The following is a 56217-nucleotide window of genomic DNA, read 5'->3' on the forward strand; positions in this document are numbered from 1 at the left end:
ACCTTCACCTTCAGGAATTTTTCCGAAGCCTTCGCCTTCATGACCCGTGTCGCCCTGGCGGCGGAGAAGATGGACCATCACCCTGACTGGTCGAATGTCTACAAGACCGTGAACGTGACGCTGAACACCCATGATGCCGGCGGCCTGACGGCGCTCGATTTCGAACTGGCCAAGAGGATGGACCGCTATTTCGGCGGTTGAACTCGCTGGTTTCCTTCGACGTTCGCTGCCGGTCCTTTCCAAGCTGTCAGAATCGCTGCGTCGAGACAGCGGCATCTTGTAGTGGGGCACTGCTTTCACCACATTTTCCGCTGGCAGGCGCGCGTGGAACGACATGCGTAGCCTCGTTAGGAGAGACTGATGGCGCAAAAATCAGGTTTTGATTTCTTCGGCTTGAGCGGCAAGCCGGGCGAGGAGAGCGAAGTGCGCGAGAAATTCTGGCGCACGGCCAAGAGGGCTGCCCGGCAGATCCCGTTCATGGAAGAGCTGGTCGCCGCCTACTACTGCGCCATGGACAAGAACACACCACTGCGCGCCAAGGGCATCCTGGTGGCGGCGCTCGGCTATTTCGTGCTGCCGACGGACGTCATCCCCGACTTCGTCTTCGGACTGGGCTTTACCGACGACATCGCGGTGCTGACCGCCGCGATCACCACCGTCAAAGCCCACATCACATCAGCGCATCGGCTCGCCGCCAAGCAGGCGATTGCCGACAACAGCTGAGCCGGCGATAAGGCAGAAAAGTCAAACTCTTGCCGCTTTCGTGGCCTCCAAGTCGCGAAAGGGACGTTGCAACTGCCGCTTTTAGAGCGACGGACGCAAGGATGGCGGCGGTTTCCTGGGGTGGATGTCCTTTTCCCAAGGGAAATTCACCGTTTGGTAACCCAGATTAAATCAAAATGAAGCGACGGGCAGGACGCCGAGCCGGCCTGCCTCCGCACCATATATGGGAAAAGCGATGCGCGGATTGATTGCTACAATTTCGAGCCTGGCACTGGTGGCCATGACAGCGCCGGCTCTGGCGCAGTCGGCGACCAAGATCGGCCAGCACAATGCCTGGGGCACCTACAGCTACCAGGCGTCGGGCGGCAAGGTTTGCTATGTGTTGACCGTGCCGACCGACAAGCAGCCGCCGACGCTTGACCATGGCGATATGTTCTTCTTCGTCAGCCAGCGGCCGGGACAGCAGGTCTCCTACGAGCCGCAATTCATCGCCGGCTACAATTTCCAGGAAAACTCCAAGGCCACCGTCACCATCGACGGCAAGAGCTTTTCGATGTTCACCCGCGGCAAGTCGGCCTGGGTCGAGAACGCCGCCGAGGAGCCGGTTCTGATCGCCGCGATGAAAACCGGCAGCGACATGAAGGTGCAGGCGAAGTCCGGCCGCGGCAACACCACCACCTATGTCTTTTCGCTGAAAGGCATTTCGGCGGCGCTGTCGTCCATCGCCAAGTGCAAATAGGCGAAGCGGAGTTTGAGTAAGGGCCGGGCCGTGCCTGGCGCGGCTCTCCCTTCTCCCCTTGTGGGAGAAGGTGGCCTCGCCCACGGGTCTTGCCTCCGGCAAGCCCGAGGACAGGCTCCGCGAGGCCAACGCCTCATTTCTTCCAACACCGCTCTTCCGTCTCGGCGCTGCGCGCCGATCCACCTTCTCCCACAAGGGGAGAAGGTAAAGATCGCCCCTGCATGACTCCGCCGTCAACCTGTGCTATGCGCCGCGCTTCATTTCCAGCACGATGCTGTAATCGGCCGCAAATCGCTTATATTGGCGCAACAATGACCCTTTCATTCGACCTCACCGCCGAAGGCGCCCGTGACGCGTTGCGCGCCCGCGCCACGCCGGCCGAAAAACCGTCGCTGATCGGCCTGACCCGGGCCGAGCTTGGCGCTGCCCTGGTTGCATCAGGCATCGTGCCGGAGCGCCAGGCCAAGATGCGCGCCCAGCAGCTCTGGCACTGGATGTATGTGCGCGGCGTCTCCGACTTTGCCGGCATGTTCAACATCTCCAAGGATCTGCGCGCCGAGCTCGACAAGCATTTCACCGTCGCCAGGCCCGAGATCGTCGAGGAGCAGATTTCCTCCGACGGCACGCGCAAATGGCTGTTTCGTTTTCCGCCGCGCGGCGCCGGCCGGCCGGTCGAGATCGAGACCGTCTACATTCCCGAAGAGGGCCGCGGCACGCTCTGCATCTCGTCGCAGGTCGGCTGCACGCTGACCTGCTCCTTCTGCCACACCGGCACGCAGAAGCTGGTGCGCAATCTCACCGCCGAGGAAATTCTCGCCCAGCTTTTGACCGCCCGCGACCGGCTCGGCGATTTCCCCGACCGCGACACACCCGATGGCGCCATCGTGCCGGCCGAGGGCCGGAAAGTGTCCAACGTCGTCATGATGGGCATGGGCGAACCGCTCTACAACTTCGAGGCGGTGAAGAAGGCGCTGCTGATCGCGTCGGACGGCGATGGACTTTCCCTGTCGAAAAGACGCATCACGCTGTCGACTTCCGGCGTCGTGCCGGAAATCTTCCGCACCGGCGAGGAGATCGGCGTCATGCTGGCTATCTCGCTGCACGCCACCAATGACGATTTGCGCGACCTTTTAGTGCCGATCAACAAGAAATATCCGTTGAAAGAGCTGATCGCCGCCTGCCGCGCCTATCCCGGCCTGTCGAATGCCCGGCGTATCACCTTCGAATATGTGATGCTGAAGGACGTCAACGATTCGATCGAGGACGCCAAGGGGCTTATCAAGCTGCTCAAGGGCATTCCAGCCAAGATCAATCTGATCCCGTTCAATCCGTGGCCGGGCACCAACTACCAGTGCTCGGACTGGGAGACGATCGAGAAATTCGCCGACTACATCAACAATGCCGGCTATGCCTCGCCGATCCGCACGCCGCGCGGCCGCGACATCCTCGCGGCCTGCGGCCAGCTCAAGTCGGACTCCGAGCGCATGCGCAAGGTCGACCGGCTGGCGCTGGAAGCAATGATGATCGCGGGGCACGGCGAGGCGTGACCCGCCTTGTCGCCTATCTCATTCGCTTCGCCGTCATCCTGATCGGCTATGGCATTGCCTCGCTGGCGGCCAGCGCCTTCCTCAATATCATGTTTCTGGCGTCGTTGGGCTACACGCCGGAGCACGCGCACCCTACGGCGACTGCTTCGCTGTATTTTTCTATCCCTTTCGTTGCGCTGTTCGTCGCCTATTTTGCCTTCATGCCGGCAGCCATCGCCATCCTCGTCTCGGAAATCCTCGGACGGCGCGACTGGCTGTTCTATGCGCTGGCGGGCGCTGTGGTCGCGGCGGTCTTCCTCGGCTTCGTCTACCAGACCGCCGATGCCAATTTCGAGATCACCGATCCGCGCGTCGTCGCTGCCGTGATCGGCTGCGGCATGGTCGGCGGCATTTTCTACTGGCTGGGCGCCGGGCGCTCGGCCGGAAGCTGGCGCCAAGCCGGAAGGTCCGCGCCTACTTCGCCTGGGCGGTCAGGATCTTGAGCGCGAAGGCCGAAAACACCCCGGCGAACAGATAGTCGACGACGCGCGTCACACGCGGGCTGGTCTTCATCGCCGCCGAGAATTTTTCTGCTGCAAAAACCATCGGCGCTGTTACCGGGATCGACAAAACGACGAACATCGCGCCGAGGAAGAACAGCTTTCCGGGCGCGTTCGGATCATGCGCGGAGACGAACTGCGGCAGGAAGGTCATGAAGAACAGGATGATCTTCGGGTTGAGCAGATTGACACCGAGCCCCGCCGCCCAGGCGCGGAACAGCGAAATCTCAGGCCCGGTCTTCTTCTCCGGTGAAAACGCCGACCCCCTGGTGATCGCCTGCCAGGCCAGGAAAACGAGATAGCCGGCGCCGAAAATCTTCAAGGCCAGGAAGGACATCGGCGAGGCGACGATCAGCGCCGAGATGCCGACCACGACCAGCGTGGTGTGGACCAGCGTGCCGCACAGTGCGCCCGCCATCGAGGCAAAGCCGGTGGCGCGGCCATGGCTCAGCGTGCGCGACACGAACAGCGTCATATCAGGCCCGGGTGTGATCGCCAGGATCACGGTGGCGATGGCGAACTGGATCAGCGTTGTGGTATCGGGAATGAAGGACATGGGCGGGCCCTGGATAAACAGGTGGAGCCTATAGCGCAGGCGCCAAGCCGGCGCCAGCTTCTCGCTAGCAAAGCGTCTGATCCAGCCGGGTCGAAAGTTCGATGTCGGCGCCGTTGGTAGTTGGCGAAGGCCGCAGCGACATCCGATCTCCCGCTTGCGGGGAGATCGGCAGCTTCACCGACGGCCTGAACTCCGTTCGCCTCTTGCGCAGCCCGGAAAGCCCGTGATACCTCGCCCGGCGAGAACCCTTGTCGCGGAACCGCCAATATGTCCCCCAGCATGTCAAAAGCAAAAGCCGTCAAGAAGGTCGTGCTCGCCTATTCCGGTGGCCTCGACACTTCCATCATCCTGAAATGGCTGCAGACCGAGCTTGGCGCCGAGGTGGTCACCTTCACCGCCGATCTCGGCCAGGGCGGCGAGCTGGAGCCGGCCCGGCGCAAGGCCGAGATGATGGGCATCAAGGACATCCGCATCATGGATGTGCGCGAGGAGTTCGTTTCCGACTTCGTCTTTCCGATGTTCCGCGCCAATGCCGTATATGAAGGCACCTATTTGCTCGGCACCTCGATCGCGCGACCGCTGATCTCCAAGCACCTGGTCGAGATCGCCAGGGAGACCGGCGCCGATGCGATTGCGCATGGTGCGACCGGCAAGGGCAACGACCAGGTCCGTTTCGAGCTCTCGGCCTATGCGCTCAACCCCGACATCAAGGTCATCGCGCCATGGCGCGACTGGTCGTTCAAGTCGCGCACCGACCTGATCAACTTCGCCGAGCAGCATCAGATTCCGGTGCCGAAGGACAAGAAGGGCGATGCGCCGTTTTCGGTCGACGCCAACCTGCTGCATTCGTCTTCCGAAGGCAAAGTGCTGGAAGACCCGTGGAGCGAGCCGCCGGAATTCGTCCACCAGCGCACCATCTCGCCGATGGACGCGCCGGACAAGGTCACCGAGATCGAGATCGAATTCCTGAAAGGCGATCCGATCGCTCTCGACGGCAAAAAACTGTCGCCGGCGACGATGCTGGCGGCGCTCAACGATCTCGGCCGCGACAACGGCATCGGCCGGCTCGACCTTGTCGAGAACCGTTTCGTCGGCATGAAATCGCGCGGCGTCTACGAGACCCCCGGCGGCACCATCCTGATATCCGCCCACCGGGCGATCGAATCGATCACGCTCGATCGTGGCGCCGCCCACCTCAAGGACGAGTTCATGCCGCGCTATGCCGAGCTGATCTACAACGGCTTCTGGTTCGCGCCCGAGCGCCTGATGCTGCAGGCGATGATCGACAAGAGCCAGGAAGATGTCGAAGGCACGGTGCGGCTGAAGCTCTACAAGGGCAACGTCATCGTCACCGGCCGCAAGTCGAAGAAGACGCTCTATTCCGACGCGCTGGTCACCTTTGAGGACGATCGTGGCGCCTACGATCAGAAAGACGCCGAAGGCTTCATCCGCCTCAACGCGCTAAGGTTGCGGACGCTGGCGGCGCGTAGTCGAAAAAGCTAGCCAGTTTCTCTGTACAGAGGGATTTGGCTCTTTGACTGAGTCAGAAAGGACTAAGGCGGTCGTTGGCGGCCGCCTACCCCCAGCCGCCAATCTCCAGCGTCTGCGATTAGCCACAGGCCACCACGCCTTCGTCATCCTAGGGCGGAGCGACGCGAAGCGGAGCGCAGACCCTGGGATCCATTCCGTGACATCAGCGAAGAATGCAGCGGCTCAGAACGGTGCCTGTATCCGCAACGGCGCCAATGGAACATCGAACTGATCGAGAAGACCAATCCAGAATGGGTCGAGCTTTTTTCGCGGAACGGGGTGGTAGCGTTCGGTCCGCAGGAGCACTGCCGCCAGGCAATCCCAGGGTCTGCGCCGCGTCGCTGCGCTCCTTGCTCCGCCCTGGGATGACGAAGGATGTTTCGGCCAATCTCGAAGGTCCTTGCGACCTGCCACTGAATTCGCCGCCGAAAACTATCGAGTTGGCTGCCGGTCGGCTTTCCGGGACGGAGACCACTGCGTTGGCCGATGCCTGTTCCGCTGGCCTTTCGGGTGGGCCTTGCGGAGGAGTTCGAGCCTCGCTCGACGTCGCTGCGCAGATCGAATGCAGGGCCGGCCTATAACGGTTTTGCACTGTCGATCCACCCCGCCTGGCCCATGGCGGGAAGGCACTTCTTCAGCTCAATATCGCCTTAGGAATATGCGAGGGAACCATGCGAAAACTGATCTCCACCGGCTCGCCCTTCGAGAAGACCGCCGGTTATTCGCGTGCCGTGGTACAGGGCGACTGGTGTTTCGTATCCGGAACGACCGGCTACGACTATGCGACCATGTCGATGCCGGAGACGGTCGAGGCGCAGGCGCGCAATTGCCTGGCGACGATCGCCAAGGCGCTGCAGGATGGCGGCTTTGAGATGGCCGATGTGGTGCGGGCGCATTACTACATCACCGACGCGGCTTTCGTCGACATCGTCTTTCCGATCCTCGGCGAGGCCTTTGGTGACATCAAGCCGGCGGCGACGATGATCGTCTGTCAGCTCAACAAGCCGGAAATGAAGATCGAGATCGAAGTGACGGCACTCAAGCGCACGTCCTGAGTTCGACGGCGGTGCAGAAGCTTGCGCGCCTTGTCGAGGCGCGAGGATCGACAAAGATGCTCTGAACCAAAAGCTTGCGCGTGAGCCACTTGGCGTTTAGCAAGGCCGCGGCTCTCGACAGCGCCGCGCGTCCTTTTGGACGCGCAAAGGACGCCGTCGAATTATAGTTCTGCGCATGATCCTTTCCGAAATCGATTCCGATTTCATGCGCCACAGTTTAGGACGGTTCCGGATGGCTTCGAAAAATCTTCTCCTGCTCGCCGGCGACGGCATCGGCCCCGAGGCGATGGCCGAGGTGAAGAAGCTGATCGCCGCCATGAACGTCAAGCTCGACAGCGGTTTTATCACCGATGAGGGGCTGGTCGGCGGCTGCGCCTATGACGCGCATGGCGCGGCGATTTCCGATGCCGACATGGCCAAGGCGATGGCCGCTGACGCGGTGCTGTTCGGCGCCGTCGGCGGGCCGAAATGGGATGCGGTGCCGTATGAGGTGCGCCCGGAGGCCGGACTGCTGCGGCTGCGCAAGGACATGGAGCTGTTCGCCAATCTCAGGCCCGCCATTTGCTATCCGGCGCTGGCGGCGTCGTCCTCGCTCAAGCAGGAGGTGGTCGAAGGGCTCGACATTCTGATCGTGCGCGAACTCACCGGCGGCGTTTATTTCGGCGAGCCCAAGCAGATCATCGATCTCGGCAATGGCCAGAAGCGCGGGATCGACACGCAGGTCTACGACACGTTCGAGATCGAGCGCATCTCGGGCGTCGCCTTCGAATTGGCGCGGACACGCAAGAACCACGTCACCTCGATGGAAAAACGCAATGTGATGAAGTCGGGCGTGCTGTGGAACGAAGTCGTCACGCAGACGCACAAAGCCAGATATGCCGACGTCAAGCTCGATCACATGCTGGCCGATGCCGGCGGCATGCAGCTGGTGCGCTGGCCGAAACAATTCGACGTCATCGTCACCGACAATCTGTTCGGCGACATGCTGTCCGACATCGCCGCCATGCTGACCGGCTCGATCGGCATGCTGCCGTCGGCGTCGCTCGGCGCGCCGGATGCCAGGACGAAAAAGCGCAAGGCGCTCTATGAGCCGGTGCACGGTTCGGCGCCGGATATCGCCGGCAAGGGCATCGCCAACCCGATCGCCATGATCGCCTCCTTCGCCATGTGCATGCGCTATTCCTTCGGCATGGTGGCCGAGGCCGACCGCCTGGAAAGCGCCATCGCCGCCGTGCTCGACCTGGGCTTGCGCACCAGGGATATTCTTTCCCCTGGGATGACCGAGGTCGGCACCGCTGAGATGGGCGACGCGATCATCGCCAGGTTCCTGGGCTGAGCCTGTGGCGGTCGACGTCCGCCCGCCTTCCAGCCCCACAAGATCACTGTGTCGAGCAGCTAGGCCCTGACGCCCGCCGGCACCGGACCCCACTGGTTTTCACGGGCCTGCGTTGGGATCAGCGCGAAGACCAGGATGATCAGCCAGCCGATGGTTGGGATGAGCACCGCCAGAAAAAGCCAGCCGGTCAGGCCGATGTCGTGCAAGCGACGCACGTTCAGTCCGATCCATGACGGGATCGTCGCCAGCACAAACGTACCGCAAAGACCGACCGTCACTGCCGGCAATTCGTCAATATTGCCCATGGCGTCGTCGATGAAGAGGCCAATGCCTAAGACCACAATCAGCGCGATCGTCCAGAACAGGCAAAAGCCCCAATATTCCTTGCGGCGGGCACGACCGGCGAAGTTGAAGTAATTTTCAGTCAGGCCCCGCCAGAAATAATCCCACAATCCGGTAGCCGCGGCGGGACGACTTTCAGCGGACCGGCCGAAATGTTGCGGCGCCCCGGGCGCATTGCCGGCCTGAGTCGGGGCGGCGGTTGCGGCAGGCGGACTGGCAGCCTGGGCACGGATCGAAAAAACGTCGCGTGCCCGTCCGCCGGCCGGCTGGAACTCGATAACCGTGCCCCTGGCCATCGACGCCTCTCGGCGCAGATCCTCGCGCGCGAACGTGTAGCGGTTGCCGTCGGCTCCGGTGATGAAACCGAAGCCGTGGTCCTCGTCATAGTGAAGCACTTCGCCGCGCATGTCCTGCCCCTCGCCCCGCTGGCCAGACTGTTCAAAGTTGCGGCAGACCGCAAGGGGTGCGTGCGCGGAAATGGGGGAGCATCGCTTCAGACAAAAGATAGCGCCCCACTCGTGTTGGAGACGACCAATCGTCGAAGTCTGCGCCACCCCTCATCGCCCTGCCGGGCACTTCTCCCCGTATAGTGACGGGGAGAAGTGCGCTGTCATCGCCGGTCTCGCCAATCGCGGGCGTCGCGGAAAGAACGCCGAGGCTGCGGCCAGCGGGCTTCTCCCCGTTTACGGGGAGAAGGTGCCGGCAGGCGGATGAGGGGCGGCGCAGACCTGAATCGATTGCCTTGCCGAAAGACAGCCCCTTGCAGACCATGACAAGCCAACGATGCCGGCAAATCGCTAAGCCGGCCGCTTCTTCGGCTTCTTGTTCTTGGCGGGGCCGGTCTTGTCGAATTTCGGCTTGCTTGCCTTCCCGGCCCAGGGCTTTGCCTCGAACGCGGCGGGGCGCTGATCGGCTGACGGTGCGCGCTTCTCGAATTTGGGCGCGTTCTGGTCGAACGTCCGCTTGCCACGGTGTGGCTTCTTGTCCGGCCGTGGCTCCTGATAGCCGGCCCGCGACAGGTCGGGCGTGCCGTCCAGCCGCTTCACCGCGATGTTGTTCTGCAGCTTGCGGTCGGGGCCGATCGCCTGGAGAAACCGGTCGGCCCAATCCGCCGCGATCTGCACGAAGGTTTCCTCCGGCTGCATCTTGATGGCGCCGATCTCGCGCTTGGAGATGCCGCCTGTCCGGCACAGCATCGGGATCAGCCAGCGCGGCTCGGCATTCTGCCGGCGCCCCACCGACAGCGAGAACCAGACGCTGTCGCCGAAATCGTCGCGGCGGCTTGGCGCCTCGTCGCGACGGGCGGATCGATCGCCAGAGGGCCTGTCGCCTGACGGCGTGAACGATGCGACGTCAAGGAGATCCTCGGGCGCCGAGCGGCTGGAGCGGCACATCCGCACAAAGGCGGCCGCCACCAGTTCGGCGCCACGCTGGTCGAGAAGCGCGTTGACGAAACCGCGCTCATCGTCCGTCACAGGTTCGGCGAAGGCCGGGTCAGCGAGGATGCGCTCGTCGTCGCGGCGCAGAACGTCGTCGGCCGAAGGCGGGCTTGCCCATGTCGCCGCAAGGCCGGCACTTTGCAGCAGCCGTTCGGTGCGCCTGCGAGCATTGTTGGGCACGATCAGCGCGCTGACGCCTTTGCGTCCCGCCCGTCCGGTCCGCCCGCTACGGTGCAGAAGCGTCTCCGGATTGGTCGGCAGGTCGGCGTGGATCACCAGTTCAAGATTGGGCAGGTCGATGCCGCGCGCCGCCACGTCGGTGGCGATGCAGACTTTTGCGCGGCCGTCGCGCATCGCCTGCAGCGCGTGGCTGCGCTCGTTCTGGCTCAGCTCGCCCGAAAGCGCGACGACGGAAAAGTTGCGGTTGTTGAAGCGCGCGGTCAGGTGATTGACGGCAGCGCGGGTGTTGCAGAACACCAGTGCGTTCTTCGCCTCGTAGTAGCGCAGCACGTTGATGATGGCGTTCTCCCGGTCGGCTTGGGCCACGCTCAGCGCCCGGTATTCGATGTCGAGGTGCTGCTTTTCCTCGCCGGAGGCCGAGATGCGTACCGCATCGCGCTGGTAGCCCTTGGCCAGCGTGGCGATGGAGCGCGGCACGGTGGCCGAAAACATCAGCGTGCGGCGCTCGGCGGGCGCGGCGTCGAGGATGAATTCCAGATCCTCGCGAAAGCCGAGATCGAGCATCTCGTCGGCCTCGTCGAGCACGACGGCCTTGAGCGCCGACATGTCGAGCGAGTTGCGGGTGATGTGGTCGCGCAGCCGGCCGGGCGTGCCGACGACGATATGGGCGCCGCGTTCCAGCGCGCGCCGCTCGGTGCGCATGTCCATGCCGCCGACGCAGGACGCTATCGCTGCGCCGGTCAGTTCGTAGAGCCATTCGAGCTCGCGCGTCACCTGCAGGGCCAATTCCCGCGTCGGCGCCACGGCCAGCGCCAGCGGTGCTGCGGCGTGGGAAAAGCGCTCGGCGCCATCGAGAAGGGTCGGCGCCAGGGCGAGCCCGAAGGCGACGGTCTTGCCGGAGCCGGTCTGCGCCGAAACCAGCGCATCGGCCTGCCCGAGCTCGAGAACCGCCTTCTGTACCGGTGTCAGCTCGACATAGCCGCGTTTTTCCAGCGCCTTTGCCAGCGCGGGGACAAGTGCTTCGAAGTTGGACATATGCTTCTTTCGGAATTCGGATTCTTTTTTGCCCGGCAATGGGTCATCCGTCGGCGAGCGCCAGGAGCGCCACGAGCCTAACGATCCAATTGTTCGTACTTCGCGCCGCCGCCATTGTACAGGGCAAGCCGCCTCGCCTCGTCGCGATTGACTCTTTACGCAAACCGCGTAAAAGCCGGCACCGAACGGGATAGTTTCGATGCGCGGCCTTTTGATGGCGCTTCTTGCATTCGACTTTCCCGGCCGCAATGCGAACCATTGGGCCGGGCGTGTCGGCGCGTCTCCTCGTTCCAGCAAAACTACGGCTAAAACGACCACTAAAACGGTCTGATTCCCTTGGCCTAACCACCCTCTCCCGGGTCCGGCCCGGGGGTTGAAACCCGCATCGGCCGGCGGGTTTTCTCCAAAACCGAGCGGAGAGGACAGGAGATTTCGATGAGTTTCAAGGTTGCAATCGTCGGCGCCACGGGCAATGTGGGCCGGGAAATGCTCAACATACTGGAAGAGCGCGGCTTTCCGGTGAGCGAAGTGGTGGCGCTGGCCTCGCGGCGCAGCCAAGGCACGGAAGTGTCGTTCGGCGACCGCACGCTGAAGGTCAGAGCGCTCGACCAATATGATTTTTCCGACACCGACATCTGCATCATGTCGGCCGGCGGCAACGTCTCGAAAGAATGGTCGCCGAAGATCGGCAAGCAGGGCTGCGTCGTCATCGATAACTCGTCGGCCTTCCGCTACGATCAGGACGTGCCGCTGATCGTGCCGGAAGTGAACCCGGACGCGATTTCGCTGTTCACGCGCAAGAACATCATCGCCAACCCGAACTGCTCGACGGCGCAGCTGGTCGTGGCGCTGAAGCCGCTGCATGACTTCGCCACCATCAAGCGCGTCGTCGTCGCCACGTATCAATCGGTCTCCGGCGCCGGCAAGGAAGGCATGGACGAGTTGTTCACGCAGACCCGCGCCGTATTCGTCGCCGACCAGGTCGACGTCAAGAAGTTCACCAAGCGCATCGCCTTCAACGTCATCCCGCATATCGACGTCTTCCTCGACGACGGCTTCACCAAGGAAGAGTGGAAGATGGTCGCCGAGACCAAGAAGATGCTCGACCCCAAGATCAAGCTGACGGCGACCTGCGTGCGCGTGCCGGTGTTCATCGGCCATTCGGAAGCGGTCAACATAGAGTTCGAAAAGCCGATCACCGCCGAGGAAGCACGTGAGATCCTGCGCGAAGCGCCGGGCTGCCAGGTTCTCGACAAGCGCGAGGACGGCGGCTACATCACGCCGCTGGACTCGGCAGGCGAGGACGCCACCTTCATCTCTCGCATCCGCGAGGATTCGACCATCGACAACGGCCTGTCGATGTGGATCGTCTCCGACAATCTGCGCAAAGGCGCGGCACTCAACGCCGTGCAGATCGCCGAATTGCTGATCGAGCGCGGGCTGATCCAGCCGAAGAAGAAGGCGGCTTGATTCTCGCTCACGGCTCGGCCTTCGGCCGATTTAAATTCTCGCTCACGGGCCGCATCGCCGCTGCCGCGGCAGGCCCTCCGCGGGGCGCCGGTCAACCGGCGGCCCGCAGTCGCGGGCTCGGCCTTCGGCCGGTTAGCCCCTTCTCCCCGTTTTACGGGGAGAAGGTCCCCGCAGGGGGATGAGGGCAGCGCCCACATTTCCAGACACAAGGCGCCCGCCTCACCCACGATTCTCTTCCGCCAGCTTCGTCAATATCGCGACCGCCTCCTCCGCCCGGTCGGCCGGGACGAACAGATGGTCGTGGTAGAAGGCCGAGACCGGATTGACGCCCATGCCGGCGGCGGCAAGACGCGTGGTGATGGCGGCGAGGAAGCCTACCGCCTCCAGCGACGAATGGATGTTCAGCGTCACCATGCGGCAGCGAAACACGATCTCCAGGTCAGCGGCCTCGGCTTCCTCCTCTAGCGCGATCACCGTCGTCCCCTCGCGCTCGCGAAACAGCATCACCGGCTCGAGGCTGACCGATACGGGCGCATCGCGCGGCAGTGTGGCGAAGACGTGGATGCCGGGACGCAATTCCGGCGTCATCGTTGCCAGCAGTTTCTTCAGATCGGTCTCGCCGGCCATCGATTGCTCCCGAATGTCTTGCGGACTTTCGATAACGTGCTCGGCCCCAGGCCGGCAAGACGACATCGCCATGTCGCTGGCGGTTGGGCTTGTGCGTGTATTGCGTCGCACAATGGAACCGATCAGGATCATTGCCGGTCCGTGAAAGGGGTTTCGATGATCGTTCGCCCGCGCCCGGGATTCTTGCATCTGTTCTTCATCATGCGCGGCTCGGTGGTGCCGCGCATCCTGCCGCAGATCTTCGGCTTCGGCGTCTATGGCGCGCTGGTGGTGCTGGCGGTCAGGGCACTGAAGCTCGACTTCGGCAATGCCGGCCCCGCGCCGTTCGCCTTGCTCGGTGTGGCGCTGTCGATCTATCTCGGCTTCCGCAACAATGCCGCCTATGACCGCTGGTGGGAGGCGCGCAAGCTGTGGGGCCAGCTTGTCTTCGACATTCGCAATCTGGCGCGCGCCAGCACCGGGCTGATCGAAAACCGGGCGGAACTGCGCGGCCTGCTGATGGAGGCGATCGCCTTCTGCCACTTTTTGCGCGGCCTGCTTCGGCGGGTCGACGCCACCACCGAGGCACGCGCGTTCATCGGCGAAGAGGCCGAAAGTGCCGCCAAGGCGGCCAACGCGCCCGATGCCATGGTGCGGCGGATGGGCGAGCGAGCCGGCGCGCTGTACAGGGCCGGCGCGATCGATGTTATGGGCTACCGCATCCTCGACGAGCGCCTGTCGCAAATCGCGGCAGCGCAGGCCGGCTGCGAGCGCATCATGGGAACACCGCTTCCGTTTGCCTATACGCTGCTCCTGCAGCGCACCGCCTATATCTTCTGCCTGCTGCTGCCGTTTGGGCTCGCATCGACTGCCGGCTGGGCGACGCCGCTGTTCACGGCGCTGATCGCCTACACCTTCTTCGGCCTCGACGCGCTTTCGGAGGAACTCGAGGACCCATTCGGCACCGAGGCCAACGATCTCGCCCTCGACGGCCTGTGCCGCGTCTGTGAAATCTCGGTGTTCGAGGCGCTCGACGAGTCGCCGCCGAAAATGATCCCTGCCGAAAAATATTATTTTTCCTAGGGTTTGTTCCCGCGTTCATCGCAGCACCGTGCGCTCAAAAGATCGTAGGCGTGTCGGATCGCCGCCTCACGCCGCGTCCTTGGTTCGACCCTGGCGAAGAGGGCTCGAAACAACCGGAGGACCAATGACCATGTCTCAAACTGCATCCGTCACGCCGGGCGCGCTGTGGACCGGCCGAGGGCTCAGCGCCCTCATCGTGCTGTTCATGATCTTCGACGGCGTCATCAAGCTGCCGCCGCTCGATGTCGTCACCCAGACTATGGTGCAACTCGGCTGGCCGGCCGATCCCAATGTCTCGCGCATGCTCGGCATCATCGGACTGGTCTCGACCGCGCTCTATGCGGTGCCGCGCACCTCGGTGCTTGGCGCCATCCTGCTCACCGCCTACCTCGGTGGCGCCATCGCGACGCATTTACGTATCGGCAGCCCGCTGTTTTCGCACACACTGTTCGGCGTCTATCTCGGCTTCATCTTGTGGGGCGGCCTTTTCCTGCGCAACCCCAGGATGCGAGCGCTGATCCAGTTCAACCGATAGCGGCGACTTCAAAAGCCGTTCGATGGCGGTCACGCCGCCAGAGAAGGCGCCGTCTGCCGCCGCCCTTCTTCTTTGTCTTTGGATCAAATCGCCCGGTTGCGAGTTAGAAGATGTGGCGGCGAGGACGGAAAACCCCGGTTGAGAGGAACGACGATGAAGAAACTGGTAGTCCTGATGGTACTGGCAACCTCGCTCGCAGCCTGTTCCCGGACAGAACAGGGCGCTGCGGTCGGTGGCCTGGGCGGCGCGGCGGTCGGTGCTGCAGTGGCCGATGACGCAGTTGAAGGTGCGGTGGTCGGTGGTGCTGTCGGCGCCCTCGCCGGCGCACTGATCGGTCGTGCTACCGAACCCGGCCGGTGCCGCTATCGCGGTCGCGATGGGCGTGTCTACATCGCCCGCTGCCCTGAAGGCTATTGATCGGGCCGCGTCATAAGTCGGACGAAACAGCAAAACGGCGGACAAAGGCGCCCGCCGTTTCGTAGGGGATAAAAAGCAGATTATTCGGCGGTCGCGGCTTCCGCCTCGGCCGGCGCGGCTGCCGCGGCGGCAACAGCGGCGGCTGCATCGTCCTGCGCCTTCTTCAGAAGTGCGGCGCGTTCCTGCGCCTTCTTGCCGGGCTCGGCCTTCTTCGGGTTGGAGCGGGCCTCACGCTTGGCAATGCCGGCCTCGTCGAGGAAGCGCAGCACGCGGTCGGTCGGCTGGGCGCCGTGCGAGAGCCAATGCTTGACGCGGTCGGCGTCGACCTTGACCCGCTCGCCGTCCTTGGGCAGCAGCGGGTTCCACGAGCCGAGCGACTCGATGAAACGGCCGTCGCGCGGCGAACGGGCGTCGGCGACGACGACGTGGTAATAGGGACGCTTCTTCGAGCCCGCACGGGCCAGTCGGATTTTCAGTGGCATTTTCTTTCTCCTAAAATTCTGATTTTCGTTGATCGGGGTTATGACTGTTGTCTTTATGCATGTCGTTGTCCCAAAACCGCTGCGCACTTTTGGGCGACACGCACTGGTCCTCAGCCGGTTTTCGTTACGCCGTTGGATGCGGCGATATGCTCGTGATGCCGGATCACTTCACGGACGACGAAGTTCAGAAATTTCTCCGCGAAATCCGGGTCGAGATGGGCGTCCTTCGCCAGTTGGCGAAGGCGGGCGATCTGCTGCTGCTCGCGTGCCGGATCGGCCGGCGGCAGGCCATGCGATGCCTTCAGCTCGCCGACCGCCTTGGTGCAGCGGAAGCGCTCGGCCAGCATGTGGATGAGCGCTGCATCGATGTTGTCGATCGAGGCGCGGTAGTCGACCAGCGCCGCACGAGCGTCGGCCATGTCCTTCTCTTCGTTCATGGCGCCCTCACTTCTTCTTGCCGGGGCCGTTCTTGCCGAGCATTGGCAGGCCGCCGCCAGGTCCCGGCAGACCAGGAAGCTTCATGCCGCCGGGCAGCCCAGGCAGGCCGCCACCCCCAGGAAGACTACCGGGCAGGCCCTTCATGCCGCCGAGACCGGCTGCCTGCGCCTGCTTCTGCAAGGCTTCGAGCTGTTTGGGGTCCATCTTGGACAGGTCCGGCATGCCGCCGCCCATCATGCCGCCCGGGCCACCCATGCCTCCCATACCCCCAGGCATCATGCCGCCGAGGCCCATCTTCTGGGCCAGGCCGCCCATCATGCCGCGCATCAGGCCACCGCCTTTGCCCTTGCCGCCCATCGCCTTCATCATGTCGGCCATGCCGCGATGCATCTTCAGGAGCTTGTTGATCTCGGCCGCATCGGTGCCGGAGCCGGCGGCGATGCGCTTCTTGCGCGAGTGCTTCAGAATATCGGGGTTGGCGCGCTCGGCCTTGGTCATTGACGAGATGATGGCGAGCTGGCGGCCGAACATCTTGTCGTCGAGACCGGCGGCAGCCATCTGGTCCTTCATCTTGCCCATGCCCGGCATCATGCCCATGATGCCGCCCATACCGCCCATCTTCGACATCTGCTGAAGCTGGCCGGCAAGGTCGTTCAGGTCGAACTTGCCCGACTGCATCTTCTTGGCCATCGCCGCCGCCTGCTCGGCGTCGATGTTTTCGGCAGCCTTTTCGACCAGGCTGATGATGTCGCCCATGCCGAGGATGCGGTCGGCGATGCGCTTGGGATGGAATTCCTCCAGCCCGTCCATTTTCTCGCCGGTGCCGATCAGCTTGATCGGCTTGCCGGTGACGGCGCGCATGGAAAGTGCGGCACCACCACGCCCATCACCATCCATGCGGGTCAGCACCAGCCCGGTGATGCCGACGCGCTCATCGAAGCTTTTCGCCAGATTGACGGCGTCCTGGCCGGTCAGCGAATCGGCGACCAAAAGGATTTCGTGCGGCGACGACACCTTCTTGATGTCGGCCATCTCGACCATCAGCGGCTCGTCGATATGGGTGCGGCCGGCGGTGTCGAGGATGACGACGTCATGGCCGCCGAGCTTTGCCGCCTGCACGGCGCGGCGGGCAATGTCGACCGGCGTCTGGCCCTCGACGATCGGCAGCGTGGCGACCTTGACCTGCTCGCCGAGCTGACGGAGCTGCTCCTGCGCGGCGGGACGCCGCGTGTCGAGCGAGGCCATCAGGATCTTCTTGTTCTGACGCTCGGTGAGGCGCTTGGCGATCTTGGCCGATGTCGTGGTCTTGCCGGAACCTTGCAGGCCGACCATCATGATGACGACCGGAGCCGGTGCATTGAGGTCGATGGCGACGCCCTCGGCGCCCAGCATCTCGACTAGCTCGTCATGGACGATCTTGACGACCATCTGGCCGGGCTTGATCGACTTCAGCACGGCGGCGCCGACGGCTTTCTCGCGCACCTTGTCGGTGAAGGAACGCACCACTTCCAGCGCCACGTCGGCCTCGAGCAGCGCACGGCGCACCTCGCGCAGCGCCGCCGAGACATCGGCTTCGGACAGGGCACCGCGGCCGGTAAGGCCGTTCAGGATGGAGCCAAGGCGCTCCTGAAGGGATTCAAACATCCGTCTTCCTTCAATCTCGGTTCGGGTTCGATCCGAGAGGTAATGCGTTCGCGCCCAGTATCCAACTCAAAGCCAGCCCAAACAAAGCCAGCCCGGGCAAAAGCCCAAAGCCAAAAAGCACCCGGGGGCGCACAGCGCTGCCGGATGTTGGCCTCCAGGATCGATTTACAGCACGTCACCTCAAACAGGCTTCGGCGTCCCGGTCGGCTTGCTCGGAGGGATACTCGTCGCGGAATTCGCGGCGTGTAGACAGGAAATCGGCCGCGGAGTCAAGGTGCGGACAAAAAGCGATGGCCAATCGCTTCAGGTTTGCGCTGCCCCTCATCGCCCTGCCGGGCACATCTCCCCGTATAGTGACATCAGGCGTTTTCTTCCGACTCCGCCTTATCCGGCCCGACCTTCAGCGGCGAGCGCGGATGCAGCAGCAGCAGAACAGTCAACAGGCTGCAGACGATGCCGATCGCCGCGATGAGGACGGCATCAAGCGTCGTCCAGCCGGGGCCTTCGAGCGGCTTGGCGTTGAACAGGGCGAAGGAATTGTAGCTTTGCTGGTGCGAAATCAGCAGGAAACCAGTCAGATTGTTGCCGAGATGGGCGCCGAAGGCCGCGCCGAGATTGCCCGTGGCATAGACTACAAGCGTCAGGAGCAGCGCAAAAGCGGCGATCGAGGCCAGCACGCAAGCGTTGATGGCGGCCGTCGAGCTTGGGCTCCAATGCATCGAAGTGAACAGAAGCGCTGGCAGCAATGCCCAGATGAAGGGATTTTGAAACCGGTTGGCCAGGCCCCTGAGGAGATAGCCGCGAAACAGCACCTCTTCGGACGAGGTCTGCAGCAGGGCCAGCGCAGCGATCGGGATCAGGAACAGCAGCCAGGACGACAGGCCGATCGCACCGCGTGCAATGTCGGGCTGCAAGAGATAGAGCAGGATTTCGGAGAGCAGCGATGTGATCAGCACCGCGGCCAATCCCCTAAGAAATCCCGAGCGCGAAACGCGGCGGCTGGTACCGATCAGCGCCATCAGCGGCTCGCGATGGACCCAGCGCATGGCAGCCCACAGGCCGAGCCAGATTCCGGCAAAGGAGGCGAGCGCGGCGAGGATTCCGGCGGGCGAGGCCATGAAATTCTGTACCGCCCCTCCTTCTATCGGGGTGCCAGACGATGCCTGCCAGATAACAAATAGATAGGCGCCGCCGAACAGCACGGCCATGGTTGTCGCGACCCAGAACAGGACGACGATCGCCGTTCCGAGCAGGAGCCGCGGCAGGGTCGTCTTGGCGTTGGGAGAGCGCCGATAATGCTCGAAGGCGGCAGGATCGATCGTCACGCGGGTTCCTTGCCTGATGCATCGGGTCGCATGATCTAGAGCATCGGACCCAAAAGTGGAACCGGTTTTGGGAAAATCAGATGCTCGAACAAAAGGCTGGAGCGGCGGGCACGCCGCTCCAGCACGAAGCTCAGGTTAACGATATCGGACAGAGGCGGCCGCCGTTGGCTCTTGCCGGGCGGCCACCTGATTGCTTGCTGATGTCAGCGCTCGACGTACATGATGCGTCGGGTGCCGGGATCGACCAGTGCCGGCTGACCGTTCACATAGACATAGCGGTAGTCATAGTCCGGAATCTCGCGCAACTCGACGGTGTCGGGTAAGGTCGCGCCGGTAACCACCTCGCCCTCGAGATAGACCGGGTCGACCCGGTTGGTCTCGATATAGGTGCGGACTTCGGCCGGCGGCCGCCTGATCGGCTCGATCGGCTCGCCAGCGACGATCGCTCCGGTATAGATGTCGGGATCGTCGACGTCGGCGGGCGCTTCGACGATGGTAATGTCTGCGTCGGCCGGGCGCCGGGTCAGGACGACCTCGTTGCCGCCAAAATCGGCCGTCACATAGTCGGAATAGATCCAGCCCTGGCCATTGGCCTCGGCTATGGTGCACCATTTGCTGTTTTGGATGCAGCCATCAAGCGTTGCCGACTGGCCGGCGGCGAGCACGCCAATGACCGGATATTGCGGGCCGGGGCCGGCGCGAATGTTGAGATCGGCGACAGCCGAGACGGCGGTATCGGCCAAGGCTGTGCCGGATATCGCGACAAGCGCTCCGGCGACAGCAGGAAACAGTATGCGCTTCATGGTTTCGCTCCGTTTTGATGGTCCCTCGCGAACGAAAACGAAACAACGCCTCATGCGTTCCGGCTAAAACGCCTCGGCCGGCTCACGTTTTGTTCCGGTTTCTTTCACGACACCGGTCAGGAGGTCGTGGACGAAGGCCAGCTTCTGGGCCGTCACCTCCGAGATGACGAAGGGATAGAGGTCCGGCAGGCCCATGCAGCGGTTGATCGAGTTCGACGCTTCCGACAGCACCAGCCAGCGGGCCAGGATCTTTTCGAACGGTTCGGGAACGGCGGCAGGTTCCGACGGCGCCGGTTGCAGCTCGCCGCCAGTGTCGCCCCGCGACAGGTCGTTGGCCTCCACGGTTTCCAGCCGGCCGAGCGGGAAATTCAGCGCATGCACCATCTCCAGCGTATCGGTGATGTGCAGATGGTGTGCCCATGTCTCGGCCCAGTCCTCCCAGGGATGGGACGTGGCATAGGCGGAAATGTGGTCCTGCTGCCAGTCGGGCGGCGCGCCATTGGCATGGTAGGCCTTCAGCGCGTGCTCGTAATCGGTGCGCTCGTCGCCGAACAATGCACGGAAGGCGGCAAGCCGTTGCGGGTCGTCGCGGATCAGGCGGTCCCAGTAATAGTGGCCGAGTTCGTGGCGGAAATGGCCGAGCAAAGTGCGGTAGTTCTCGCCCATCTCGACGCGCCGTCTTTCGCGCTCGGCGGAGTCCGCCTCGGCGACATTGAGTGTGATCAGGCCGTTGTCATGGCCGGTCAGGATACGCTCGCCACCCGGACCGCCTATCGGATCGGCGAGGAAGTCGAAGGCGAGGCCGGCCTCGTCGCCGGCGTTCTGCTTGGGCGCGACCGGCAGTCCGGCGGCGAGCAGCGAATAGATTGCCCGCTTCTTTGCCGCTTCGACGCGAATCCAGCGACGGCGGTTGCCCTCGACTGAAAGGTCCGGGATCAACTGGTTCAGCACGCAGGCGCGGCAGAAGGCACGGCCAGGTTCAGCCATCCAGTTGCAGGCGCACTCGTCGGCATTGGTGCACTGGAAAACGCCGCCGGCGCCGGACAGCACGAAGCGCGCATGCCCGGGATCGTAGAGCACGGAGCTGGCGCAGTTCAGGCACTGGGCGTTCTCGAAATAGAGGCGGTGGCCGCAATGCGGGCAATCGAAGAGCTTCATACCAATCTCAAATCACCAGGTCTCAAATCATCAGCCCGGATATAGTGCGGAGCGGCATATCGCCCAAACGCCTGTCGGCGGCTGGCGTTCCTGCCGTTGCTATTTTTCCGCAAGCTGGGCGGCGACCGTTCTCGCCACCGCCTCGCCCGATAGCCTGGCGCCGCCGCAGGTTTGCATCAGCGGACCGGCCAGATGCTCGCCGGCGAAGAAGATTTTTTCCGCCACCGGTTGCATCAGCGTGGCGCGCGCCTGCGAACGGCCGGGTCGGGCCGCCGCATAGGCGCCGCGCACGAACCGCTCGCCGCCCCAATTGGTCATCATGGCGCGCCCGATATGTTTTCGCACATCGCCGCCGAAGATGGCGCACAGCCGGTCGACGACGAAGTCGACGCCTGCCGCCTCGCCCGCCGCCGACATCTCCCAGGCAAAATCACCGCCGACGAAGCCGACCATCAGGTCGAGGTCGAAGGGAAAGCAGAGGAAGTAGATGTCGTGCCTGGCCAGCCGCTCGATCAGCAGGTCGTCGAAGGGCGCCAGCCCGAGCCTTGTGCCCCTGATCTCAACCGGCAGCTTGGTCAGCATGCCCATCGGCAGGTCGAAGAAGGCAGCGAAATGCGTGTCGGGCAGCGCCGGCGCGAATTCGATCTCCTCGAAGGCGAGCACCGCCGGCGAGGCGGTGACGATGGCCGCCTTGGCGCGGATGGTGCCGCGATCGGTGACGCAGGCGACGCCGGGCACGTCCCAGACGATTTTCCGCACCGGCGTCGACAGCTCGACCGGCACGTCGGCGCCGAAACGGGCGACCAGCGCGCCGAACCCCTCCTTGGTGAAGTAGTTCGGATCGAGATCGGCGGCGGCCTGAAAGTCGCGGATCGATATCTCGTCCTCGTCGGCGCCAAAGTCCATCGGCCCGGCAAAGGTGGCGGCGGCGCGCGGCGCATGGCCCTTGGCGAGCAACGCCGAAAGACGGTCGTCGTCACCAACCTTGACCTCATGCGCCGCCAGCAGCTCGAACAGCCTGATATCGGCCGCCTTCACTGCGGCCTCTTCGTCCTCGCTCGCCTTTCGGTTGCGATAATAGAGGTGGTCGATATTCATGTCGTGATGATGAAGCGTCCAGCGGGCAGCTTGCGCCTCGGGGAAGTAGGGATTTCGGTCGGCCGCGTGCAGCCAGGCGCAGCCGATGTCGAAAGGAACGCCGAAATGCTGATCGCTGGTCCAGGCGCGGCCGCCGATACGGTTCATCGCTTCGAACAGCTTGAAGGAAAGGCCGGCCGCACGCAGGGTCTTGGCGGCGGAAAGTCCCGCCGAGCCGGCGCCGATGATCACGACGTCAACGTCTTCCATGAATATTCTAGCCCCCCGCCACAATAATTACTTGATCGTAAGCAAGTTGTCCGGCATTCGCCAGCGCTGCGGCGGCGATGCGTAAACGAGTTCTTAGCGCATCGGCTCGAAAATCGGTGCCGATTTTCGGAAGCACGATGCGCAGATTGTAAAGTGTTGGAACGTACTGCGTCCAAGTGGGCGCACGTCGCTCCAACGGTGACAAGCGGGCGTTTCGCTGGCAAATTCATATTTGGGACAAGATCCAGGCAACCAGGAGAAAAACATGGCATTTTTTGCCAAGGGGAAGATTTTCGCGGCGGCAGCATTGATGATGCTTGCGGCGGCAACAGCGGCACAGGCCGCCCAGTGCGGCAATAATGGCGCGGGCTTCGAAGCGTGGAAGGCTGAGTTCGCCGCGGAGGCCAAGGCCAACGGTGTAGGCTCGAAGGGTCTGGCCGCTCTGGCTAACGCGACCTACGCAAAAAGGACGATCGCCGCCGACCGCGCTATCCACAAGGCTTTCGGTGGCTCGGTGGAAGCTTTCATGAAGCGCCGTGGCGCGTCCACGATCATTTCCAAGGGCCGTTCGCTGAAGAAGTCGAACGCGGCGCTGTTCGACAAGATCGAACGGACCTACGGCGTGACGCCGGGTGTGTTGCTCGCCATCTGGGGTATGGAGACTGGCTTCGGTTCCTTCTTGGGCAAGCAGAATACGGTCTCTGCCATTGTAACGCTTGCCTATGATTGCCGCCGCCCGGAGTTCTTTTACCCGCATGCTGTTGCAGCCCTGAAGCTGGTTGATCGCGGAGCGTTGAGCGCCTCGTCGGTCGGCGCTATGCATGGCGAGATTGGCCATACGCAGTTCCTGCCCGGAAATGTTTTGAAATACGGGGTCGGCAGCGGAAATCTGCGCGACAAGGCCACTGCGTTGGCTTCCACCGCCAACTTCCTCAAGGCTCATGGTTGGCAGGCGGGTGCCAGCGCGCAGGCGAATCTCGGTGCAATTGCCGGCTGGAATGACGCGAGCAACTATCAACAGGCCATCGCCCGCATCGCCACGGCGATCGATGGCGATTGATAGAAATTCCTAGTCGACGGAAAGCCTGGCCATGCGCCGGGTTTTTTGTCGATGCTCTAAGATCACGACTGCCCCGCTCGGCCCCGCCTCGGGAACGAAGGCGCGAAGCAGAGAAGCTAATTCGGCGAGCCGAGCGCCTTGTCCATCGCTTCCCTGACCTCGGCGGGCCACGTGTTCACAGCTGGCCACACGTCCGGCTCGGGCTTGTCGCCCCGGCGGGCGAAATAGAAGCTTGTGGTTGGCCGGATCGACCGCCATGAAGCCGTCATTGCCGCCGCAATCGTGCGGCACGCAGCCGCTGGCATAAAAGGCGCCCGAGGCGGTTTTCTCGGTGCCGCCGCCGACCAGCAGGCTGGTCGCCATCTCGGGCATCTCCTTGCCGAGCAGCGTCTCGGCCAGCCTGTAGACGGCCTCGTTGTGGAAGGCGTCGACGATGTTATCGTATTTCGACGGATCGACGTCTTTCCAGTCAGTGCCGGGCTCCGGCATATAGGTGAGATTGCCGGAAGTCGTCAGCCCGTCCGTCGGCGACCATTGCAGCGCCGGCTTGGAAACGCCCGGCAGCAGATAGGGCACGAAATAGATGGCGCTGTCGGAGATCGCAGCCGGCGGTGCGCCGCATTCATCCTGCTCGACCGTGGTGCTCTGGATGGTGCCGCCTTCTGGCTTCCAGACGATCACCGTGGCCGGGCCGCACTGGTTGCCGCCATCGCCGACATCGACCAGCGCGACGTTGACCCCGCCGACCTTGACGATCCTGTCGAAGGACACCTCGTAATTGCTGGCCAGCTGCTTGCCGTCATAGGCCAGCACCTTCTCGCCATACTCTTCCTGCTGGGTGATGGTCAGCTGCCCACTCTCGAACGGGACCGGTGCTTGGCTGTCATCGTCGGCTAGGGCCGCATTGCTCGACGCGCCCAGGTCGGCGGCCCCGCCGGAGGCATCGTCAGCCGGCACGAGCACCATGTCGGTCTGTGCATGCGCGCCAGCCACCGGCATCAGAATCGACGCCAGCGCGCAGGCGCCGGCAAGAAGCGAACGTGTCATGACTGTCCCTCCGTTCAGCCGCCACGAACCCGGCCTGTCGCGGCCGGGATCATCGTACCGTTCAGGCCCAGGGACGCAGCTGGGCGTTCCGCTCCTCGAACGAGGCGATGGCGCCGGCCTTCTCCATGGTCAGGCCGATGTCGTCGAGCCCGTTGAGCAGGCAGTGCCGCTTGAAATCGTCGAGGTCGAACTTGACCATCCCGCCGTCCGGTCCGCGGATTTCCTTGGCTTCGAGGTCGACCGACACCGTTGCGTTGGAGCCGCGCGAGGCGTCGTCCATCAGCTTCTCCAGATCCTCGGGGCTGACGGTGATCGGCAGGATGCCGTTCTTGAAGCAGTTGTTGTAGAAAATGTCGGCGAACGAGGTCGAGATGACGCAGCGGATGCCGAAATCGAGCAGCGCCCACGGCGCGTGCTCCCGGCTCGAACCGCAGCCGAAATTGTCGCCGGCGACCAGAATCTGCGCCTTGCGATAGGCGGGCTTGTTGAGCACGAAATCCGGATTTTCCGAACCGTCGTCCTTGTAGCGCATTTCGGCGAACAGCCCGCTGCCGAGCCCAGTGCGCTTGATCGTCTTGAGATAATCCTTGGGGATGATCATGTCGGTATCGACATTGACGATCGGCATCGGCGCGGCAACGCCGGTGAGCTTGGTGAATTTTTCCATGGTCTTTGCCCGTCTTCTTTCGCTGCGGGGATGTGTTGGCGCCCGGTTTACACAAAGCTGCGGGCAAATAAAAGGCGGCTGTTTTCGGCTGGCCCTGGTCCTGGAGCACAGACCGCTTCAAAGTTGCCGCCCTATGGTGCACCTTGGCCGGCATGACAACACGTCCCAAAGTCCTCTACGCCAGCGAACCGGCCCTCGACGCAGCCGAGTTCCGCCGCGTGCTGGTGGAATCCGGCCTCGGCGTCACTCGACCCATCGATGACGGCGTCCGTCTGAAGGCGATGCTTGCCAATGCAGATCTGGTGTTGACGGCGCGCCTCGATGCGCCTGGCAAGCCGCTGATTGGCCTCGCCCGAGGCATCACCGACTTCTCATGGGTGTGCTATATTTCCGAGCTCGCCGTTTGCAAATCGGCGCAAGGGCTCGGCATCGGCAAGGGTCTGCTCGACGAAGCGCGGCGGCAGCTCGGACCATCCGTCGCCATCTCACTGATTTCCGTGCCCGATGCCGTCGGCTTCTACGAGCGGATCGGCATGGCGCGCATGCCCGACGCGTTCTGGTTCGGCCGCGAGCGCTGACGGTCGCCTGTCGCGATCCTTCGCGCACCCCTCTGTCCTGGCGGACATCTCCCCCACACGGGGGGAGATTAGCAGTTTCAGCGCCCCGCTCCCCCCTGCGACGAAGGAGGTTGGCGAAAGCGGTGGTGACAGCCAATCTCCCCACTCGTGGGGGAGATGTCCGGCAGGACAGAGGGGGGCGCTGTCCCTCCAGCATCAAAAATCGCGGAGCGATCGCCGCCTTTCCCTCAGATCACATTCAATTCCCTGAAAGCCCGTCCCTCGGCGACGCGCTCATACCCAAACGCCGAGCAGTCCACCGTGCGGTAGCCGCCATGCACGATCAGCTCGGCCAGCGCCTTGCCGACGGCCGGCGCCTGCTGCAGGCCGTGTCCGGAAAAACCATTGGCGAAGAGAAAATTCTGCACCTGCGGATGCGGGCCGATCACCGCGTTCTGGTCGAGCGTGTTGTAGTCGTAATGGCCGGCCCAGGCGCGCGTCGGCTTGATCGCTTCGAAGGCGGGAATGCGGGTCGCCAGCACCGGCCAGATCACCTCTTCGAACAGCGGCCAGTCGGGCTCGAAATCGTCGGGATCGGCAGGGCCGTCGCCCTCTTCCGGTTCGGCCCCGCCGGTGATGTAGACCGAGCCCTCCGGTCTGACATAGATGCCGGTCGGATCGACCAGCAGCGGCATGTCGTCATATTTCTCGCGCGCCTCGAAGATGAAGACGTTGCGCTTGCGCGGTTCCACCGGCAGCGCCGGTCCGGCCATCGCAGAAACCTTGCCGGCATTCGGCCCGGCGGCGTTTACGACGATGCCGGCCTCAAGCCGCTCGCCATTGTCGAGGCTGACGCTGGTGACGCGGTCGCCCTGCCGCTCGATGCCGGTCACATCAGCGGTGACGAAATCGATCTTTTTCTCGCGCAGCGCCTTGCGGAACAGCATCAGCATCGCATGCGCGTCGAACCAGCCCTCGCCCGTGCGGCCATAGGCGCCGGCGGTGATGCCCTCCGCCGACAGCCATGGAAACCGGCGGACGAGCGCCTCCGCATCCTCAAGCACGATGTCGGCGCCCTCGGCCAACTGCGTCTCGTGGTTGGCCTTAAGGATCGGCAATCCGTTCTCGCCGGCAAGGATGAGATAGCCGCCCTCGCGAAAGCCGATATCGGCGTCGGCCCCGAATTCTTCCGTCAGCCGCCGGAACAGTTTCAGCGTGAACTGCGACAGGCGGATGTTCTCGGGAATCGAAAACTGCTGGCGGATCGAAGCGCAGGACAGCGTCGTTGCCGAATGGGTGAATTGCGGGTCGCGCTCGACCAGCGCGATCGAGCCCGAAAAGCCTTCTTCGCGCAGATAATAGGCGATCGAGGAGCCGACGATGGCTCCACCGATGATGACGACGTCGTAGCGCACTTTTTCGATTCTCCAGTTCCAGAGTATGATTCCGAAAAGCGGGTACCGGTTTTCGGAAAAGATCACGCTCCAATTCATACAGCCGGCAGGATGATCTCGAAGCGCGTGCCGCGCTCGGAGTCAACCAGCCGGATCGTGCCATCATGCGCTTTCAGGAGGGCCAGTACGATGCCGAGGCCCATGCCGGTGCCGCCTGAATCGCGGCGCGTGGTGAAGAATGGCTCAAAGATGCGCGCCCGGTTGCTGGGCGAAATGCCGGCGCCGTCGTCGCTCAGTTGGACAATCGCCTTGCCGTCCGTACTCGCCGCCGTAATGGAAACGAGCGTCGCGCCATGCCGCGCCGAATTGTCGATGAGATTGGCAAGCACGATCGCCGCGTTCTCGGCCGAGATGCGCAGCCCGATCTCGCCGCCGGCCTCGACACGAATTGCCAGCCTGTCCTCGGCCGGCAGCAGCGCCAGCGCGGCGCCAATCGATATGCTTTCGCCGCCGGGCGCGAGATTCTCGGCGCGCGCCAGGTCGAGCAGACGGCGCACCAGAAGGTTGAGCCGTTCGGCATCGGTGACGATATTGTCCGAAAAGCGCCGCCGCTCGGCCTCGTCCATTGCGCTACCGGAATCGCGCAGCAGTTCGGCCGCACCCTGGATCGCCGTCAGCGGCGATTTAAGCTCGTGCGAGACATGGGTGGCGAAGGTCTGGATGCTGTCCGACCGCGCATGCAGCTTTTCGGCCATGTCGAGGAAGGCATCGGAAAGTGCTGCCATCTCGCGCGTGCCGTGATGGTCGAGCGGCCTGATGGCTTCGCGGTCGCCAGCGGCGATGCGCCTTGTCCGTTCCATCAGCGCGTAGATCGGCCGGCTGACGGCGCGCAGGAAGACCAGGGCGATGAGCAGCGTGCCGCCGAGGATGGCGATCGCCGCCAGCACCACCTTGCCGCGCTCGCCATAGAGATGCTTGACGATGTTGTTCGGCGTTCGCGACAGATAGACCACGCCGGCGACCTTGCCGCCGACCGCGACCGGCAGGGCGACGAAGACGCGGACTCTTGTGCCGCGGCTGACCGAATAGAGCGATGGTGGCGGCTCGTCTGAGATCCTCTGCCGGAGCGCGCTGGCATAGCGGCCGGCCAGCGCCTGGCGAACCTCCTCGACAGCGCCGAGCGACAGGCCGACCTCTTCGCGCCCGGCGATGACGACGCCTTTCGCGTCGAGCAGCCGAAAGCCGGCAAGCGTGGTTTTCTGCGTCTCGGCAAGAATGCCCGACAGCCGCGCCCCGATCGCCGCGAAGGCGGGATCGACGATGGCGGCCGTCGCCGCGGGCCGGGTCGCCAGAACCCTGTCGGAGGCGAGATCGAGGCGCGGCTCGATCGGCCGGTAGGGAGAGTTCGGATCGCTGGCACTGTCGGCAGGCACGACCGCGCCGAGCCTCTCGGCCGGGATGCCGGCGGCGCGGACCTCTTGCGCATAGATGGCGGCAAGGGCGGCACCTTGCGCGATCAGCTCGGCCTCGGTCTGGCGGATCAGCTGGTTGTCGTAGAGCCGGAAGAAGAACAGGCCGACCAGCGGCAGCGCCATCACCATGATCAGGATGGCAACAACGACCGTGGCGAGGCGCGGCCGCCATTTCTGGGCCGTCACGCGCCGCACCTGCCCAGCCGGAAGCCGACGCCATGCACGGTCTCGATCGCATCCGTGCAGCCGGCCGCCGCCAGCTTGGCGCGGATGTTGCGGATATGGCTGTCGACGGTGCGGTCGGCGACATGGATGTTGCCGGCATAGGCATTGGCCATCACCATGTCGCGCCCAAGCACATGCGCCGGGCGTGCCAGAAACCCTTTCAGAATGGCGAATTCGATCGAGGTCAGCACCAGCGGCCTGCCGTCGAAGCTGGCGGCGTGGCTGGCCGGCAGCAAAGCCAGCCTGCCATGCGAGAATTGCCTGTCGTCGGCCTGTTCGGCCTTTGTCGGGCGAGCGCGCCGCAGGATGACGTTGACGCGGGCGACCAGCTCGCGCGGGCTGAACGGCTTGGTGACATAGTCGTCGCCACCCATTTCGAGCCCGAGGATGCGGTCGATCTCTTCATCGCGCGCGGACAGGAACAGCACCGGCACATCGGATAGATGCCGCAGCCGCCGGCAGACCTCCAGCCCGTCCATCTCCGGCATGCCGATATCGAGCACGACAAGATCGGGCGCGCGGCGCTCGATCGCCTGCAACGCGGCGGCGCCGTCGGCTACTGCAACCGTTTTCATGCCGGCCTTTTCGAGTGCGAAGCAGATGATTTCGCGGATGTGCGGATCGTCTTCGGCGACTAGGATGTTATGCGGCATCAGTCAGCGGCCCGGCACGAAGGGTTCGGAGCCCTGAGGAACCACGAACGGGACACGTGTGTCGAGAGTGCGGCTGAGCCGCCAGTCGCGAAAGCTCCAGGCGCGCCAGTTTTCTTGGCCGGCGCGGTAGCGGGCCTCGTCCTGCCCAAGCAAACGGGCGAGTTCGCGGTAGGAGGGAACGCTGGCCGCATTCGTGTTGCCCTGATGCTCGAGGAAGCGATCGAGCGCCGGCCAGGCGCTGGGACCGAGCGAACGCAGATACCAGAAATCGAGCTCGGTGCCCTGGCCGGTCATTTCGAATGAGTGCTCGACATTGTAATTGGCGATCAGTGCGGCAAAGTTGATGAACGAGCAGGCATAAAGCGTCGCCGATAGCGTCAGAAGATTGGCGGAAAGCAGCCATTCATTGGATTTTTCGAGCGCAATGCGGGCGATGATCAGGGCGAGACCCGCCGCCACCAATCCCATCCAAACGAACGCGGCGACGCGCCAGTAGGTCAGCGCATAGATACCGATATAGAGGTCGAGGCGCAGGATCGAGGAGATGACCAGAACAATGTTCTGCGCCACCCAGACATAGACCAGCCGGCGGATGAACGGATCGCCGGAGGTCGTGCTGCCCGGCCGCAACGCCGCCAGGACGAAACCTGCGGCCAGCAGCGCGGTGACGATCAAGGGATAGGCGCCGCGATGCGCATAGGCGGCATAGGTCAGCCCGTCGGGAAGCGCGACGCCGCCCCACAGATAGGTGGCGTCGAGTGCGGTCTGCACCACGAACAGGATGTTGAAGACGACCAGCGCGCGAAGAATGGCGGCCTTGCCGAAGACGATGTCCTCGATAGCCTTGGCGGGTTTTGTCGTCGTCACCCCGAGGGGGATAGGCAACGTAAGATGCGCAATGCGGCGCAAAAAGCGCGGCAGGCGCGGGCGCAGAAAGACCCAGACGCCGGCAAGCATGAACAGCCAGAAGGCCAGCCGCGGCAGCTGGATGAGGTCGAGCAGTGCGAGGAGATCGATCAGCGACAGCCAGTATTCGATTACCGGATTGGCGGCGCCGAACAGCGCCAGAAACACTGCGCCCAGGGTCAGCGGCATGATCCAGACCGCGATCGCCGCAACATGGACGCGCCGCCGGCCCAACCGCCGTGCCGCCTTGCGCCAGCGGAAGAAATCGTGGACGAACCGGAAGGGTGCTGCGAGCAGGAAGAGCGCGACCTGGCCGGCAATGCGGGCAGCGCCGCGCCGCAGCCGCCCGACCAGCGAAAGCGCAAAGACGGCCATCGCCACCAGCCCGATCGCGACGGACAGCGCACTGACATTTTCGATAAGCGGCAGCAGCCCGACAAGCAAGGCAGCGGACCCGAGGCCGCGGGCGCTGAGCGCCGACGGCTGGATCGCCGCGGCTGCGGCCGCAAGCGTGATGCCGAACAGGAAAAACGTGATGCCGACGGGCTGCCCATAGAAGAAGAAATCCGCCAGCGCGGCAAGCAGAACGGCAACGCCGAATCGCGCGCAATAGCTCGGCGCGGCCGTAAGGAACGATGTCATGATCGGATTTTCTCGGCGGCTTTGATCCGGCTGGCATACCGGGCCGGAGATTTGCGGATGAAGGGGAAGAGGGTCGCCGAACCATGCGGCCGGGGTGGATCGACGAGCCACCAACCGTCATTGCGGAGCCGATAAGGCAGGAACCAACGGGGCTTTTCTCGCTCTTGCATACCGCCTGTATCGCCGGCCGAAATGAGGGCAGCGGGGCGCGTCGGAGGAGATTTTCGGGAGTTTTATGCAGTTTTCGTGCAGGTCAGGCAATCACTTCAGGTTTGAATCCGCCCCGTCACCCTTTCCGGGCGCTTGCGCTGCCCCTCACCTGCCTGCCGGCATCCTCTCCCCGTGTAGTGACGGGGAGAGGGGTGCTCTCATCGCCGGTTTCGCCAATCACCAGCGTTGCAAGAATGGCGCCGAGGCTGCGCCAGCCACTTCTCCCCGTCACTATACGGGGAGAAGTGGCCGGCAGGGCGATGAGGGGCGGCGCCAACTTCGACGATTGGCTCATATCCAATACAAGCTATGACTGTCCGAAGCGATTGCCCTGCGTGCTTGCCTCGACCGGCCGCAGGCGGCATAGATCTGAGATGACTGAAACCTACCGCCCGCGCCGCTCGGTGCTTTACGTCCCGGCCTCGAACGACAAGGCGCTGGCCAAGATCTCGTCGCTGGCCTGCGATGCCGTCATCATCGATCTCGAAGATGCCGTCGCCCCGGCCGAGAAGGTTTCCGCGCGGGAAAAACTGGCCGGCATCTTCGCCAATCGCCCCGGCCGGCGCTGCGAGATGGCCGTTCGCATCAACCCGCTCTCCAGCGAATGGGGCGCCGACGATTTGCTGGCTGCGGCACGCTGCGTGCCCGACGCCATCCTGCTGCCCAAGGTCGACACGCCGCGCGATGTTTTGGAATCCGGCGACGTCCTCGACGACAATTTTTCACCCGACGAGGTGAAACTATGGGCGATGATCGAAACGCCCAAGGCTCTGCTCAACATCGGACCGATTGCCGAGCTTGGCCGCGATCCGGCCTCGCGGCTGGTCTGTTTCGTTGCCGGAACGAACGATCTGGTCAAGGAGACCGGCATTCTCGACCGGCGCTATCTCACACCGTGGCTGATGCAGATGGTGCTCGCCGCGCGCGCCGGCGGCCTCGACCTGCTCGATGGTGTCTTCAACGATTTTCGCGATCTGGACGCTTTTGCGCGCGAATGCGGGGAAGCGGCCGCCATGGGGTTCGACGGCAAGTCGCTGATCCACCCGGCTCAAATCGATGCCGCGAACCGGGCCTTCGCGCCATCTGCCGGAGCAGTGGCCGAGGCGCGCTCGGTGAAGGAGGCCTTCGCGCTTGCCGAAAATGCCGGCAGGCAAGTGATTGCGCTGAATGGAAAAATGGTCGAGCGGCTGCATCTGGCGCAGGCCGAAAAACTGCTGGCGAAGGCGGCCGCCATCGGGGCATGATTGGCAACTCACGACAGGAATGAAAAATGAAACTCTACCGCTTTCTGTCCGGTCCGGACGATTCCAGCTTCTGCCACAAGGTGACGGCAGCGCTGAACAAGGGCTGGCACCTGTTCGGCTCGCCGACCTATTCCTACGACATGGAGGCCAAGGCCATGCGCTGCGGCCAGGCCGTGGTGAAGGATATCGAGGGTCAGGAATACGGGCCCAACACCAAGCTCAGCGATTGGTAGATTTTGCAAAGCTCCGACGCAGGGGTGTGTTGAGATTCAGGTCAGGCCGCGCCGGAGTCGAAGACGGGCGCGAAGCGACCAGACTGGGTGGTTTCCCGAGAACCGGAGCGGAGCGTACTTTGGGTACGTGAGCACCGGAAGCGCAGGGAACTGCCGTTCGCAGGCCGGCATCACCTGAATATCAACACAGCCTACTCCGCCGCCTCTTCGATCCGCTCCATATCATCGTCCGACAGGCCGAAATGATGGCCGATCTCGTGGATCAGCACATGGGTGACGATGTCGCCCAGCGTCTCCTCGTTTTCGGCCCAGTAGTCGAGAATGGCGCGGCGGTAGAGCGTGACGCGGTTCGGCCCCTCGCCGGTCTGCGGATTCCAGCGCTCGGCGATGCCGCGCCCCTCGAACAGGCCGAGCAGATCGAAGGGCGTTTCCAGCGACAGATCGTCCATGATCTCGTCGGTCGGGAATTCGGCGATCTGGATGACGATCTCGCCGGTCAGCTTGCGAAACTCCTCCGGCAGATGGGCGTAAGCTTCCAGCGCCAGGAACTCCATTTCCTCCATCGACGGCGAAAGCTGGTCGTGCCAGGTGCGGGTCTTGTAGATGCGGGCCATGCTTTGTCCTTCTGATCCCGGCATATAGGCTTTCGAGCCGGGCTCGGCAAATGGGCGGGTTGCCGCCTACGCGAGGGCAGGAATAAATTCCCCATGACTCCGCTTGACTCTTCGGCCGCCCTCTGGAATCCTAGAGAACATAACAGGAACAATTGTGAGTGGAAGCTGACCGTCATGGCGACAAGCGCCGTGGCGCGGGAGACTGTTTTTGCCCTGCGCCGCCAGATCGCGAAGATCGAGGGAACGCTGCCCGAGCGCCTGGAGGCGCCGGCCGGCGCAGCCCCCGTTGATGCGGATGTCACCCCCCAGAATCCAACAGCGGACATCCCGCCTCAGGATCTAACAATCGTCCGCCGCGGCCTCGCCGTGGCGCCGCCCGATGCGTTTCTGCGCACCGGCGCCGAAGGTCTCGATACTGCGCTCAGCGGCGGCCTGCCGAAGGCGGCGCTGAGCGAGATCCATGGCGCCGCGACCCGCGATGCCGGGGCCGTCGCCGGCTTCGCCCTGTCGCTCGTCAGCCTGATCCTCAAACAGGGGCCGCGACTGCCGGTCCTGTGGATCGGCACCGCGGAAATCTTCCGGGAGGCCGGCTTTCCCTATGCCAGGGGGCTTCACGCCCTTTTCGGCATCGAGCCGGAGCAATTGCTGTTTTCCGAGGCGCCAAGGCTCCTCGATGCGCTGTGGACCGCCGAGGAGGCCGCCCGGATGACGGCACTCGCCGCTGTCATCCTCGAAATCCGCGGCAGTCCGCAGCGGCTGGACCTCACCGCGACGCGGCGGCTGCACGCCCGGGCACAGAATGCCGGCCGGCCGGTGTTCCTGCTGCGCCAGGCCGGCGAACCCGAGCCGACGGCGGCACCCGTCCGCCTCGTCCTGTCGGCGGCGCCGTCGGCACCACGCGAGACGATCGCCGGGCCGCTCGCCGGCTCTATCGGCCGCCCCGCCTTCACCGTCAGCATCGGCAAGAGCCGCACGGCCTTGCCAGGACAATTCACACTGGAGTGGAACCCCGATGAACGCAGTTTCGAGGAAAGAAGAACCGGGGAAGAACGGGCAGCGAATCCTGTCCCTGTGGTTTCCGCATCTCGCCGCGGAAAGGATCCTGCGGCAGCGTCTGGGGCGGTCCTGGCGTTCCCGGCCGTCGGATCACCTGCCCCTGGTGATCAGCCATCGCCAGGGGAACGCGCAGCGCATCGCCGCCCTCGACGAACGGGCTGAGGCGCTTCACCTGAAGCGCGGCATGGGCATAGCCGACGCGCGCGCCATGCATCCCTCGGTCGACGTGGTGGAAGCCGATCTCGAGGCCGACCGCCGCCTGCTCGAAAGCCTTGCCGACTGGTGCGACCGCTACACCCCGCTGGTGGCGCTCGACGCAGCCGATGGCCTGTTCCTCGACGTCACCGGCTGTACCCATCTTTTCGGCGGCGAACGGTCGATGCTGGACGACATCCTGTCGCGCTTTTTCCATCAGGGCTTCGATGTCCGCGCCGGCCTTGCCGCCACACCTGGTGCTGCCTGGGCGGCGGCGCGGTTTGCCAGTGACCGCATCGTCCCCGGTGGCGAGGAGGAAGCGCTTCTCGCACCCTTGCCGCTGGCGGCGCTGCGCATCGAGCCTGATATCCGCGCCAGCCTGGAAAGCGTCGGCCTGCGCACGGCGGGCGCCGTCATGGCAGCACCGCGCGCGCCGCTCGCCCGCCGCTTCGGTGTCTCCCTGCTTTTGCGCCTCGACCAGGCGCTCGGCCGCCTCGACGAGGCGGTGTCGCCGCGCCTGCCGGTGGCGCCGCTTTCGGTCGAACGCCATCTCGCAGAACCCATCATGCTGACCGACGAAATAGAGCGGCTGGTGAAAATGCTGGCGACGACTTTGAAGGCGGACCTCGAGCGCCGCGGCGAGGGCGCAAGAAGGCTGGCGCTGCTGCTTTTCCGCGTCGACGGCGCCGTCAACCGCATCGCCGTCGGCACCTCGCGGCCGTTGCGCGAGCCGTTGCTGATCCAGAAATTGTTTCACGAAAGGCTTGCTGCGCTCGAACAGGACATCGATGCCGGCTATGGCTTCGATCTCGTGCGCCTCTCGGTCCTGTCGGCTGCGGCCTTCGACATGCAGCAGGCGGATCTCGCCGGCGAGACACGCGACGACGGCGCCGACATCGCCCTTTTCGCCGACCGCATCCGCGCCCGGCTCGGCGAAAGCGCGGTTTTGAAACCGGTCGCCGTCGAGAGTCATCTGCCGGAGCGCGCCGTCGCCATGCTTCCCTTCACAGAGGCGCCGCAAAGGGTCTCTCCGCCGAAGAAGCCGGGCAAGATACAAGACACTTCCTCCAAGCCTGTCTTTCGGCCGGAACGGCCGATCCGGCTGTTCCGTTCGCCCGAACCGATCGAGGTGCCGGCCACCGAAATGCCTGAGGGACCGCCGATGAATTTCCGTTGGCGGCGGGCTCTCTACCGGGTCGCGCGGGCCGAAGGGCCCGAACGCATCGCCCCGGAATGGTGGCGGGAGGCGGCGGGGCAGGAGGACGCGCCGACCCGGGATTATTTCCGCATCGAGGATAGCGACGGCCGCCGTTACTGGCTCTACCGCCAGGGTCTCTACGGCGCCTCGCACGCCGCGCCGCGCTGGTTCATGCATGGGGTCTTCGCATGAACGCGCTGACGGCCGTTCCCTATGCCGAATTCGGCATCCAGTCGAATTTCTCGTTCCTGCGCGGCGCCTCGAAACCGGAGGAACTGGTGGTCGCGGCAAAGTTTCTGGGATTTTTGTCGATCGGGCTTGCCGACCGCAACACGGTGGCCGGCGTCGTGCGCGCCTGGCAGCAGGCCAAGGTGGAAGGTCTTCCCTATCATCCCGGCTGCCGCCTGGTTTTTTGCGACGGCACGCCCGACGTTCTCGCCTATCCGCAGGACCGCAAGGGCTGGGGACATCTGTGCCGCATGCTGACGCAAGCCAATATGCGCGACGAAAGCGAAAAGGGCGCACCGCTTCTCTATCGCGACGACCTTTTCGAATGGGGCGATCTCATGTCGCTGGCAGTCCTGCCGGATCTGTCGGCGGGCGCCAATGATGATCTCACTGTTCTTAGCCGGCTCAAAGATCGCTTCGGCAAGGCTTTGCGGCTTGCCGTTTCGCCAGATTATCACGGCAACGACCGCTTCCGTATCGAGCAGGCAGCTGCCATGGCTGAGGTATCATGCATTCCGCTGATGGCGACCAACGACGTTCTTTACCATACGTCCGAACGGCGCCGGTTGCAGGACGTGCTGACGGCGATCCGCCTCAACGTACCTGTTGCCGACGCGGGGCTGGAACTGGCGGCCAATGCCGAGCGCCATTTGAAGCCGCCAATGGAGATGGCGCGGCTTTTCCGCAGGCATCCGCAAGCACTGGCGGAAACGCTGCGCTTTGCCGGCGAATTGAGCTTCTCTCTCAGTGACCTCCAATACAATTATCCCGACGAACCGACGGAATCGGGCCTCGGGCCACAGGCCGAACTGGAACGGCTGGCTCGAGAGGGAGCCGCGATACGATATCCCTCAGGCGTTCCCGCCGATGTGACGAAGCGCATCCGGGAAGAGCTCGCTTTGATCGAGCGCCTGAATTACGCGCGCTATTTCCTGACTGTCTACGACATCGTCAAATTCGCCCGCAGCCAAGGCATACTCTGCCAGGGACGCGGCTCCGCGGCCAACTCAGTGGTCTGCTATTGCATCGGCATCACCGAAGTGGGGCCTGAGAGGATCGACTCGCTTTTCGAGCGCTTCATTTCCGAGGAAAGAAACGAGCCGCCCGATATCGATGTCGATTTCGAACATGAAAAGCGCGAAGAGGTCATCCAGTATATCTATTCCAAATACAGCGCCAAGCGTACCGCGCTTGCCGCGGCCGTCGTCAGCTACCGGGGCCGGTCGGCGACGCGCGAAGTGGCCAAGGCGATGGGCCTGTCGGACGATGTCAGGAGCGCGCTGTCCAACTCGATCTGGGGCTGGTCGACCTCGGAGCTCGGCGAAAAGGAGACCAGGGCCGGGGGCCTCGATCAGACCGATCCATCGACAAGGCAGGTGATCGAATGTGCCAACGAGATCATGGGCTTTCCCCGTCATCTGTCGCAGCATGTCGGCGGCTTCGTCATCACCAGGGACCGGCTCGACGAGATCGTGCCCATCATCAAGACGGCGATGGACGAACGCAAGATGGTCGAGTGGGACAAGGACGATCTCGACGCGGTGAAAATCCTCAAAGTCGACGTGTTGGCGCTCGGCATGCTGACCTGCCTGCAGCGCGCCTTCACCCTGCTCCAGGATCATTATCCCGATGCGCGGGATGACTATGGCCAACCCTATGTGCTGGCCACCCTCCCTGCCGAGGACAAACATGTCTACGAGATGATCTGCCGCGCCGACACGATCGGCGTCTTCCAGATCGAATCCCGCGCCCAGATGTCGATGCTGCCGCGCCTCAGGCCGAAAACATTCTACGACCTCGTCATCGAAGTGGCGATCGTGCGGCCGGGCCCGATCCAGGGCGACATGGTCCACCCCTATCTGCGCCGCCGGCAAGGCAAGGAAAAACCCGAATACCCCAAGCCGGAGCTGGAAGAGATACTCGGCAGGACGCTGGGCGTGCCGCTGTTCCAGGAACAGGCGATGAAGATCGCCATCGTCGCCGGCGGCTTCAGGCCGGGCGAGGCCGATGAACTGCGCCGTGCCATGGCCACCTTCAAGCGCACCGGCACGATCGGCAATTATCGCAAGCGGATGGTCGACGGCATGGTTTTGCGGGGTTACGAAAAGGACTTCGCCGAGCGCTGCTTCAAGCAGATCGAGGGTTTTGGTGAATACGGCTTTCCCGAAAGCCATGCCGCCTCCTTCGCCCTGCTAGTCTATGCCTCCTGCTGGTTCAAGACCTTCTATCCCGACGTGTTCTGCGCCGCGATCCTGAATTCCCAGCCGATGGGATTCTATCAGCCGGCTCAGCTTGTCCGCGACGCAAGCGACCATGGCGTCGAAATCCGCGAGGTCGACGTCAATTTTTCCGGTTGGGATTGCGCATTGGAGGAAGCGCCCTTTGACCCGGCCCGCGTCCTCGACCGCCATGCCGAAATGCGCGGTGTCATCCGGACCAATCATGCCGTCCGGCTGGGCTTTCGCCAGGTCAAGGGCCTGTCGAAGGAGCGCATGGAGGTGTTTGTCGCCAGACGCGGCGACGGCTACGCAACCGTTCGCGATGTCTGGCTTCGCTCAGGCCTCTATGTCGACGAGATCGAGAAGCTGGCGCAAGCCGACGCTTTCCGTTCGCTCGGCCTCGACCGCCGCGACGCCCTGTGGGCGGTCCGCGCGCTCGACGGCAGGAGTGCCGCCGAGACCCTGCCGCTGTTCGACCAGCCGGGGATCCGCTTGCGCGATCTCGAGCCCGAGACCAGGCTGCCGACAATGCCGCTCGGCGAGCACGTCGTCCACGACTACCGTTCGCTCGGCCTGTCGCTGAAGGCGCATCCGTTGGCCTTTCTGCGCCAGCGGCTGGACCGTTCCGGCGTCACGCCCAATGCGCGCCTCGGCCAAGTTCGGAACGGCAAGCGCGTTTCGGTCGCCGGCCTTGTTTTGGTGCGGCAGCGACCGGGTAACGCCAAAGCGATTTTCCTGACGCTGGAAGACGAGCAGGCGGTCGCCAACGTCATTTTCTGGGAAAGAACCTTCAACCGCTACCGGCCCATTGTCATTGGCGCGCGGCTGGTCCGTGTCACCGGCAAATTGCAGTCGGAATCGGACGTCATCCATATCGTTGCCGAGAAGGTCGAGGATCTGACGCCCTGGCTGTCCGTGCTTTTGGAGGAGGCCGGTTCCGGCCAGCCTGTCAATGAGCGTTCAGCCAGTGGGCGCATGGAGAATGGCAACCGTAAAAAGGGCGCTGCAGATGCGAATGCCCCACAAGCCGCGCCGGTCCAGCGGGATCTCGCGGCGCTGTCGGGAAAGGCGGAGAAGGTGCTGCCCAAGGGGCGCAATTTTCAATAGGCCTTACACCCGTTCAGGACGGTCCGCCCAGGCGCGGCGGCAATCCGTCCTCGAAGGGGAGCGAGCGCGCCTCCGAAGGCAGCATGATCGGGATGCCGTCACGCACCGGATAGGCAAGCCGTGCGACCCTCGAGATGAGCTCATTGCGCTCCGGATCCCAGGTAAGCGGGCCCTTGGTCAGCGGGCAGGCCAGCAATTCCAGCAGTTTCGGGTCGACATTGGCCTTCTTTCCATCACGCCCATCCACCATTCGGTCTGTCCATCTCTCGGGGCAATCACTTCAAGTTCGCCTCGCCTTCTCCCCTTGTGGGAGAAGGTGGCCGAGCCCACGGGTCTTGCCTCCGGCAAGCCCGATGACAGGCTCCGCTCGGTCGGATGAGGGGTGTTCCAGCTTGGCACCGACGGCGCTCCGTCCAGCACCCCTCAACCGTCTTGGCGCTGCGCGCCAATCCACCCTCTCCCACAGGGGGAGAAGGAAGAGCCACCTATTGCAGACTCGACCCAAAATCCTCGTTTTCGCGTGCCAGTGCCATTTCGGTGATGGCGATCAGCGTTTCGGCGCGTGTCTTCAAATCCGCCGCTTCGAGCAGCGCCTGTTTCTCGGCCGGCCCGTAGGGAGCCATCATCGACAGCGCATTGACCAGCATGGCATTTTCGGCGCGGCTGACGCTTTCCCAGTCGGCTTCAAGATCGTTGGCCTGCAAATAGGCGCGAAACGCCTTGAGCAGTGCCGGCCGGTCGATCCCGGCCTCTGCCTGATCTTCGTCGAGATCGGTGAGAAAGGGCGCAAACCGGCACTGGCGGAAGGGCGTCTTGACCGCGAGTTCCTGCACGATGCGGAACCGGCACACACCTTGCAGCGAAATCAGGTAACGGCCGTCGCCGCTCTCGGAAAGCGCGATGATGCGTCCGGCGCAGCCGACATTGCAAAGCTCCGGCTCGCCGTCGGCACGCCGCGCGCCGTCAAGGCTGGGCTGGATGACGCCGATCAGCCGCGATCCGGCGATCGCCTCATCCACCATCTCAAGATAGCGCGGCTCAAAAATGTTGAGCGGCATGCGGCCACCCGGCAGCAGCAATGCGCCTTCAAGCGGGAAGATCGGCACCGTCGACGGCAAATCCGTATCGAGCCGGTAATGCGCGTTTCCCGCCTGCACTTCGAACCTCCGCTCGCTTCCTCAAGAAGCGCATCAAATCCCGATCCTCCCCGATCGGCACAAGCGAGAGAACCGACGGCCTGATCTCTCGCCCTAATCTGGCGCAGCCGCCGCCGACCGCAAGGCCATCAGGCAAAAACAGCTTGATGCCGTGCTCAGGAAAACAGCAGCGACGACAATTTGCGCCGCGCCGCCAGCGTTGCCTCGTCGGTCATTCCCCATGCCTCGAAGAACTGCAGCAATTGCGTCTTGGCGCCGTCATCGTTCCACGAGCGATCGGCTTTGACGATCGCCAGCAAATTGTCGGCCGCGGCCATGCGCTCGCCGTTGGCGTTCTGGATCATGGCAAGATCGAACCGTGCCTGGTGGTCCCCGGGGTTCTCAGCCAGGCGCCGCTCGAGCTCGGCCGGATTGCCAAGTGCTTGTGCCTGCGCGGCAAGCGCCATCTTGGCGCGCAGCGCGGCGAGCGGCGGCGCATCCTTTTTTGCTTCCGGCGCCCGCGCCAGCACGGCTTCGGCGCCGTCGGCATCGCCGGCCTCGAACAGCAGATCGCCCAGCCCGGCAATCGCCTCGATCGTCTCCGGCGCCTGTTCCAGGATCGCATCGTAGATATCCGCCGCGGTCTGCACATCGCCGGCGTCGCGCGCCTCCGCGGCCGCGGCTAGCGCCTCGGCCACCTGCGGCGCACCATTATTCTTGCCGCCGACCTTCTGGATGAACGCGGCTATCTGGCTCTCGGGAATGGCGCCCATGAAGCCGTCGACCGGCTGGCCGTCCCTGAAGGCGATGACTGCCGGTATCGACTGGATACCGAGCTGTCCGGCGATCGAAGGATGGTCGTCGATGTTCATCTTGACCAGCTTGACCTTGCCGCCGGCGGCCGTGACCGCCTTTTCCAGCAGCGGCGTCAGTTGCTTGCAGGGTCCGCACCATGGCGCCCAGAAATCGACCAGCACCGGCTGACGGCGCGATTCCTGGATGACGTCGGCGGCAAATGTGGCGGTCGTCGTATCCTTGATGACGTCGACGGCGACAGGCGGCTCGCCAAGCGCGACTTTCGCGGGGGTGGCGTCAGTGCCGCCATACTGCACCGACGTGGCATACTGCCCGCCACTGCTGCCAAATGGATTGTTGTCGCTCATCTCGTCATCCTTTCGGTCGCGCCGCCGGCCACCGGCCCGATGCAACGTCCTTATCCCCACTCGAAAGTCGTTTTATCGTCATCCATGTGGCGATCATGCCGTGACTTTCAAGATAACAGCATCATGCCCGGTTGCCTCGACGAATTTGACGAGGTCGGCGGCGGCGATCGATGTCGTGGCCTCATTGGTCAGCGGATGGGCATTGATGACCGCATGGCCCATCAACTCCTGGTCGAGAACGACCTTGACCCGCAACTCCGTATCGTTGATCAAGCCGAACACCGTGACCGCCCCCGGAACGACGCCGAGAAGCTCCATCAGCATCTCCGGCTTGCCGAAGGACACGCGCCCGGCGGCGCCGATGACATTGTGAATCTGCTTGAGATCGACCACCGCCTCCTCGCCGACGCTGACCAGGAAGAAATTGTCTTTCTTGTCCTTGAGGAAAAGATTCTTGGTGTGCCCGCCGGCAATTTCTCCACGCAGCGCCTGCGAATCGGCGACCGTGAACAGCGGCGGATGACGCAAGGTCGAGACCTCGATCCCGAGATCGGCGAGAAAGGCGAAAAGCTCGGCTTCGGTTTTCGGCATGTTGTTTCTTGTGGGACTTCTTGTTGTCGCGGTTTTGGATCATGCCGTTTACGGCCAATGACGCGGCCGAGACAAGACCGTTGCGCGGCGACGCGCTGATTCCGTGCACGATCGACGCTGCGGAAGGCTTGTATACGTCGCAAGGTGCGGGCAAAAAACCTGCGATTTCCCTGTTGCAATCGCCGCGCCCTTCAGCCATATAGGCCCGGCTTGCGGCCCAAAAGCCGCGCGAGCGGGTGTAGCTCAGGGGTAGAGCACAACCTTGCCAAGGTTGGGGTCGAGCGTTCGAATCGCTTCACCCGCTCCAATTTCCCAAGGGGAATCAAGCATCGAAAAGCCGCGGTTCGCCGCGGCTTTTTCGTTTTTTGGGCTGCACGGCATCACCCAGCAGACGGAGCAAGCTTGTCGCTTGCCGGCTGCGTTGTGGCCTGCAGCCGCTTTGTTCGCCGCTCGGAATATCCCCAATAGAGTTAGGGCTTTTGCTTTTCAATTTCGGACCAAGGTCCCTTGCGCACAGGTGCATTTGAACCAAACTGGCTAAGTAGTGGACCATCATATTAGAGAGTCCTCATATTCATAGTCCGGAATCATCCTGGCGGGAGGGCGGCTCGAAGGAGGAATTATGAAAACTCGAACCAGTCTGTTCGCAGCGGTCGCCGCTTTCGCCCTTGTCGCGTCTCCAGTCCTCGCCGGACCCGGCGGCAATGGCGGCGGCAAGGGTAACGGCGCAAGCAACGGCAATGGCGGCAACTCGGCCGCGGCCGGATCGCAGGGACACGGAGCCGCAACGTCTGCGGCGGCCAAGGATAAGTCCACTCGGGGAATTGCTCATGCAATGGCTGTCGTTTCGACGACGCCGGCCTCGCCGCAGGCCACCCTGTCCTTGCAAGCGGCCTTGGACAAGTTCCTGGCAAGAACGGCCGCGGATGACCCGGCAGCGACTTCCGGCGACACCTCCGGCGAAATTCCCGACGCTGCCGAATAGAATTGCATCGTGCGCTGCGCGCGACGGCGCACGTACCATCGAGATTCTTGCCCAGCTGGCGGGCTCCTTCATCTGTTCGGCCGATGCCCTGGGTCAAGGAAAAGCCGACATTTGAGCCCGATCCTCAGGGATCCCTGGACGGTCCTGCCCCTACAGACTGATCCAGAGAGCGCCACCGGCTTCGGCCGGTGGTGCGTTTTTGCGTGGGCGCTCAACTGGCGTTGGTGGCCATATGTATCTCCTGCCAGAAAAGATGGCTGACCGTAGTGCAAATTACAATACAAGCGACGGTCCTGATCGAGCGCGCGCCGGCATCGATCGCTATGCGCTGTGCATCGACTATCTGACGCCTGCGCCTCTGCGAAAATCCGACGGCGACATGCCGGCCAGTTTGCGGAACGACTTGTTGAAGGCGCTGAGCGACCCGAAGCCGGAGTCCATGGCGACGCGCAGCACGTTGGCGTCCTGGTGCATCAGCAGCGCCTGCGCGTAGCTGAGCCGCAACAGGTTGACATATTCGTTGAGCGTCATGCCGGTCGATTTCTTAAAAATGCTCATGGCGTATTTGGGATGGATGTCGGCCGCCGCCGCGATGTCCACGCAGTCGATGTCGTAGAGGAAATTCTCCGCGATGAAGTCGCACATCCGCCCGACATTGCGCAGGGATTGCTGATCGAAGGGGCTGCCTGCTTCCTGCTCGATCGGAGTTTCGGGTACCAGCCGATAAGGTTCGAAGCGCACCCGCTCCAGCCGCAGCAGCAGTTCGTTGACGGCGTGCTCGGCTTTGCCCGGATCGCCTGACCGGACGTAGCGGTTCCAGCGCTCGAAATTGTCGCTGTCGGACCGGTCGGTGGCGCCGGTCACCAATGTCGCGCCCGTCATCAGCCGGTTGCGGACGTCCGCGGGCAGGTGCAGCCGGAAGAAGTGCACCAGCGGCAGATGCGCGCCGGCATAGACGGCGTCGTCCGACGCATCGTCCATCTGGTGCGGCAGGCCGCCCCAGAACAGGCACATGTCGCCGGCCGAAAGCGAGATCTCGTGCTCATCCATTCGGTAGTGCACGGCGCCGCGAACGATGAAATTCACCTCGACCTGGGCATGCCAATGCGGCTTGAGCATCACCAGAGGCTGGGTGTGAAACATCTGCAACAGCAGCGGCAAGCCCTCCACGCTGCTGGCGCCAGGCTGATAAAACGGCCTTTCCGGCATCTTACTTTCCGCCAATTTTTTATTCCTTTTGTCGCGGACAAGCCTTCCCCAGTGCCTAGTCTAGGCACGCTCGCGATGAGAGAGCAAATGAAATGGGAGGATTTCAATGCGCACCATACTGACCTGCGCCGCGCTCGCGCTTGCCCTGGGCTCTGCCCCGGCCTTTGCGCAATCCGGCGAAATCACGATCTGGAGCTGGAACGTCGCCGCTTCGTCGCTGAAGGCCACCATAGAAGGTTTCAACAAGCAGTTCCCCGATATCAAGGTCACGGTCCAGGATCTCGGCAACAACCCGACGTACGACAAGTCGATCGCCGGCTGCGCCGCCGGCGGCGAGGGGCTGCCGGATATCGTGACGATCGAGAACGGCGAAGCCGAGAACTACTGGAGCCAGTTCCCGGACTGCTTCGTCGACCTCCATACGCTCGGCTATACGGCCGAAGACCAGGCGAAATTCCCTGACTTCAAGCGCACCGAGCTCGAAGTGGAAGACAAGGCCTATGCGATGCCGTGGGATTCGGGCCCGGTGGCGATGTACTACCGCCGCGACTTCTATGAGAAGGCCGGCGTCGATCCAACCTCGATCAAGACCTGGGACGATTTCATTGCCGCCGGCAAGAAGATCCAGGAGGCCAATCCTGGTGTGAAGATGACCAACGCCGATTTCAACGGCGACTCCGAATTCTTCCGCATGATCGCCAACGAGCAGGGCTGCGCCTATTTCGCCGCCGATGGGCAGTCGATCACCGTCAATCAGCCGGCCTGTGTGGCGTCGATGACCAAGATCAAGGAGATGAATGACGCCGGCATCATCACCTCGGCCGACTGGAGCACCAAGATCACCAACAACACCGCCGGCACTGTCGCCACCCAGATGTATGGCGGCTGGTATGAGGGCACCATACGCACCGAGTCGCCCGACGGCAGCGGCAAATGGGGCGTCTACCTGATGCCGAGCCTCACTGCCGACGGCCCGCGCGCCGCCAATCTCGGCGGCTCCTCGCTCGCCATCACCTCGGTGTCCAACAACAAGGAGGCCGCCTACGCCTACTTGAAATACTCGCTTGCGACCAATGAGGGCCAGATAGCGATGCTGAAGGGTTTTGGCCTCGTGCCGTCGCTGATCTCGGCGCTCGATGACCCCTATGTCTCCGAAGGCCAGCCCTATTGGGGCGGCCAGGCGGTGTGGAAGGATATACTCGGCACCTTGCCCAAAGTCGTCCCCAGCCGCGGCACGCCGTTCCAGAGCGACGCGGAAATCATCGTCCGTTCGGTGCAGACCAAATATCTGGGCGGTGGCTACCCCGACGCCAAGGCGGCGCTCGACGATGCCGCAAGCCAGATCGCCTCGGCGACCGGTCTGCCGGTCGAAGAGTGATCTACGCGGCTCTCCCTTCTCCCCTTGTGGGAGAAGGTGTCGCCGAAGGCGACGGATGAGGGGTGTTCCAGCTTGGCACCGACGGCGCTCCGTCCAGCACCCCTCAACCGTCTTGGCGCTGCGCGCCAATCCACCTTCTCCCACAAGGGGAGAAGGCAAGGCAGGGGCGGCGCCGACGTCGACAGTAGGCCGGTAAACCTAGAAATCGGAAGCGAAGGAGGCAATGATGCGCTATCAGAACGCCACGGCGTATCGCTTCCTCGCGCCCTACCTGCTGATCTTCTCGATCTTCTGGCTGTGGCCGATCATCAGCTCCTTTCTGATCTCCTTCCAGGCGACGCGCACCGTGCCGTGGCGGTTCGCGCCCACCTTCAACTGGGGCCGGCTGATCGGCGATCCGGCCTTCTTCAACGCGTTGAAGAACACTTTGCTTATCCTCGTCATCCAGGTGCCGGTGATGATCACGTTGGCGATCGTGATGGCCGTGCTGCTCAATTCGCCGCTGCTCAAGGCCCGAGGCCTGTTCCGCTTCGCCTTCTTCGCCCCGGTCGTGGTCGGCGAAGTCGCCTATTCGGCGGTGTTCCGGCTGATGTTCAACCTCGATTACGGCATCATCAACAAGCTGCTGAACAGCGTCGGCCTGCCCCGTATCGACTGGTTTTCCAACGTCACGCCGGCGATGGCGGTCATCATGATCGCGGTGACCTGGCGCTGGGCCGGCTACAACGCCATCATCCTGCTCGCCGGCCTGCAGTCCATCCCCCAGGACGTCTACGAGGCGGCGACGCTCGACCGCGTCAGCAAGCTCAAACAGTTCTTCTACATCACCCTGCCGCTGCTCAAGCCGATCATCGTGTTCTGCGCCGTACTGTCGATCATCGGCACCATGCAGCTGTTCACCGAACCGTTCCTGATCACCGAGCGCGGCGGACCGGGCGGCGGCACCGAAACGCTCGGGCTGCTGCTTTACCGCCAGGGTTTTAGGTCGCTCAATTTCGGCTACGCCTCGGCCATCGCCTACACCATGGCCGGGCTGGCGATCGCCATCTCGCTGGTGCAACTGTGGCTGACGAGGGACCCGAAATGAGCTCGCGTTCCTCTTCCCGCCGTTCCTCCGCCAGACTGGGACGCGGCATCGCGCTGCATCTCTTCCTGACGCCGCTGGCGCTGATCTGGCTGTTTCCGCTGTGGATGATGGTGATCTTCTCGACCATGCCCGACAGAGGCATCTTCAGCCCCAGCATCGAGCTTTTGCCGCACGGCAATTTCCTCGACAATGTCAACAATTTGCAGCGCGACACCAATTTCATCGGCGCCATCGGCATCTCCGTCTCGGTGGCGGTGACCTATACGTTTCTGTCGGTGCTGCTCACCTCGATGGCCGGCTGGGCGCTGGCGCGCTATCAGTTCTTCGGCAAGGGCGTGGTCGTCGCCATCATCCTCGGCACCATCACGCTTCCCTATGCTGTCGTGCTGATCCCGCAATTCATCATGGTGGCGCGCGACTTCAAGCTCGCCAACACCTGGGTGGCGCTGATCGTGCCGCCGCTCTTCAATTCGCTCGGCGTGCTGTTCATGCGGCAGAGCTTCTCGATGATGCCGGGCGATCTGTTCGACGCCGCTCGTGTCGAGGGGGTCAAGGAGTGGCGGATCTTCCTGTTCGTAGCACTACCGCTGGCGCGGCCGATGCTGGCGGCGCTCGCCATCATCCTGTTCCTTGCCTCGTGGAACAACTACCTCTGGCCGCTGCTGATCAATTCCAAGCCCGGCGCGATGACGGCGCCGGTGGCGCTCGGCACGCTGATCGGCCTCACCAAAGTGTCGTGGGGCGGCATCATGGCGGGCGCCGTGATGCTCACAGTGCCGATGCTCGTCGTGTTCGTGCTCCTGCAGCGCCATTTCGTCGCCGGCATTGCCGCCGGCGCCATCAAATAGGATCAGCATGGCAGCGGTCACACTCAAGAATGTCGTCAAGCGCTTCGGCGTCTTCGAGATCGTTCACGGCGCGAACATCGACGTCAATGACGGCGAATTCGTTGTCTTCGTCGGCCCTTCCGGCTGCGGAAAATCCACGCTGCTCAGGATGATCGCCGGGCTCGAGGATATCAGCGGTGGCGAGATCGCCATCGGCGGCAAAGTGGTGAACAATATCGAGCCGGCCGACCGCGGCATCGCCATGGTGTTCCAGTCCTACGCGCTCTATCCGCATATGAGCGTCGAGCAGAATCTGAGCTTCGGGCTGAGGATGAACGGCAATCCGAAGGCCGACACCGAGCGGCGGGTGAAGCGCGCGTCCGAAATCCTCCGCATCGCTGAGCTGATGAAGCGGCGCCCGCGGCAATTGTCGGGCGGCCAGCGCCAGCGCGTTGCCATCGGCCGCGCCATCGTGCGTGAGCCGCAAGTGTTCCTGTTTGACGAGCCGCTGAGCAATCTCGACGCCGAGCTCAGAGTGCAGATGCGGGTCGAAATCTCGCGTCTGCACAAGGAGCTCGGCGTCACCATGATCTATGTGACGCACGACCAAACCGAAGCGATGACGCTGGCCGACAGGATCGTCGTGCTCAACGCCGGGAACATCGAGCAGATCGGCGCGCCGCTCGACCTCTATGACGACCCCGCCAATCGCTTCGTCGCCGGTTTCGTCGGCTCGCCGAAGATGAATTTCATGGCGGCGAAAGTGGTCGGGAACGACGAAGGCGCAGCAATCGTCGCACTCGCCAACCATTGTGGCGCCAAACTACGGAAGCCGCTTTCGGGTGCCCCGCCTGCGGTCGGTGCCGAGATCGTACTAGGCGTCCGGCCGGAGCATTTCTTCGAGGCCGGCGAAGGCGATTGCGACATCGCCGTCAAGGCCGACGTCGCCGAGCACCTCGGATCGGTGAGCTACGTCTATGCCAATGCCGGACCAGAGGAACTGATCATCGAGCGTGAGGCGTCGCGGCAGCGGGCGAACGGCGACCAGATGGTGGTGTCGATCAAGGCCGGCCGGTCGCTTCTCTTCGACAAGTCAGGTGCACGCATTCGCTAATGTATGTCGCCCAAAAAGCATGCCCTCGGGCGTGAACCGAGGGTGCGCAGCGGTTTGGGACAACGACATGCACACAAAGACACGCAATTTTTCTTTTACCAACTCGCGACGCCGAGGCGACCCCAAGGAGATTTGAAATGACGTCCGAACCACGAAAGATCCGCTGGGGCATTCTCGGGCCCGGCACCATCGCCAAGGCCTTTGCCGGCGGCATGGCCCATTCGCGCACCGGCACACTGGTTGCGCTCGGCGCACGCAATCCCGGCAAATCAGGCCTCGCCGATAACTTCCCGGGTGCTCGCATCCTCGACGGCTACGAGGTTCTGCTCGCGGACCCGAACGTCGATGCAATCTATATTTCAACGCCGCATCCGAGCCACGCCGAATGGGCGATCAGGGCGGCCGAGGCCGGAAAGCATGTGCTTTGCGAAAAGCCGATGGGACTGACCGCCTTCGAGGCCGACGCGATGATCCATGCGGCGCGCAAGGCCGGCACCTTTCTTGGCGAAGCCTTCATGTACCGGCTGCATCCTCAGACGGCAAAGCTGGTCGAGCTGGTCAGGTCCGGCGCGATCGGCGAGGTGCGCATGGTGAAGTCGAGCTTCGGCTTCGCCATGCCTGACTTCATGCCGGAGCACCGGCTCTATGCCAACGATCTCGCCGGCGGCGGCATTCTGGATGTCGGCGGCTATCCCGTTTCGATGGCGCGGCTGATTGCCGGGGCAGCATTGGGAAAACCCTTCGCCGAGCCGGACAAGGTGGCGGGTGCTGCGCATCTCGGCCAATCCGGTGTCGACGAATGGGCTTCGGCGCTGCTGCATTTTCCCAGCGGCATCGTCGCCGAAGTCTCCTGCGGCATCTCGCTCGCCCAGGACAATGTCCTGCGCATCCTTGGCACCAAGGGCCGCATCGAGGTCGCAGATTTCTGGTATGCGAGCGGTAGGGAAGGCGGCACCGGCGAAATCCGCATCATCCGTCCGGGCGGTGACGAGGTGGTCGAGGTCAGGGAACACCGCTGGCTCTACGCTTTCGAGGTCGACGCCGCCGGCGAGGCCATTCTGGCCGGAAAGCAGGAGTTTGCCTGGCCGGGCATGGGCTGGGCCGACAGCCTCGGCAATCTGCGTGTGCTCGACAAATGGCGTGCCGCCATCGGCCTCGAATACGAGATCGAGAAGCCCGAAAAACGCGTCAACACCATCTCCGGCCGGCGGCTGCGCTCCGGCGGCACGACCATCCCGAAGCGCGAAATTCCAGGCCTGCCGCGGCCGGCCTCGTGGCTGGCGCTCGGCTTCGAGGATTTTCGCACCTTCTCCTCGGGCATGATCCTGCTCGATGCATATTTCGAAGCCGGCGGCAACGTCTTCGACACGGCCTACATCTATGGCAGCGGCTACACCGAAACGCTGCTCGGCCAATGGTTGAAGAACCGCGGCGTGCGTGAGCAAGCGGTGGTCATCGGCAAGGGCGCGCACACCCCGCTCTGCTATCCCGATGTGATCGGCAAGCAGCTCACCCAGTCGCTCGACCGGCTGCAGACCGATCATGTCGACGTCTATTTCATGCACCGCGACGATCCGGACGTGCCGGTCGACGAATTCGTCGACGCCATGGACCAAGAGGTCAGGGCTGGCCGCATCCGCGGTCCGTTCGGCGGCTCGAACTGGACGAAGGAACGCATGGACGAGGCTATTGCCTATGCCGAGCGGACCGGCAAGCAAAGGCCTGGCGCGCTTTCGAACAATTTTTCTCTGGCCGAAATGCTGGTGCCGATCTGGCCGGGTTGCGTCACATCGTCGAGCGATGAATGGAAGGCCTGGCTGGCCGCCCGGCAGATGCCCAATTTCGCCTGGTCGAGCCAGGGACGAGGTTTCTTCACCGGCCGCGCCGGGCGCGACCAGCGTGACAATGAAGAGCTGGTCCGGGTCTGGTACTCGGAGAAAAACTTCGGCCGCCGCGACCGGGCGATCGAGCTCGCGACCAGGCTGGGCAAAAGCCCGATCCATGTCGCGCTCGCCTACGTCCTGGCCCAGCCGTTCCCGTCCGTCCCGCTGATCGGGCCGCGCACGCTTGACGAACTGGACGACAGTCTGCAGGCGCTCGACATCGCGCTTTCGCCAGACGACATCGCGTGGCTGGATGGCGGTTCGGACCAGCATCCCGCCCGTCGCACGGGCTGAGGCTAGGCAAATCGCGGTGGCCTGCGCTGCCCCTCACCCTTACCCTCTCCCCGTAAGAACGGGGAGAGGGGGCGCCAGCGTTGAGGCAAATCCCCTTCTCCCCGTCGCTATACGGGGAGAAGGTGCCGGCAGGCGGATGAGGGGCAGCACAAACCAATGCGATTGCCCTAAGTCTGCCCCAGGTCGGCCCTACACTACACGCCCACCTTCGGTCGGCGGTGCCTCCACGGGATCTCTCGTTCCAACTGCGTGGAGACGGCGAGCACCGTCGCTTCATCGCCATAGCGGCCGACCAGCTGCACGCCGATCGGCACGCCGCCTTCGGACCAACCGAGCGGCAACGAGATCGCCGGTTGCCCGGAGATGTTGAAGGGGAAAGCGAAGACGGCATCCGTCCACTTCGCATTGTAGCGGTCGATGTCCGGCTCCGACATGTCGTAATAGCCGAAAGGCCTCGGCAGTTGCGTCAGCGTCGGGGTGATGAACAGATCGTAGCGCGCGAGGTCGCCGACAATGTCGCGGCCGACCTGCCGGATCGTCTCGACATCGGAGATGTGGCGGATGCCGCTCGTCGCGCGGCCGCGCTCGATGATCGCCCAGGTCACCGGCTCGACATCGCTTGGCGTCACCGGCCTGCCGATGACAGCGCGTCGGACTCGGCGTAGGTTTCCAGGAAGCTGTCGGTGATTTCGGCCATGTCTCTCTCCCTCGTTCTGCCATGCCGGAACGGCGCCCGGTGCCAATCGCTTCGGACCAATTGCCGATCGTGGCGCCGCCCCTCATCTGCCTGCCGGCATCTTCTCCCCGTATAGTGACGGGGAGAAGGGGGCTGGCCGCAACGCTGGCGCTCTCTCAGCAACGCTGGAGATTGGCGAAATCCTTAGCGAAGGCGTCCTTCTCCCCGTCACTATACGGGGAGAAGTGCCCGGCAGGGCGATGAGGGGCGGCGCCAGATCGGCCCATGAGTCGCTCAACACGGATTGCGTCACGCCAACTCGACGGTCCGCCCTTCCTCGATGCTCTGCTCCGCGGCAAGCACGATGCGCAGGCTGTTGACCGCGGCATCCATCTGCTCGGACAGATCGAGATCCTCGCGGATAGCGCGCAGGAAGAATGCCTGCTCGCGATCGCAAAGCTCCTGATGGCCGGGTTCGTCCTCCATGCTGACGATCTCGTCCGGCCTGCTGAAATTCTTGTCGCCGTCGACCTGTGCATAGTGGATTTTGAGCGCGTCGGTCTTGGTGTGCCGGTCGATATCGGCTGAGTTCGACACCTCGGCCAGCTCGGCTGCACTGCTCGCCTGCTGGCCTGCGACGATCGAGACCGCGCCCTTGGGGCCGACCACATCCTTCACGAAATAGGCCGTCTCGCTCATCATCGGGCCCCAGCCCGCCTCATACCAGCCGACCGAACCATCATCGAAGGTGACGTGCAGATGGCCATAGTTCTGCTTGGCGGCATCCGCCCACAATTTCGCGCCGATGCCGTGGACGCGGACCGGCTTGGCGCCGGTCAGCTGACACATCACGTCGACATAGTGGACGCCGCAATCGACGATCGGGATCAGCGAATCGATCAGGTTCTTATGCCAGTGCCAGGCGCTGCCGCTGCTCTGCTGATTGAGGTTGAGCCGCATGACCAGCGGTTTGCCGAGCGTCTTGCCAACCTCGATGAATTTGATCCAGGACGGATGGACGCGCAGGATATAGCCGAGCACCAGCTTGCGGTTCTTCGCCCGCGCCGCGGCGACGACCTTCTCGGCGTCTTCGATATTGGTGGCGAGCGGCTTTTCCATGAACACGTGGCAGCCCGCGTCGAACGCCTTCAGCGCATATTCGGCATGGGTGTTGGGCCAGCTGTTGATGGAAACGGCATCCGGCCCGGTCTCCTTCAGCGCCAGGTCGAAATCCTCGTAGAGCGGATAGCCGGCTAATTCCGCCGGGATCTTCTTGTTGCTCTTGATCGTGCGGCTCATGATTCCGACGATCTCGAAACCGTCGAGCCTGTGATAGGCGCTGGCATGCGACGCGCCCATATTGCCCAGGCCAATCACCAGTACCTTTACTTTGTCGGCCAATGCCACCTCCCTTGTTATTGATTGCATCGCGGCGGCACTCCCGTCGCCACCCGTACGTTTTCCAGGACAATCACCTCAGGTTGGCGCCGCCCCTCATCCGCCTGCCGGCACCTTCTCCCCGTTTAGTGACGGGGAGAAGGGAGCTGACCGCAACCTCTGCGCCTTTCCTGAGACGTTGGAGATTGGCGAAACCATCAATGACGGCGTCTTTCTCCCCGTCACTATACGGGGAGAAATGCCCGGCAGGGCAATGAGGGGCGGAGCCAACATCGACAATCCTCTGACACGAGCAGCCCTACTTGACTGCCGAGTCGAACAGATGCGCCTTGATGTTATCGACATCGAGCGCGGCAAAGCCCTCCGACAGTTTGTAGCCGTCGGCATCGGCCTTGACCTTGGCCTTGTCGAAATCATTGGCCGGACCGATCAGCTCGTTGGTGCAGACATCCTCGGCTTTTACCGGACTGGTGATCTGGCCGATCTTGTGGATCTGGTCGAAGAAGCCCTGCCAGCTCGCCATGTCGTGCGAGCCCCAGCCTTCGCGCTTGTCCATGTCGCCACGGAAGACGTTGATCTGCTGCAGGATCGAGGTGGTGCCGAGCTCAGGCCCGAGATTCTTGGCCAGCGTCGGGAACTGCTCGAACACCGCTTCGACGGCCGCGCGTGGATTCTGGTAGCCGAATTCGAGGCCCATCGCCCAGCCGCGCAGGTATTTTTCCAGGAACGCCTTGCGGTCGGGATCCCCCAGATCGGCCGCACGCACGACGAAAGTGTTCGCCGGCAGTTTTGAATTCTGCACGCCGAGCCAATATTCGAAGTCGAGGTTCTTGGCGATCCACTCGGCCCGCAGCCCTTCCCACGACAGCGCCGCATCGCCCTGGCCGCCGGCAAGGGCGGTGCCCCAGGTCGGCCAGCCGGCTTCGACATACTTGACTTTCTTGATGTCGACGCCTTGCGAGGCCAGCAGCGGGTCGGTGATCGACTGCCATGCGGCGGAGCCGAGCAGGATGGTCTTGCCTTCGAGCGTCTTGAGGTCGTTCGTTCCCTCGCCCTTGCGGAAGGCGAAGCTGAACGTGTCACGCGCGCCCATGTGGAACACGGATTTGAGCTTCATGCCGTTCTGGATGGCGAAGGAGAACACGCCGGGCGAAGGAAAGCCCATATCGGCCTGGCCGACATCGACGAACTTCACCGTCGCGGTGCCGTCCGACGGGCCCGGCTGCATGTCGGTGTCGAGGTCGCCGAAATAGCCTGCTTTCTTGGCGGCCCAGTACGGATAATCGTCGAGCACTTCGAGCGTGCCGCGCGGCGAAATCCAGGTGAACTTGCCGTAAGGCTCGGCCTGCGCCCTGAACCCTGAGGCGCCGAGCGCGGTGGCCGTCACAAGGCCGGCGCCGGTAACCTGCAGAAAGATGCGGCGGCTGATGCCCGCTTTGGAACCGATATAATTTCCCCTGGTCATGGCATTCTCCCCTTTTTGTTGCTGGTAGTTTCTTGTCTGTCGCCCGCCTCCCGGGCGCGGTCGTGCGCTCACGCCTCCCAGCTCGCCCACTTTTTGCCGATGAGGAAGAACAGCACGTAGATCAGGATGCCGAGCGTAGAGAGGATCAGAACCACCGCGAAGAATTGCGGCATCTGGATCATCGACGAATAGGTGGTCAGCCGGTTGCCGAGGCCGAAGCCGCCGCCGACCATCTCGGCGCCGACCGCGGTCAAAAGCCCGAAGATCGCGCCGATCATCAGGCCGACAAGGATCATCGGCAGCGCCATCGGCGCGCGGATCTTCCAGAAGATCTGCAAGGTGCTGGCGCCATAGGAACGCGCCAGCGCGATCTTGGCGCTGTCGACGCGGCGAAAACCCGTCGCCGCGTTGATCATCACCATCGGCCCGGCGGCCAGCGCGACCGCGATGATGCGCGGCGTGTAACCGAAGCCGAAGCGCAATATAAGGAGCGGCACCAGCGCCAACATCGGCGTGGTGACCAGGATCAGGATGTAGGGCGCGACGATCTTCTCGGCGAACGGGAATTGCGTGATCACCGCGGCCATCACCAGGCCGATAATGGCGCCGATCGAGAAGCCGGAGACCAGCTCGACCAGCGTGTAGCCAAGATGCGGCGCGATCAGCGGGAACTCGTCGTACAGCGCGTAGGCGATCGCGCTTGGCCCCGGCATGATGTAGTGCGGCACATTGAACAGCCGAAGCGCCAGCTCGATGCCGCCGATGATGACCACCGCAACGGCAATGATGGCCGCGACCTCGGCGCCCGACCTGATGCCAGGGCCGCTGGCGAAGGCCGAAAGATTGGTCAGACTGACTTCGTGTGCGTCGCCCGATTTGGCCTTCGAGAATTCCGGTATGGCGTCGCCTCCGCTCACGGCCTGATCCTCACAATTTCTGCGGTGCCGCGCTCCCGCGCCTTCGGCCGTACGCGTTCGCCGACAATGTCCATCTTGATCGTGTTGGTGAGGTCGAAGACCTCCTTCGTCGCCATGATCTCCAGCGAGCGCGGCCGTGGGAATGGCACGCGATATTCCTTGGCGACGCGGCCCGGCCGCGAGCTCAGCACCACCACCCTGTCGGAAAGGAAGATCGCCTCCTCGATGCTGTGGGTGATGAAGACGATGGTGGTTTTGGTATCGAGCCAGATCTCCTCGACGAGACGGTTCATCTCCTCGCGGGTAAAACTGTCGAGCGCGCCGAACGGCTCGTCCATCAGCAGGACCGAGGGCTTCAGCGCCAGCGCCCGCACGATCGCCGCGCGCTGCTGCATGCCGCCCGAGAGCTCGCGCGGAAACTTGCCGCCGAAGCCGTCGAGCCCGACGCGGTTGACGAGATGCGCGATCCAGGCGCGATCCGGCTTCTCGCCCTTGATCTCGAAGGGAAAATGGATGTTGGCGTCGAGATTGCGCCAGGGCAGCAGGTTTGCTTCCTGGAAGACGATGCCGATATCCGAATGCGGACCGGTGATCTCTTTGCCGTCGAGCCGGATTGTCCCGCTGGTCAGGCGATGCAGCCCGGACATCGACCACAAAAGCGTGGTCTTGCCGCAGCCGGAGGGGCCGACGATCGAGACGATCTCATTGGCGTGAACGTCGAGGCTGCAGCGGTCCAGCGCCAAAAGGTCGCCGGAAGCCGTATGATAGATCTTGGTCGCGTCCTGCACGCCAAGCTTCGGGGTTTTTGCGCTGCCCGCGTTCATGCGCCCCTCGCAAA

Annotated in this window: 52 protein-coding genes, 1 tRNA gene and 1 pseudogene (1 of these 54 only partly in view); 26 read left to right on the forward strand and 28 right to left on the reverse strand. The window is 63.5% G+C overall.

The genetic code is table 11. The features are described from left to right. From CIT26_RS28590 to CIT26_RS28610, 5 genes are all read left to right on the forward strand, one after another. Positions 1-201, forward strand: partial view of a 4a-hydroxytetrahydrobiopterin dehydratase gene (locus CIT26_RS28590; RefSeq protein WP_095495641.1) — the 3' portion only. It extends 96 nt beyond the left edge of the window; the window shows 201 of its 297 coding nt (coding positions 97-297); its start codon lies off the left edge, out of view; the stop codon is at positions 199-201. A 159-nt stretch (positions 202-360) separates the two neighbouring features. Then, entirely contained in the window at positions 361-723 is a 363-nt protein-coding gene (locus tag CIT26_RS28595) for a YkvA family protein (RefSeq protein ID WP_095495642.1), read from the forward strand. A 235-nt stretch (positions 724-958) separates the two neighbouring features. Then, positions 959-1462: an invasion associated locus B family protein gene (locus CIT26_RS28600; RefSeq protein ID WP_023803328.1), complete on the forward strand. Its 504-nt coding sequence runs from the start codon at positions 959-961 to the stop codon at positions 1460-1462. Between the two features lie 311 nt (positions 1463-1773). Continuing rightward, positions 1774-3009: a dual-specificity RNA methyltransferase RlmN gene (gene rlmN, locus CIT26_RS28605; protein WP_095495643.1), complete on the forward strand. Its 1236-nt coding sequence runs from the start codon at positions 1774-1776 to the stop codon at positions 3007-3009. After that, positions 3006-3491, forward strand: a complete 486-nt coding sequence (locus tag CIT26_RS28610; protein ID WP_095495644.1) for a hypothetical protein — start codon at positions 3006-3008, stop codon at positions 3489-3491. The genes rlmN and CIT26_RS28610 overlap by 4 nt, the downstream gene beginning before the upstream one ends. On the opposite strand, the gene CIT26_RS28615 is transcribed toward CIT26_RS28610, so the two are convergent. Further along, entirely contained in the window at positions 3463-4104 is a 642-nt protein-coding gene (locus CIT26_RS28615; protein ID WP_095495645.1) for a LysE family translocator, read from the reverse strand. The genes CIT26_RS28610 and CIT26_RS28615 overlap by 29 nt on opposite strands. A 279-nt stretch (positions 4105-4383) precedes the next feature. Here CIT26_RS28615 and CIT26_RS28620 point away from each other — a divergent pair, with 279 nt between their 5' ends. The 3 genes from CIT26_RS28620 to leuB all read left to right on the forward strand — a co-directional run bounded on the left by CIT26_RS28620 (position 4384) and on the right by leuB (position 8025). Beyond that, a complete protein-coding gene (locus CIT26_RS28620) occupies positions 4384-5607 on the forward strand; it encodes an argininosuccinate synthase (RefSeq protein WP_095495646.1) in 1224 nt (407 codons plus the stop codon). 698 nt (positions 5608-6305) lie between these two features. Then, positions 6306-6689, forward strand: a complete 384-nt coding sequence (locus CIT26_RS28625) for a RidA family protein (RefSeq protein WP_095495647.1) — start codon at positions 6306-6308, stop codon at positions 6687-6689. 232 nt (positions 6690-6921) lie between these two features. Beyond that, complete coding sequence (leuB, locus tag CIT26_RS28635) at positions 6922-8025, forward strand: 3-isopropylmalate dehydrogenase (RefSeq protein WP_095495649.1); 1104 nt, start codon at positions 6922-6924, stop codon at positions 8023-8025. A gap of 59 nt (positions 8026-8084) precedes the next feature. On the opposite strand, the gene CIT26_RS28640 is transcribed toward leuB, so the two are convergent. Together CIT26_RS28640 and CIT26_RS28645 are read right to left on the reverse strand one after the other, a co-directional pair. Next, positions 8085-8774, reverse strand: coding sequence for a DUF805 domain-containing protein (locus tag CIT26_RS28640; protein ID WP_095495650.1), 690 nt, complete (start codon positions 8772-8774; stop codon positions 8085-8087). Between the two features lie 390 nt (positions 8775-9164). Beyond that, positions 9165-11021: a DEAD/DEAH box helicase gene (locus CIT26_RS28645; protein ID WP_095495651.1), complete on the reverse strand. Its 1857-nt coding sequence runs from the start codon at positions 11019-11021 to the stop codon at positions 9165-9167. Positions 11022-11456: 435 nt separating this feature from the next. Here CIT26_RS28645 and CIT26_RS28650 point away from each other — a divergent pair, with 435 nt between their 5' ends. After that, positions 11457-12491, forward strand: coding sequence for an aspartate-semialdehyde dehydrogenase (locus tag CIT26_RS28650; RefSeq protein ID WP_095495652.1), 1035 nt, complete (start codon positions 11457-11459; stop codon positions 12489-12491). A gap of 219 nt (positions 12492-12710) precedes the next feature. Here the strand turns inward: CIT26_RS28650 and CIT26_RS28655 are convergent, their stop codons facing one another. Next, positions 12711-13118 carry an ACT domain-containing protein gene (locus CIT26_RS28655; RefSeq protein WP_095495796.1) on the reverse strand — a complete coding sequence of 136 codons (408 nt, stop codon included), beginning with the start codon at positions 13116-13118 and terminating at the stop codon, positions 12711-12713. Positions 13119-13274: 156 nt separating this feature from the next. Between CIT26_RS28655 and CIT26_RS28660 the strand changes: the two genes are divergently transcribed. From CIT26_RS28660 to CIT26_RS28670, 3 genes are all read left to right on the forward strand, one after another. After that, a complete protein-coding gene (locus CIT26_RS28660; RefSeq protein WP_095495653.1) occupies positions 13275-14180 on the forward strand; it encodes a bestrophin family protein in 906 nt (301 codons plus the stop codon). Between the two features lie 124 nt (positions 14181-14304). Then, a complete protein-coding gene (locus CIT26_RS28665; protein WP_095495654.1) occupies positions 14305-14715 on the forward strand; it encodes a DoxX family protein in 411 nt (136 codons plus the stop codon). 153 nt (positions 14716-14868) lie between these two features. Beyond that, positions 14869-15132 carry a YMGG-like glycine zipper-containing protein gene (locus tag CIT26_RS28670; protein ID WP_095495655.1) on the forward strand — a complete coding sequence of 88 codons (264 nt, stop codon included), beginning with the start codon at positions 14869-14871 and terminating at the stop codon, positions 15130-15132. 80 nt (positions 15133-15212) lie between these two features. Here the strand turns inward: CIT26_RS28670 and rpsP are convergent, their stop codons facing one another. From rpsP to CIT26_RS28705, 7 genes are all read right to left on the reverse strand, one after another. Beyond that, positions 15213-15614, reverse strand: coding sequence for a 30S ribosomal protein S16 (gene rpsP, locus CIT26_RS28675; protein ID WP_027153676.1), 402 nt, complete (start codon positions 15612-15614; stop codon positions 15213-15215). Between the two features lie 110 nt (positions 15615-15724). Continuing rightward, a complete protein-coding gene (locus tag CIT26_RS28680; RefSeq protein WP_095495656.1) occupies positions 15725-16051 on the reverse strand; it encodes a chorismate mutase in 327 nt (108 codons plus the stop codon). Between the two features lie 7 nt (positions 16052-16058). Continuing rightward, positions 16059-17696: a signal recognition particle protein gene (ffh, locus tag CIT26_RS28685; RefSeq protein ID WP_095495657.1), complete on the reverse strand. Its 1638-nt coding sequence runs from the start codon at positions 17694-17696 to the stop codon at positions 16059-16061. Between the two features lie 359 nt (positions 17697-18055). Beyond that, positions 18056-19021: a CPBP family intramembrane glutamic endopeptidase gene (locus CIT26_RS28690; protein WP_095495658.1), complete on the reverse strand. Its 966-nt coding sequence runs from the start codon at positions 19019-19021 to the stop codon at positions 18056-18058. A 203-nt stretch (positions 19022-19224) separates the two neighbouring features. Next, positions 19225-19824, reverse strand: a complete 600-nt coding sequence (locus CIT26_RS28695) for a DUF1236 domain-containing protein (RefSeq protein ID WP_095495659.1) — start codon at positions 19822-19824, stop codon at positions 19225-19227. A 63-nt stretch (positions 19825-19887) separates the two neighbouring features. Further along, positions 19888-20982: a zinc-binding metallopeptidase family protein gene (locus tag CIT26_RS28700; RefSeq protein ID WP_095495660.1), complete on the reverse strand. Its 1095-nt coding sequence runs from the start codon at positions 20980-20982 to the stop codon at positions 19888-19890. 99 nt (positions 20983-21081) lie between these two features. Continuing rightward, the gene (locus CIT26_RS28705) at positions 21082-22329 is read right to left on the reverse strand and encodes a flavin monoamine oxidase family protein (RefSeq protein WP_095495661.1); all 1248 of its coding nucleotides are present in this window, start codon (positions 22327-22329) and stop codon (positions 21082-21084) included. A 265-nt stretch (positions 22330-22594) separates the two neighbouring features. Between CIT26_RS28705 and CIT26_RS28710 the strand changes: the two genes are divergently transcribed. After that, positions 22595-23389, forward strand: a complete 795-nt coding sequence (locus tag CIT26_RS28710) for a lytic murein transglycosylase (RefSeq protein ID WP_095495662.1) — start codon at positions 22595-22597, stop codon at positions 23387-23389. 116 nt (positions 23390-23505) lie between these two features. On the opposite strand, the pseudogene CIT26_RS28715 reads toward CIT26_RS28710, so the two are convergent. Next, positions 23506-24436 (reverse strand): annotated as a pseudogene (locus CIT26_RS28715) (hypothetical protein). A 61-nt stretch (positions 24437-24497) separates the two neighbouring features. Beyond that, entirely contained in the window at positions 24498-25103 is a 606-nt protein-coding gene (gene leuD / locus CIT26_RS28720) for a 3-isopropylmalate dehydratase small subunit (RefSeq protein ID WP_095495663.1), read from the reverse strand. A 152-nt stretch (positions 25104-25255) separates the two neighbouring features. Between leuD and CIT26_RS28725 the strand changes: the two genes are divergently transcribed. Beyond that, on the forward strand, positions 25256-25681 hold the full coding sequence (locus tag CIT26_RS28725; protein WP_095495664.1) for a GNAT family N-acetyltransferase: 426 nt from the start codon (positions 25256-25258) through the stop codon (positions 25679-25681). A gap of 227 nt (positions 25682-25908) precedes the next feature. On the opposite strand, the gene CIT26_RS28735 is transcribed toward CIT26_RS28725, so the two are convergent. The 4 genes from CIT26_RS28735 to CIT26_RS28750 form a co-directional block, all read right to left on the reverse strand. Then, entirely contained in the window at positions 25909-27075 is a 1167-nt protein-coding gene (locus CIT26_RS28735; RefSeq protein WP_095495797.1) for an NAD(P)/FAD-dependent oxidoreductase, read from the reverse strand. A 74-nt stretch (positions 27076-27149) separates the two neighbouring features. After that, positions 27150-28649 (reverse strand): ATP-binding protein, encoded by a 1500-nt coding sequence (locus CIT26_RS28740; protein ID WP_167391567.1) that lies wholly within the window; start codon positions 28647-28649, stop codon positions 27150-27152. Positions 28650-28708: 59 nt separating this feature from the next. After that, positions 28709-29404, reverse strand: a complete 696-nt coding sequence (locus CIT26_RS28745) for a response regulator transcription factor (RefSeq protein ID WP_095495665.1) — start codon at positions 29402-29404, stop codon at positions 28709-28711. A 3-nt stretch (positions 29405-29407) separates the two neighbouring features. Further along, a complete protein-coding gene (locus CIT26_RS28750; RefSeq protein ID WP_095495666.1) occupies positions 29408-30952 on the reverse strand; it encodes a DUF4153 domain-containing protein in 1545 nt (514 codons plus the stop codon). Positions 30953-31536: 584 nt separating this feature from the next. On the opposite strand from CIT26_RS28750, the gene CIT26_RS28755 reads away from it, so the two are divergent. Together CIT26_RS28755 and CIT26_RS28760 are read left to right on the forward strand one after the other, a co-directional pair. Beyond that, positions 31537-32406 (forward strand): HpcH/HpaI aldolase/citrate lyase family protein, encoded by an 870-nt coding sequence (locus CIT26_RS28755; protein WP_167391553.1) that lies wholly within the window; start codon positions 31537-31539, stop codon positions 32404-32406. A 26-nt stretch (positions 32407-32432) separates the two neighbouring features. Next, complete coding sequence (locus CIT26_RS28760) at positions 32433-32639, forward strand: DUF1737 domain-containing protein (protein ID WP_095495667.1); 207 nt, start codon at positions 32433-32435, stop codon at positions 32637-32639. Positions 32640-32830: 191 nt separating this feature from the next. Here CIT26_RS28760 and CIT26_RS28765 read toward each other — a convergent pair whose 3' ends face one another. Then, complete coding sequence (locus CIT26_RS28765) at positions 32831-33253, reverse strand: metallopeptidase family protein (protein WP_095495668.1); 423 nt, start codon at positions 33251-33253, stop codon at positions 32831-32833. A gap of 174 nt (positions 33254-33427) precedes the next feature. Between CIT26_RS28765 and CIT26_RS37990 the strand changes: the two genes are divergently transcribed. The 3 genes from CIT26_RS37990 to CIT26_RS28780 are packed head-to-tail and all read left to right on the forward strand — an operon-like array spanning position 33428 to position 39256. Then, positions 33428-34471, forward strand: a complete 1044-nt coding sequence (locus CIT26_RS37990) for an ImuA family protein (protein ID WP_095495669.1) — start codon at positions 33428-33430, stop codon at positions 34469-34471. Then, positions 34413-35894, forward strand: a complete 1482-nt coding sequence (locus CIT26_RS28775; protein WP_095495670.1) for a DUF6504 family protein — start codon at positions 34413-34415, stop codon at positions 35892-35894. The genes CIT26_RS37990 and CIT26_RS28775 overlap by 59 nt, the downstream gene beginning before the upstream one ends. After that, entirely contained in the window at positions 35891-39256 is a 3366-nt protein-coding gene (locus tag CIT26_RS28780) for an error-prone DNA polymerase (RefSeq protein WP_095495671.1), read from the forward strand. Before CIT26_RS28775 ends, CIT26_RS28780 begins: the two co-directional genes overlap by 4 nt. Positions 39257-39269: 13 nt before the next feature. Here the strand turns inward: CIT26_RS28780 and CIT26_RS28785 are convergent, their stop codons facing one another. The 4 genes from CIT26_RS28785 to CIT26_RS28800 all read right to left on the reverse strand — a co-directional run bounded on the left by CIT26_RS28785 (position 39270) and on the right by CIT26_RS28800 (position 42146). Continuing rightward, positions 39270-39506 carry a Trm112 family protein gene (locus tag CIT26_RS28785; RefSeq protein ID WP_095495672.1) on the reverse strand — a complete coding sequence of 79 codons (237 nt, stop codon included), beginning with the start codon at positions 39504-39506 and terminating at the stop codon, positions 39270-39272. A gap of 235 nt (positions 39507-39741) precedes the next feature. After that, complete coding sequence (locus tag CIT26_RS28790; protein WP_095495673.1) at positions 39742-40413, reverse strand: LON peptidase substrate-binding domain-containing protein; 672 nt, start codon at positions 40411-40413, stop codon at positions 39742-39744. A 155-nt stretch (positions 40414-40568) separates the two neighbouring features. Next, positions 40569-41555 (reverse strand): thioredoxin, encoded by a 987-nt coding sequence (gene trxA / locus CIT26_RS28795; RefSeq protein ID WP_095495800.1) that lies wholly within the window; start codon positions 41553-41555, stop codon positions 40569-40571. Between the two features lie 93 nt (positions 41556-41648). Next, positions 41649-42146: a prolyl-tRNA synthetase associated domain-containing protein gene (locus tag CIT26_RS28800; RefSeq protein ID WP_095495674.1), complete on the reverse strand. Its 498-nt coding sequence runs from the start codon at positions 42144-42146 to the stop codon at positions 41649-41651. 232 nt (positions 42147-42378) lie between these two features. Here CIT26_RS28800 and CIT26_RS28810 point away from each other — a divergent pair. Next, positions 42379-42453: transfer RNA gene (locus CIT26_RS28810), tRNA-Gly, on the forward strand. 315 nt (positions 42454-42768) lie between these two features. Next, positions 42769-43131, forward strand: coding sequence for a hypothetical protein (locus CIT26_RS28815; protein ID WP_095495676.1), 363 nt, complete (start codon positions 42769-42771; stop codon positions 43129-43131). Positions 43132-43470: 339 nt separating this feature from the next. Here CIT26_RS28815 and CIT26_RS28820 read toward each other — a convergent pair whose 3' ends face one another. Continuing rightward, positions 43471-44340 carry a helix-turn-helix domain-containing protein gene (locus tag CIT26_RS28820; RefSeq protein WP_095495677.1) on the reverse strand — a complete coding sequence of 290 codons (870 nt, stop codon included), beginning with the start codon at positions 44338-44340 and terminating at the stop codon, positions 43471-43473. Positions 44341-44446: 106 nt separating this feature from the next. Here CIT26_RS28820 and CIT26_RS28825 point away from each other — a divergent pair, with 106 nt between their 5' ends. From CIT26_RS28825 to CIT26_RS28845, 5 genes are all read left to right on the forward strand, one after another. Further along, a complete protein-coding gene (locus CIT26_RS28825; protein WP_095495678.1) occupies positions 44447-45718 on the forward strand; it encodes an ABC transporter substrate-binding protein in 1272 nt (423 codons plus the stop codon). 226 nt (positions 45719-45944) lie between these two features. Next, positions 45945-46805: a carbohydrate ABC transporter permease gene (locus tag CIT26_RS28830; RefSeq protein ID WP_095495801.1), complete on the forward strand. Its 861-nt coding sequence runs from the start codon at positions 45945-45947 to the stop codon at positions 46803-46805. Continuing rightward, a complete protein-coding gene (locus CIT26_RS28835) occupies positions 46802-47653 on the forward strand; it encodes a carbohydrate ABC transporter permease (protein WP_095495679.1) in 852 nt (283 codons plus the stop codon). The genes CIT26_RS28830 and CIT26_RS28835 overlap by 4 nt, the downstream gene beginning before the upstream one ends. A gap of 7 nt (positions 47654-47660) precedes the next feature. Further along, positions 47661-48746 carry an ABC transporter ATP-binding protein gene (locus tag CIT26_RS28840; RefSeq protein ID WP_095495680.1) on the forward strand — a complete coding sequence of 362 codons (1086 nt, stop codon included), beginning with the start codon at positions 47661-47663 and terminating at the stop codon, positions 48744-48746. A gap of 137 nt (positions 48747-48883) precedes the next feature. Further along, positions 48884-50923, forward strand: a complete 2040-nt coding sequence (locus tag CIT26_RS28845) for an aldo/keto reductase (RefSeq protein WP_095495681.1) — start codon at positions 48884-48886, stop codon at positions 50921-50923. 194 nt (positions 50924-51117) lie between these two features. Here the strand turns inward: CIT26_RS28845 and CIT26_RS28850 are convergent, their stop codons facing one another. The 5 genes from CIT26_RS28850 to CIT26_RS28880 form a co-directional block, all read right to left on the reverse strand. Next, positions 51118-51552: an amidase family protein gene (locus CIT26_RS28850; protein ID WP_245319590.1), complete on the reverse strand. Its 435-nt coding sequence runs from the start codon at positions 51550-51552 to the stop codon at positions 51118-51120. Between the two features lie 356 nt (positions 51553-51908). Beyond that, positions 51909-53000: a Gfo/Idh/MocA family protein gene (locus tag CIT26_RS28860; RefSeq protein WP_095495682.1), complete on the reverse strand. Its 1092-nt coding sequence runs from the start codon at positions 52998-53000 to the stop codon at positions 51909-51911. A gap of 295 nt (positions 53001-53295) precedes the next feature. Then, entirely contained in the window at positions 53296-54462 is a 1167-nt protein-coding gene (locus tag CIT26_RS28870; RefSeq protein WP_095495683.1) for an ABC transporter substrate-binding protein, read from the reverse strand. 68 nt (positions 54463-54530) lie between these two features. Next, positions 54531-55379 (reverse strand): ABC transporter permease, encoded by an 849-nt coding sequence (locus CIT26_RS28875; protein ID WP_095495684.1) that lies wholly within the window; start codon positions 55377-55379, stop codon positions 54531-54533. After that, positions 55376-56203: an ABC transporter ATP-binding protein gene (locus tag CIT26_RS28880; RefSeq protein ID WP_095495685.1), complete on the reverse strand. Its 828-nt coding sequence runs from the start codon at positions 56201-56203 to the stop codon at positions 55376-55378. The genes CIT26_RS28875 and CIT26_RS28880 overlap by 4 nt, the downstream gene beginning before the upstream one ends. Positions 56204-56217: the final 14 nt, after the last annotated feature.

The organism is Mesorhizobium temperatum (assembly GCF_002284575.1).
GTDB classification, from domain to species: domain Bacteria; phylum Pseudomonadota; class Alphaproteobacteria; order Rhizobiales; family Rhizobiaceae; genus Mesorhizobium; species Mesorhizobium temperatum.

What these genes read in the sequence shown, in the direction of transcription:
- leuB (WP_095495649.1), top strand. Translation starts at nt 6,922, where the DNA reads ATGGCTTCGAAAAATCTTCTCCTGCTCGCCGGCGACGGCATCGGCCCC.
- CIT26_RS28800 (WP_095495674.1), bottom strand. Translation starts at nt 42,146, where the DNA reads ATGCCGAAAACCGAAGCCGAGCTTTTCGCCTTTCTCGCCGATCTCGGG.
- CIT26_RS28745 (WP_095495665.1), bottom strand. Translation starts at nt 29,404, where the DNA reads ATGCCGCATAACATCCTAGTCGCCGAAGACGATCCGCACATCCGCGAA.
- CIT26_RS28820 (WP_095495677.1), bottom strand. Translation starts at nt 44,340, where the DNA reads ATGCCGGAAAGGCCGTTTTATCAGCCTGGCGCCAGCAGCGTGGAGGGC.
- CIT26_RS28655 (WP_095495796.1), bottom strand. Translation starts at nt 13,118, where the DNA reads ATGGCCGGCGAGACCGATCTGAAGAAACTGCTGGCAACGATGACGCCG.
- CIT26_RS28780 (WP_095495671.1), top strand. Translation starts at nt 35,891, where the DNA reads ATGAACGCGCTGACGGCCGTTCCCTATGCCGAATTCGGCATCCAGTCG.
- CIT26_RS28705 (WP_095495661.1), bottom strand. Translation starts at nt 22,329, where the DNA reads ATGGAAGACGTTGACGTCGTGATCATCGGCGCCGGCTCGGCGGGACTT.
- CIT26_RS28695 (WP_095495659.1), bottom strand. Translation starts at nt 19,824, where the DNA reads ATGAAGCGCATACTGTTTCCTGCTGTCGCCGGAGCGCTTGTCGCGATA.
- CIT26_RS28600 (WP_023803328.1), top strand. Translation starts at nt 959, where the DNA reads ATGCGCGGATTGATTGCTACAATTTCGAGCCTGGCACTGGTGGCCATG.
- CIT26_RS28840 (WP_095495680.1), top strand. Translation starts at nt 47,661, where the DNA reads ATGGCAGCGGTCACACTCAAGAATGTCGTCAAGCGCTTCGGCGTCTTC.
- CIT26_RS28755 (WP_167391553.1), top strand. Translation starts at nt 31,537, where the DNA reads ATGACTGAAACCTACCGCCCGCGCCGCTCGGTGCTTTACGTCCCGGCC.
- CIT26_RS28760 (WP_095495667.1), top strand. Translation starts at nt 32,433, where the DNA reads ATGAAACTCTACCGCTTTCTGTCCGGTCCGGACGATTCCAGCTTCTGC.
- CIT26_RS28595 (WP_095495642.1), top strand. Translation starts at nt 361, where the DNA reads ATGGCGCAAAAATCAGGTTTTGATTTCTTCGGCTTGAGCGGCAAGCCG.
- CIT26_RS28710 (WP_095495662.1), top strand. Translation starts at nt 22,595, where the DNA reads ATGGCATTTTTTGCCAAGGGGAAGATTTTCGCGGCGGCAGCATTGATG.
- ffh (WP_095495657.1), bottom strand. Translation starts at nt 17,696, where the DNA reads ATGTTTGAATCCCTTCAGGAGCGCCTTGGCTCCATCCTGAACGGCCTT.
- CIT26_RS28650 (WP_095495652.1), top strand. Translation starts at nt 11,457, where the DNA reads ATGAGTTTCAAGGTTGCAATCGTCGGCGCCACGGGCAATGTGGGCCGG.
- rlmN (WP_095495643.1), top strand. Translation starts at nt 1,774, where the DNA reads ATGACCCTTTCATTCGACCTCACCGCCGAAGGCGCCCGTGACGCGTTG.
- CIT26_RS28665 (WP_095495654.1), top strand. Translation starts at nt 14,305, where the DNA reads ATGACCATGTCTCAAACTGCATCCGTCACGCCGGGCGCGCTGTGGACC.
- CIT26_RS28625 (WP_095495647.1), top strand. Translation starts at nt 6,306, where the DNA reads ATGCGAAAACTGATCTCCACCGGCTCGCCCTTCGAGAAGACCGCCGGT.
- rpsP (WP_027153676.1), bottom strand. Translation starts at nt 15,614, where the DNA reads ATGCCACTGAAAATCCGACTGGCCCGTGCGGGCTCGAAGAAGCGTCCC.
- CIT26_RS28645 (WP_095495651.1), bottom strand. Translation starts at nt 11,021, where the DNA reads ATGTCCAACTTCGAAGCACTTGTCCCCGCGCTGGCAAAGGCGCTGGAA.
- CIT26_RS28680 (WP_095495656.1), bottom strand. Translation starts at nt 16,051, where the DNA reads ATGAACGAAGAGAAGGACATGGCCGACGCTCGTGCGGCGCTGGTCGAC.
- CIT26_RS28750 (WP_095495666.1), bottom strand. Translation starts at nt 30,952, where the DNA reads ATGACATCGTTCCTTACGGCCGCGCCGAGCTATTGCGCGCGATTCGGC.
- CIT26_RS28825 (WP_095495678.1), top strand. Translation starts at nt 44,447, where the DNA reads ATGCGCACCATACTGACCTGCGCCGCGCTCGCGCTTGCCCTGGGCTCT.
- CIT26_RS28815 (WP_095495676.1), top strand. Translation starts at nt 42,769, where the DNA reads ATGAAAACTCGAACCAGTCTGTTCGCAGCGGTCGCCGCTTTCGCCCTT.
- CIT26_RS28620 (WP_095495646.1), top strand. Translation starts at nt 4,384, where the DNA reads ATGTCAAAAGCAAAAGCCGTCAAGAAGGTCGTGCTCGCCTATTCCGGT.
- CIT26_RS28880 (WP_095495685.1), bottom strand. Translation starts at nt 56,203, where the DNA reads ATGAACGCGGGCAGCGCAAAAACCCCGAAGCTTGGCGTGCAGGACGCG.
- CIT26_RS28640 (WP_095495650.1), bottom strand. Translation starts at nt 8,774, where the DNA reads ATGCGCGGCGAAGTGCTTCACTATGACGAGGACCACGGCTTCGGTTTC.
- CIT26_RS28660 (WP_095495653.1), top strand. Translation starts at nt 13,275, where the DNA reads ATGATCGTTCGCCCGCGCCCGGGATTCTTGCATCTGTTCTTCATCATG.
- CIT26_RS28765 (WP_095495668.1), bottom strand. Translation starts at nt 33,253, where the DNA reads ATGGCCCGCATCTACAAGACCCGCACCTGGCACGACCAGCTTTCGCCG.
- CIT26_RS28615 (WP_095495645.1), bottom strand. Translation starts at nt 4,104, where the DNA reads ATGTCCTTCATTCCCGATACCACAACGCTGATCCAGTTCGCCATCGCC.
- CIT26_RS28835 (WP_095495679.1), top strand. Translation starts at nt 46,802, where the DNA reads ATGAGCTCGCGTTCCTCTTCCCGCCGTTCCTCCGCCAGACTGGGACGC.
- CIT26_RS28725 (WP_095495664.1), top strand. Translation starts at nt 25,256, where the DNA reads ATGACAACACGTCCCAAAGTCCTCTACGCCAGCGAACCGGCCCTCGAC.
- leuD (WP_095495663.1), bottom strand. Translation starts at nt 25,103, where the DNA reads ATGGAAAAATTCACCAAGCTCACCGGCGTTGCCGCGCCGATGCCGATC.
- trxA (WP_095495800.1), bottom strand. Translation starts at nt 41,555, where the DNA reads ATGAGCGACAACAATCCATTTGGCAGCAGTGGCGGGCAGTATGCCACG.
- CIT26_RS28785 (WP_095495672.1), bottom strand. Translation starts at nt 39,506, where the DNA reads ATGGTGGATGGGCGTGATGGAAAGAAGGCCAATGTCGACCCGAAACTG.
- CIT26_RS28870 (WP_095495683.1), bottom strand. Translation starts at nt 54,462, where the DNA reads ATGACCAGGGGAAATTATATCGGTTCCAAAGCGGGCATCAGCCGCCGC.
- CIT26_RS28700 (WP_095495660.1), bottom strand. Translation starts at nt 20,982, where the DNA reads ATGAAGCTCTTCGATTGCCCGCATTGCGGCCACCGCCTCTATTTCGAG.
- CIT26_RS37990 (WP_095495669.1), top strand. Translation starts at nt 33,428, where the DNA reads ATGGCGACAAGCGCCGTGGCGCGGGAGACTGTTTTTGCCCTGCGCCGC.
- CIT26_RS28740 (WP_167391567.1), bottom strand. Translation starts at nt 28,649, where the DNA reads ATGGCGCTGCCGCTGGTCGGCCTGTTCTTCTTCCGGCTCTACGACAAC.
- CIT26_RS28670 (WP_095495655.1), top strand. Translation starts at nt 14,869, where the DNA reads ATGAAGAAACTGGTAGTCCTGATGGTACTGGCAACCTCGCTCGCAGCC.
- CIT26_RS28845 (WP_095495681.1), top strand. Translation starts at nt 48,884, where the DNA reads ATGACGTCCGAACCACGAAAGATCCGCTGGGGCATTCTCGGGCCCGGC.
- CIT26_RS28830 (WP_095495801.1), top strand. Translation starts at nt 45,945, where the DNA reads ATGCGCTATCAGAACGCCACGGCGTATCGCTTCCTCGCGCCCTACCTG.